We start from the raw sequence: 48,645 nt of genomic DNA, 5'->3' as shown, positions 1-48,645 counted from the left end.
CCAGGTCAAATTCCCACAGGCCCAAGCCAGCCGCTTCGAGGGCTAACTCCACGTTGAGGCGTTGCGATAGATTGGGCGCCAATTCAGTGGGTTGTTGATTGCCAGGCATCAAGGTGGAGTCTGGGGGATTTTAGGGGTTTGCTGATAAACCGTACTTTAGGAGTGAGTGTTTGAACCAACTTAAACCAGGGCCTGAACGGACCGCTGATTACTTATCCCTCGGTCTACTGGCCGCTTTACCTCTGGGGGCTGAAGCGAGCAGCGCTGAGCCGGTTTAATGCCAAATGATTTATTGAGCCAGCATTTAGGGGGATTGTACGGTTTTGGTAGATTGACTACCCTGTTGGTGCTTAGTAAACAAACTAGCCACTTATCGATTGATCATACTACACCATTTAATCTCCGCTACCGCTATGCCCTTAACGCTCAACCAAAATTGTGAAGTCATTCTGCTGGATGATGATGAGGACGACTTCTTCTTTTTAAAAAAGGCCTTTCAAGCCTACTCCGACCAGATAACGCTTCATCACCTGACGGACCATACAACCCTACTGGCTTCGCTACAAAGTGCCACAACCCTGCCTAGCTTGATCCTCTTAGACATGCATCTGGGGGCGAGGACGGCATGAGCATCTTAACGCAGTTAAAACAGACTACGCATCTGCGCGATGTGCCCGTGGTGGTCTGGTCGGGATCACTGGCCGACCAACAGGTGAACCAGTGTTATCAGGCCGGAGCCAGTTCGGTGGTCATCAAGTCGGATAATCAACCGGATCTGGAACGCGTCATTCAACAGCTGTGTGATTACTGGTTTAGTGCGGTTCAACTCCCGTTCTATGCTAAACAGTCAGATTGTTAAGCTTGGGATGAATGTCGTCAGTTAAAAGTGGACAAAAAGGCCGGATCGCTGGGTAAAAAAAGCTTTATATTGTTAATTATCAGTTAGTTGTATAGTTAATAACGCCTTTAATCAGACGGCGTCTACCGCTCGCTTAATCTCATATTTGGGAGGGTATTTTCAGACAATGTGACCCAGGGTTTAAGCGGATGTACTTCCTGTACTATATAAATACCCTGTTTTGAGGCCTGTTCTCTAGGTCTAACCAGCTTGTGAAAGGCAAGTAAGCCGAGTCCTATTTTCGCTTATTATTTGGTTATAGCGATGAAAAAATGACACGTTTGGAGACAGAACTAGAGGAGCGAGTTGCTAAGGCCAAAATGCTGAAGCAGGAACCTTTCGAGTGGGACAAAATCAAACGCTTTTTTCAGTTAAGTGATAAAACGAGCGTTTATCAGGTCATCTCCGACCGAACCTGTCAGGACCTGGACCTCGACGAGCTATTTATGTTTATTGACAGGACCAGCTCGAAAGTAGGGCAGCAGATGCTGTATGCTACCCTTCGTACCCTACACCAGACTACTAACCGAACCCAGCGGTTGGAGAAAATCATTCATCTCATTGATGAACACGCAAACCTCAGAAAGACTCTTTTAAGCCAATTAGCGTCCCTTACCAACACCAATGTTTACGCGATCACGTCATTATTTCTTAAAAAGCATAACCCAAAGCCGGGCTGGTTTTGGCTGGTCAAAGGCTTAGCCTTCGCCAGCGTGTCCAGCGTATTACTTGCTTTTGTCTTCCCGCAAACGCTTTTACTGCTGTTGCCTTTACTGGCGGTTAACTTCTCGATTCATTATTGGAACAAAAATAATTTGTATCAGTATGCCGGGTCAATTCCCCAACTAGCCCGCATGAATCAGGTGGCCAAGCAGTTTCGCCAGCACGAAGCTCTTGAAAGCCTGTTTCCTGATATTACTCCATCAATTGAGGCCATCGAACGCTTGGGGCCACAGATGTCCTTGTTTAAGTTGGAAGCAAAATTGCAAAGCGAAGTCGGCTTAGTGGCCGAATACGCGCTAGAGTTGATTAAAGCCCTCTTCTTAATCGAGCCACTAATCTTTTATAATGTCTTGGAAGAAATTAGTCGAAAGCGATCTCAGATCGAGTCTGTTTACCAATACATTGGTGAACTAGATATGGCTATGTCGATTTATCTCTTGCGAGAAGACCTGCCTTTTTACTGCTTGCCGACCCTACTTGTTGACCAAAAACAACTGCTGACCCTGGATGCTTACCATCCGTTGATTGACCGAGCTGTGCCTAATTCGATTGATGTATCGGGTAAGTCCGTCTTATTAAGTGGATCCAATATGTCGGGCAAAACTACCTTTATCCGCACGATGGGTATCAATGCCATTCTGGCCCAAACGCTCAATACGTGTTTTGCGCGGCAATGGCAAATGCCAAAGCTTAAGATTCACTCAGCCATCCGAGTTAGTGATGATCTGCTGAGCGCCAAGAGTTACTATTTCGAGGAAGTGCTGACGATCAAAAATTTGCTTGAGGAAAGCCAGTCCGATGAATGTCATTTATTTTTATTAGATGAGCTGTTTAAGGGGACCAATACGGTTGAACGGGTCGCTTCAGGAAAAGCGGTATTATCCTACCTCCATCAGCAGTCGAATCTAGTGTTTGTGGCGACTCATGATCTAGAGCTAGCCGAGCTGCTAAAAGATTCTTTCTCTTTGTTTCATTTTACCGAGATTGTCCAGCAGGATAAGGTATGGTTTGATTACAAGCTGAAGGGGGGGCCTTTAAGGGATACAAATGCGATTCGAATCTTAGAATTGAATAATTATCCCGAGGAGGTCATTCAGGAAGCAGCTCAATTAGCTAGTCGCATGACAAGAATGAAAGATAGCTAGCTTCGTCGACTGTAACAAAATTCGCCCGAATTAATGATCGCATACATGAATACTTCGTCGTCTAAGACGGTAGCCTATTTATGAACGTTTCCTCGTCTCCTGTAGGAGGGTTTAAGGGAGACGATTATGTTTTACTATCTGTCAAACGCCATCAGCCGCATACGGTCCGCCGTTAATTAGCCCGTGTGAAATCAATACTTCATACGCTTTTTGATAACTGGCCTCGTGCCGTAATTATCCCATTCATTGAAGCGTACACTCCAAAATCCGGTGACCGGCGATGGGAACCGGGATAACGTTTAAAACTTTCACCCGCTTGCGGGCTATGAAATATTCGATCTGGTACCGACTTGACTCATCAATGAGGTAGAAATGAGGAAAACGCTGTTTGGTAAATTCGGCCGCTTTGACTACCCGAGGCTCGTTATACTTCGCTCGCATCGAGACAAACAGATTGTAATCAGTCGATGCATTCTTTAAATTCCCCGGGGTAAGCACCGTCTGGCGATGCATCAGAAAATACGCGTTCGCCAGCTGGTAGTGCCAGATGGGTAGAAAGTAGTCGGCGGATTCAAAAAAGACCGGATACTGCGCGTCGTTGCGGGGTAGGTAGTCCAAAATACCGCTGGGAAAATGCACAATTTTTCGGTTCTGGTAAAACATGAATCCGATCAGCAGGAGAACATAAAGCGGTACGAACCGGACGAGTCTGGCCGGAAATCTGACCTGTGGGGCTAATTGGTAAACCGCAAAGACTACCTGATACAGCAACAGCAGATGAGTCGGCCATTGATAGCGACTTAAAAATACCGATAAATACGTATACGATACGATTACGGTGCCCCCAGCGGTGGCCATCGCCACCCAGCCCGTAAACAGGTAAAAGCTAAAGGCATCCTCCTCCACAACAGCCCTGTAGCCTCTCTTTAGCCGAGGCAGGGCGATATAAGCAAACAGCCCCAGCACTAAACAAACGCGCAAAATAGGAACGAACTCCAGAGCGGGTTGCTGTTCAAGCCGCGACGATATAGTGGGGATTCCCGATAGCGACTGAATCTGAAAATTACGATACCAAAGGAGTAGCCAAACACCGTAAATCAGGGCATGGGAGGCGGCTACCCACCAGTACGCCGGTCGTTTTGACCAGACGTACAGGCCGGCAAAAAACTCAGAGAAGCCGTTACATAGAACGAACCGAAATTGTGCGTCATGACCAGCAACGCACCCGCCAGGAAATGTAACCCCAGCAGACGGGGGCGATTGGGGTTTTTGATCAGAGGATGCGTGGCCATGAAGTAGAGACAACTCATCAGCAGATACAAGGCGTAGGATCGGATCTGGGTAGAGAGGGTATAATTCAGGTAGGTTAAGCTACTAATGAGGGTAAAGAGAATAAAGTTGATCAGGGGCGTGCCAACCAGCCGCGTGGTGTAGCGATAAAACAGGCCGATCGCTGTGGCAAACAGGGCAATCGAGATGGCTTTTAAGAAGTACTCGTTCAGGCTAATGGTGTGGGCGATCGTCCAGACCAGATTGAAATACAGGGGCGGATTCGAATCCAGGTTACTGACAATGGCCTGATTCATATGGGCTCGCGAGGGATCAGACAACAGCAGGTAGCTGAGGACTTCGTCCATCCAGATCCAGGGTTGTTTAAAAAACAGGGAGGTTAGTAAGCTACCAAAGATGATCAGGCCGATGAGCACGCTGAAGCGCAATACTTGTTGTTGAAGGTGCTTAGGATACCCAGACGGGTTCGATATGGATTGATCCATTGAGGTTGAAACGGTATTCAGGTTGTGCGTTAAAAATAAACGTAGTTAAGCCAGCAGGTAACGTTTGTCTACCCAACTGCTGGCTACCGATCAACGGTAGCTCAGGGATTACGCCACTTTTAGGGGTCTCCAGTGGCAACTCGGGTGGCTAATCCAGCTCAAATGTAGTTAACAACACATGAGGGTCCATGAAAAGTATGCGGATCAGTGACTGTCCCGTTTGTCACTAGCCCAATACTGCAGTAGCTTGGCCGAAACTGAAGAGGTACTTTGGCAAAAGGCACCTTAAGTCGCTTACTGTGGCGGGATACCCGTTGGTGGGCTTTTTGACATCCTGTCGAGTTGAAAAACTTACGCAATAGCTACGCAAATGTAACTAATCAGTGGCCGCGAATTGTGTTGGACAACGCTTGAAATGGGCTAGCCCACTCCCCGCTATTCCTACTCGTGATCGGGGCGGTGGTTAGTTCCTGGACGCGGATCCATATCGTCTTTACACGGCGCTATGCGCATCTATAGTAGGGGGATGACCCGCCCAACGCCCGGTTGGTCTGGAGTTTCCCCATGAGTCGGAGAGTAGGCATGTGTTGGTTAATTCAATTGGCTATTACGTTACCAAAGAAGTGACTCTTGATGCGCCAGAAGAGGATTTACGGAGACTGCATAAACCAGCCTGTGCCCGTGAACGCTGAGCCTACAAAGACTGACGCTTAGATAAGATCCAAAAGCAGGCAGGGCGTGAACGCCCGCTGGCTTAGGCCAAAATCTAGCGCAGCTTCATGCGGGTGCGCGGTGGGGCAAACGCAGGAAAAAACTCGGTTGAAGCGGGCAAAAGCAACAAACAACGGCGCAAGTGGTGTCTATGCTTTCAGATAACGTATTGACGGCTGACGCTGAACGTTCAGACGCCCAATACCCGCGTAACCCACTTTTCATTCTCCGTCTCGATGCCCCTGATTTCTCGAAACGCCTGGCGCGCTTGCCTACTAGGATTAATGCCGATCAGTTTTGTCGGCTGGGTCGTGCTGACCTATGCCCTGAACTTGCCCTACTGGGATGACTTTTTGGTCCAAGACCATCTGCTGAGGATGAAACGAATGCCCGGTCGGCAACAGCTCGTTCATCTGTTTGATCAGCACTGGGAACACCGCATCCTCTGGACTCGAGTTCTGTTTGCCCTGATGGCCAAGCTCAATGGCGCACTCAACTACTATGCCCTGACCCTGATGGGGGGCAGTGGCTTACTGGTCTGCCTGGGTATTGTGTTCGCTCAGTTTCGACGCCTGGCCTTGCCGATGCTGTATTTTGTACCCATTCCGTTTATACTCGTTACGCTCCAATCCTACGAAAACCTGCTCTGGGCGATGGCCTCCCTTCAGAACTTCTGGATCGTTGTTTTTGCCTTAGGTACGTTTTATGCACTAGCCCGCCATACGCCATCGGGCCGATGGCTGGCCCTTGGCCTGGCCCTGCTGGCCACCTTCACCAGCGGGAATGGATCGATCGTGCTGATGGCGGGTTTGCTGGTGGTGGTTTATCAGCGTCAGGGGTGGTTTCTGGGGGTGTGGTCCATGGCCACCATCCTTGCCTTGGTGGGCTACTTTTCGGCCTACCAGCCTACCTCCTTTTTCCCCTCACCCGATCGCTACCCGATCAGTGACTGGGGGAAAGCTTTTCTGGTATTTTTAGGGGCCTTCGGCAACGCTTCCCTAAAGGCCAGTAATAGCCCCGATGCGACGCTGTGGGGGCCAATGCTGCTGGGAGGGCTTTTCGTTGGGCTGGTGAGTCTGTTTCTGGCCTCAGGCCTTCGGCGCATGCCCACCCGCGACGAGCCGAGTAGCTTCTTTCTGGGCTGTTTTAGTTTCCTCTTCGCTACGGCGGTCATTACGGTCTATTCGCGGGTTGGGTTCGGCGGCCCGGCTTATTTGCTCCAGAGTCGATACCGAATTTATTCGGCCCTGCTGCTGAGCCTGGTTTACCTCTATAGTCTCTACCATTGGCGCTACCGTACTTTTTTGCCGGCTTACCTGGCCACGGTGTTACTACTGAACATGGGGCAAAGTTTAGCTTCCGATTATTGGGGGCTGGAAGGCATTATCAATCAGCGCCGACGTATTAGTACTGAATATTTTAATTACCTGGCCAACACACCGACCGACCACCAGCGGGTTAGCCAAGCGCTATTTGTACCCACCGCGTCGCCACTTTTCGGGGAGCACCTGACTGCCTTGTCTTCGCCAACCTGGTGGTCGGCTCCTGGAACAGTACGCCTTGATAGCTTATCGGATCAGCCGTTCATGTACCATATCGCGAAAGTCGACGCGATAAACCCCGACCTGAGCCGGCCTGACCAGGGATCCTATCTTTATTTCAAGAGCCCAACCCACACCTATCTTTTTGCCGCTCAGCCCCTGCGATTGACGAGCCAACTGAGCTTGGGGCCTTATTTTAGGGCGACTGGCTTTTATGCGCACGTGTTAAAAGAAAAGCTGGTACCGGGGCGGTACCGCCTTGGCTTGATGACGCATCAGCCGAACCGGATTCAGCTGGCGATGACGAATCAGTACGTTTCGTTTGGGTCGTTATAGGCAAATAACGCCGGGTAAAATGCGTGTACTTTTTCCACCAACAGACGGACGTGTACAGGTATACCATTTAGAGCTGCTCAGTGGCCTTTTCGGCCTACTTATGGGGCAGCACCAGACGTATCGTTTAGTCCTATCCCAATCGGAGGCTTTTATAAGACACTGAAATTTAATACCTGTCCAATCTGATCATTCGCAAACGAAATGCGAAAGCTCACTTGTTGAGTTCGTCATTTGGGCGAGCGTCCGATGAGTTGGTAGAAATGGTCCCGATAGGTATTCGAGATCGGAATCAGCACTTGCCCAATTTTTAGGCGGTCCCGCTCCACGGTGTCAATCTTATCCAGGGCTACCAAATAGGACTTGTGGACCCGGCAAAAGCCATGAGCCGGGAGTTGTTGTGCCAAGTCGCTGAACGTTTCTAAAGTCATAATCTTTTCCCCCACCAGATGAATACGCCGGTAATCACGCATGCCTTCAATATAGAGGATCTGATCCAGGCCTACCTTTTGAAGCCGATACTCGGTTTTGATAAACACAAATGAGGGATCAGGTTGGGCTGACACCGTGTTCAGCACCGACTGAGCGCGCGTCACCGATTGCAAAAAACGCTCGAAGCTGTAGGGTTTTAAGAGATAATCGACCACCTGTAAATCAAACGCTTTCAGGGCATACTGATCGAAAGCCGTCGTTAAAATGGCGGCGGGTCGTCGGGGTAAAGCCTCTAGCAGTTGGAGCCCCGATAACCCATCCATTTCTATATCCAAGAATATTAAGTCAATGGGTTCCCGGTGCAGGATGGGAATGGCCTCTAATCCGTTGTCGACCGCGTACGCTAGCGTGAGAAATGGAATCCGCCCGACATAGTCTTTTAAGCGCAGCATCGCTAAGGGTTCATCTTCAATCAACAGACAACGCATGGGCTGGTAGGGATATAGTTAAGGAAACGGAATACAATCGATCCGTAGACTCAACGACTAACGTGTGAGTATGGGGGTACAGCAACGTTAATCGTTGTCGTAGCAGCTTCTGACCCAGGCCCCCGTATTCATGCGATACCCTGCGATCCGGATCAATCACATTCACACAATGAAAGTAAATCTGAGCCTCATTAATCCGGAACTGAATCCGGATCCCCTCTGTCACTTTCTTGTTGGTGGCATATTTAAAGGCATTCTCCAGGTAAGGCATAAACAACATCGGCGCAATGTGCACGCTTCCCGCTTGACCCTCGATCTGCAGGCTTATATACTGCTCATTGGGCGTTCGAATCCGTTGCAACTCCACATACTTCTCGATACTGGCTAACTCCTGGGCTAAGGGGATCTGATCAGCCTGTGTTTCGTACAAACTAAAGCGCAATAAGTCGGAGAGTTTATTTAAATACAATGATGCTTTAGGGGCATCGTGCTCCATGAGAATATCAATGTTGTTCAACGTGTTAAATAAGAAGTGCGGATCGAGTTGGGATTTCAACCAACTTAGTTCGGTCTGTAGGGCTTGCTTGGCCCTGCGTTCTTTGAGATGAATGTCCGTATACCAGGTGATCGCTCCCCGCATCGCCGTGCCGATCAGTCCATTGATGATCGCCAGTAAGCTGAAACCAATGGTCAACATGAGCTGATCCTGAAGTTGAAAGAAGAGGAAGTGCATTTGATGCAAGGTCAGGTAAAGCAGGATCGTGGTAGCTAGCGACACAAGCTGCGTTGAACAGATGGCCAGGCTTATACTGAGCAGCAGGCCCAAGCCAATAAAGCGCTTGACGCGACGAGTGGTCAGATACCGGGGCACTAACCACCCATAGAAGGCATAAAAGCTGCTGAGTCCGATGAGTAGAGTGGCCACTAAAATAGTCACCCCGTCATCCCAATCGGCAAACACCGACTGGTCGGTCGATTGGGATAAGATAAACAGAAAGCTAACCAAAAAGCCATAGAGCAGCCAATAGCCCAGATGCAGCAGACGGATCATGGCGTTGATCATCGCTTTATTCTTAGAAAATAACCGGCAATCGTTTCGACTTCGGGCAAGTTAATGCTCACCCCACTCATATTGGCTGTGATGGCGACGATCAGATCCTGAGCGGGATACACTAACAAGAAGGTTCTTCCCCCATCAATTAGCCCCCCGTGGTGAATGATCGTTCGCGCTTGGTAGTCGGTACTCACCCGCCATCCCAGTCCATACTGCGTATTGGTGCCATCCAGCAACCGCTGTGGGGTCAGCAGGATGGCTACCGTTTCTTTCTGAAGCGTAGTGGGGTGAATCAGCTCCGCGCCTACCTTAACCAGATCCATTGGCGTGGACAAAAGTCCACCTCCGGCCCATTTATAGCTGTTATCGACGAAGGGGGCATTCACCCGTTTCCCCAGTCGGTGTTCATAGAAGCGAACGCGGTTGAGGACGATGCTGTCGCTATAATCGGCGCCCGTATCACGCATCTTCAAGGGGGTGAAAACGGCTTGTTGCAGGTACGATAAGTAGTCGGTATGGCTTGCCCCCTCAATGACCGCACTCAATAAGGCGTAGCCATAGGTGGAATACTGGTAGGCACTCCCCGGCTGGAACAGCAGACTATCCTGGCTAAAAATGGTTAGTCCTTCCTGCACGGTGGCATAGCGTTTAGCACAAGCCAGGGGATCGGTATCCAGATAATGGCGAATCCCGGCCGTATGGGTGGCTAACTGGCGTGGGGTAATCGTGAATTTTTTTAGGGGGAAGCCCGGCACGTACTGCTGAATCGGTGCATCCAGGTCCAATCGGTGCTGTTCCACTAATCGGCCAATGGCCAGCGAGGTGACGGATTTAGAGACCGAACCCAGCCGAAATTTAGTGTGAATGGTCACGGGTAACCGGGCTTCCAGATCGGCGTAGCCAAAGCCTTGCGTCCACAGGATTTTACGGGCGGTACCCACACAAACGGATATCCCTGGAATGTCTTGTCTGGCTCGTAGGGAGTCAAGATAGCGTTGGGCCTGTCGAATAGCGTTTACGTAGGCTTTATCGCGGATCGACTCAGTCGTGTGAGGCCGGATGGGTTGGCCAAGGGCTGGAAACAGATAGAGTAGTCCTACCAGCGTAAGGAAATAGTGCATAAGTACCAAGTTTGATAAAATGTTGTATCAAAATTGGTCTAGCCATTTGAGGAGGAAAAAGATAATCTGCCAACTGGGTCATGAAATCTGCCAAAGAGGTAGTTTGATCGATATAATCCATTGAATTTTTAGCCCGTAGGCCCCTTCTCGATACGACTCCAAACTCCGTGTATGCGTATGCAGTTCGTCGTTCTCTGATCAACGTATTTTGTCACACGATAAACCACCGTTTAATTGGTACTGCCATTCTCCAACGTTTCAGTCGATCCTACTAAGACGAAAAGCGCCAATGGTGCTCGAAAGGAGCGTTTAACGATTCATTCCAACACACTCATTCCACTCGCCCTGAAAGAAACGTACTCAATTCTTGGGGACTAATATCTCTGCGAATGATAGTGCCCTGCTCATCTAGCAGGAAATTAGAGGGAAAATAAGTAATGGATAATAAGCCAACCGTGAGTGTACCGGAGGGGTCCACATATTGAGGCCAACCTAAGCCGTTGGCTTGAATGGTTTTCTTCCACAGGTCTACCTCCGTCAATTTATCGATGGAAATGCCCACGATCCTAAACCCCTTTGCCTGATACGTAGCAAACAAGTTTTTGAGTTGTGGAAACTGTTGCAGACACGGGCCACACCGACTGAACCAGAAGTCGATGAGGGTATATTTTGCTTGCTCATTAAAGGAAATGGAGACCGAATTACTATTGGCATCAAGCAAGGTGAGTGAAGGAAAGACTTGCCCAATAGCGGTCACTTTTGAGGAGTTTAGCCGTTGAGCGATCAACTTGCCGGTGAGGGTGTTTTTCAGCGAAACAGAAAGAGCTTGGTAGAGCGAATCAAAGATGGGTTGATAGCCCTCATTCATGTCCCGAACCAGTTGCCATAAGCTTACATACGAGCTAGGATACTGCTTAATGTAGCTTAAATAGCCTATCTGTTGTTGATGGATTAGTCGAGCTCGATTGACACTAAAAGCCGTTTGCAAACTATCGAGTATATGAACATCCGTCGTGGTCGACTTTTGGGCTATGTACTGCTCGAAAGCCTGCTCTCGCTGGTTACTAACGGACAACATATAGTTGTTTCTGAACTGGTTGTACTCCGCCATGATCTGGGTGGATAGCCGGGGTATCTCTCGGAGCGAATCCGCGTTACAAGTGATGGTTTGACGACCGGGCTCAAGGAGGAAATAGTCGGATATATACCCGGGCTTGATTTGAATTCGATAATTAGCGGGATAGGCCATTTTGCCCTCTAATAGAAAGTGCCCCTGTCTAATTTAGTCTGGTAGTTGTTGGTTGAGTTTGGATCGAAGCCCTGGCCAGTGGGTACTAAAGTCACGGTTCCCGTGTCGCGATTAACCGTTCCTTGTAAGCGGTAGGTCAAGTATTTAGCTTGCCCAAATGCGATGCTCTGGGCAAAAAAATAAGCGATTACGAATACCATGCAGGAGCCTACTTTCATTTTTTATGGATTTTGCTGGATAGACCCCAACTTTGCTGGTAAGGTTGGCAGAGTGAATTTTTGTTGAATGAGCAAAGGTTGTGTTCGTTAAAGAACGCGCTTGCTGGCTAAATACTCATGCTTTATCTATTTCATAAAACGCCCGTTTTAACGAGATTCATGTTGTGCTTGCATTGGTATAATCAAAGCAAGCTAATTCCTGTCTCAAATTACCATCCGCTCCGGGGGGGCGGTCAAGAATCAACGTTTCATTTTTAAGGCCACGCCTAAGTTTGTGAGACGGTTGAAAGCATTATCTCCCTTATATTAATTATTGCCGTTGGCTTATAAGTGAAAGTCAAAAGAAATTGGTGAAATTTCGAATAGGTTAATTGGCAATGGTTAGTGCAACACTTTAAACAGGTTTCTGTGTCTGTGTAGTAAACCCAATCACGTCTCGTTATCAAACCTTACCCGAAAGCCACAACGCTAACGCTCATACAAAGACAATTACGCCTACTCGCCTTCAGCATGCTTCTAAGTCTATGCTTAGTAGTAAGAGCTTGTCAGCACCTTCAGCAACAGGACCCTCCGCCTCAACCACAACCCGTTGAGGTTTCCCTGCCTGCCAAGCTGCGTGACACCACCAAGCCGGATTCACTGGTGGTAGTCAATGAACCCATCAATTTTGAGTTGATACAGCCACAAGGTCAGGGCCCTACCGGACGCCTGATTCGTTGGGGGACCAAAGAGGTGCCGGGGTACTGGGGCACCTTCACCTACGATCCGGCCGGCCGGTTGCTGGGCAGCTTTCGGGAAGAGTATGGTAATCAGTACGTCGAAGTAGCGCGCTATCAGGGTGATTTTCTGGCGGAGTCCTTCACCAAGGATGCCCAGTCAGGATTTGTTTTTTACCTGAAACGCTACCAGTATGATCCGCAGGGTCGCTTGAGTCGAACCCTCCTCTATGGCAGCAGCCTGGACAAGCCCAATCAGTTTCACTTATCCGACTGGTTGACGAATCAGTATAATGCCCAGGGAGCCCTCCAGCAGGTGCGCTTCGAATCGAACAGTATGCCGGATTTTTACTGGGTGTATACCTATTAGCAGGGAGACTGTGTGCGTCAGCAGCAGTACCGCCGGTCCAAGGCCGGTAAGGCGGATGATCTGCGCGAGCAAATTGACATAACCTACCATACCCAGGTTAATCCCCTGATGGAATTGCCGCTCTACGATGAATACAAATACCGATTCAGTCGACATTATCAGGCAGGCAGTGTCACGACGCTCTATCAAAGTGGAGTAGCTGAGCGCGCCCCCGGTTGCGTATTCAGGGGCGATTTCGAGCACGATACGAAGGGTCGTTTGAGCCGTATGCGCGCCTCGGGGGGTAACCTATGGGAATACTTCACCTATGCGCCCTGATAGCCGCGTTGGCTTAACTAGCTTATCTGTTTACCTTAATGATACACTACTTGATTAATCCACTGCCTAATCACAGGCGGTTGGTTAGGCAGTGCGTAGAATTGCGGTTGCAATCGCTTTTCGGGCAAACTAGCCCCCTGATGATGGAGCCTGAAATTCCCCTGGAGCAGATTAATGCGATGATGTCATCCGAAGCGCTGACCGACCATCACGTTGAGTTTTATTTATTTACAATCACGGGTTATCTGTATGACGTAGCTCAGGCAGCAGCCCGGAAGTGGGGTGATGAAACTAGCGCCGTAGAGCACGGTATTTTCTACCAGATTATGCCACAAACCGAGGATGACGGCTATTTTAACTGGTATGGTGAAACAAGGCCTTACCATCAGTTTTTCAAAACCGTGGACAGTGCGGTGCTGCACTTTGTTTTTTATTGGAATCTGTGGAATAAGGACTTTAGAAATGCCTAAATAAAACCCTTTGGGAACAGATACCAGCACTTTACCGAATAAAATAAGAAACCGACTTACCCGTAGTATGGGTCGTTCATTTGGTCAACCCTTTAACTTGCCACCTGGTATAAATTTAGTCCACTGATTGTCTTACTAGACAGTAGCGAACCTGGCTTGCATTATTCTGTATGTTTTTTTGTTACCTGCTTATAACAAGTCGGCAACGACTTTTAACCATGAGCGAATTAACCTACACCGAGATACCTGATACGTCCGACAGTGCTTATTGGGAATCAAATTCAAAAACGGATAATGTCCGTAGTACCACCTTTGTCCCAAGAGATAAAGAACTGCACCTCAAGCTCAAGAAAAAAGCCTGGGCAGTTATTCAGGCATCACTCACCAAGCGGAATCGGAAAGGTGCCAATTAGTAGCAACGCGTAGGATCATAAGCCTGGGGGAGTTCCGCCTAGAAAGGCAAGGCCTATACTCGTAAATCAGCGCCCTAAAGCCACGATCTACCAAATTACAAAGCGTTGTAAGTAAGAAGTCAATTAGCCGCGCAAATCGCATGTATAAGTGTCAGCAAATAAAAAGCCCCGCCAATCACGACGGGACTTTTTATTTGCTGACACTGTTAACCGGAAACTCAGGTGATTCTTCAGATCTATTGATTCTTTTGTTTGCCTGTACTGCCACCGCTTTGAGGAACGCCAGCGGCCTGCTGGTTAACCTGCCTGGGTTTAGTTTTACTTCCTTTCTTTGTCTCACCCTGTCCGTCCGTTTGGCTGGCAGCGGACTTTTTGCCACTGCCAGCCGTTGTCAGCGTGTTACTCCCAGCTCCCATGGCAGGCTTGTTGGTTATGGACTCCTTTTTTTCTCCATGGTCACTCGTCGCATCAGTACCGCCTGCCGTAGGCGTGGGATACCTTCCTTGAGGCTGGCCTGTTTTAGTTCCTGATTGGGCTTGTGAGCCATTCACTGCGGCAAGAATCACCAGGGCCATTAGCATTAGTTTGACTTTCATAACATTGGTTCGGGTTATAACAATGGTTAAGCACATTGTAGACTTAGTAACCGATTGGGTCGAGCAAATGCTTATGTAAAGTCGACCAAGTAAGGGAACGGGCAGAAATCGCTAGAGTACACTTACTGCCATTTCTCGCTTATACTCTAACTGAATGCGTCTAAGCCTATCTAGGCAAATGAGCCTTATGAACCAATAAACAAAACAGCCACCGCTCAGGCGAGTCATGGCTGTAGAATGCTTACATATTCACATTTAAAAACAGCTATAGAACCCTTACCAAATCTATTAGTCTCTAGCTGTGAGCCTACGGGCCAACAAAGCAGTCTCCATAAGCGACCGAGACAAAACGCTCTTTTTTACATGATAATGTACTTCAGCTGATTGGGTTATTGGCTGATCCCAATAGTTGAGACGTGATTAGTAAAAGCGAGTCGGACTAAAAGGTAGTCTCCAGCGTCCAGGGCTGTTGGGCATGGGAGGTAAAAAATACAGGTTAGACGTTATATTTGTCAAGTGATACCTACGGGTACTTATTAGCCCTGCAAACCTAAAAGCTTTCTGCTTCCCCTTATCTGGTTATAAATCCTCAGTCCGTCACCTTGAAAAGTTTATACGAAGCGTCGCTGAAGCGAAAATTCAAAGATATTCCCAAACTGATATCCCCCGGTGAAGAGAAGCGCAACAAGCGGGATAAAAAAGTACTTAAGATTTACCATAAACTGGAGGAGACTGGTGCGTTGAAAATCGCGATCGAACAGGCAATAATCGAAAAGATGGGGGTTAGCCGGTCAACCATCCAACGGATCATGGCTCGTCATCAAAAGGAGAAACAGCAACCCTAATGCAATCTGAACTTGCATTTAGTCGTCCAATATGATGAATTTTGACGCCAAAACGTGCCGAAACAGGCCATTATAGAGCATAAAATGGGCTTATTTACTGCATTTATAGAGGGGCTCAGGCCCCTTTTGCTTTGCCCGGACCCTCTATAAGGCCACAAATTTGGCTTGCTAAACGCCTACACATAAGGGGTCAACTACTTAACTCTCCCCAAAAATCTACGAAATAAAACGAAATAAAAACGGGGCAATCTGCCTCAAAATCTATGAAGTAAAATGAAGTATAATTCGATTAGCGGCTCTGAGCCGATGACGTAAGACGTCTTGACACCGTAGTATTATACCCCTTTGATCAGTCCCTCAAAATCTACGAACTATAACGAACTATACTTGGTAAACCTGCCTCAAAATCTGTGCACAATAGTGCACAATAATTTGAAAAAACGGCCTGATAATCAGTCGGCCTGATACGTCTAAAACCGCCTTTATTCTGTCTCAAAAACTACCGCAGTAAAACGCAGTATAATTGGATTTGCTGGCGGGAAACCGATGACATAAATGGCTTTGATGCCAAGGTGGTATATCACCCTAATCAATGCCTCAAAACTACCGAAGTAAAACGAAGTATAGTTTTAGAATGGGTATTGGAATTCAGGGTATTAAGTAGCGAGATAGGGAAGGTTGAAAAGCGGTAAATCGGTAGCTCGATAAACCGCTGGAAGTAGCAGGAGGCTGGAGTCTCCTTCAAAATCTATGACATAAAATGACATAAAATCCCTCAAAATCTAGGAAGTATAAGGAAGTATAATTCGTTCAGGGAAGTCCTGATCGGCCGATGGTGGCAAGCTGGCAAACGATGGTGGTAAATGGTTTTGCCAGCGTCAATGAGCTTTATATGTTCCCCAGAATTGATTGACTATGGACGAAGCAACGGTCTCCTGCTTTTACCCTGGCGACCTAAACTTATCTTAGTCCGCTCGTCAGAATTGATCGACCGCGAACGGGGTAACGGTATCTTATTACGTCGACTTGGCCATAGTCCTACCGTTCAGCGGTTAGGCTGTTCAATCAAGCAGAATTGAGGAGGGCCAAACGTTGGAAAATGTTGGGGTGCTGCAACGATGCGACTGCATTGCGTTTTGCAGTACAATTGCACGGCGACCGGGGATCAATGATGACGTGATGCATACGGCTTGCAATCGATAAAACTTCTTATTCATCCGGGTAGGCCTGCCCTAGTAAACCTTTTTGGGCGTGAGGCTTAAAAAGACCCTTCCTTTAGCATCTGTTCGCACGCGATGGCGGCTGTGAGCATTCGACTCATAGCCTTGGAATGACCCGACTCCGCCTGGCTCTGATACATCATCCCACGCAGTGCCTTCCGGGATACGAAATATCCATTGTACAAATACAATTTCCGACAACGCTCTCCGCACGTAGAGCAGACAAAAATACCATTGTCCACCGGGCTCGAAACCCTACTGGCCATCCTTCAGAAGCAATACGGATTTATCGAAGATGTGGACTATGTAGGGTGTAAAGTTTTTAACACCCTTGCGAATCAGCTTATTAACGACTTTGCCAAAAAATGGACCGCACCAAAGAGGTAAATCTCGACAAAAGGCAAAGCAAACGCTTAAACCGCTGTATCAATACGCTAACAAAACCGGTGACTTCGCGCCCCCCTTCCTTTTTTTTGCAGTCGGTTGGCTTTAAGGGCAGGCATTTTTGATTTTTTTTTCTTCCATCTTTTTTTAAACCTTGACTTTTTAAAATATCTGTCGCTTTCTCCGGCGACGCTGAGCGAACCACTTAAGTATTTTTTTTACTTAATGTACGGTATTAGACTACGATTTTTGATTCTGGAAACGCCTGTCAACCGAGTCCATTGAGCTTACGGAATCGGATCATCGGACGCGTTGGCCGTCCAGCGTAACAACGTTTGCTGCGCGGTTTGCCAAACCACACTACCGACGCCTGTTTGCGCTCCAGTCGCTTAATTTCGCGCATAGCTCCGTCAGTATTTCTATCGCCTTGGGCCAGCAGCTGAGCCCGGTACCGTAGGCCTCCTTCAGCATGGCGGGAAACAAAACCGGATGAACTCATCAGAAGAACGCGGCAGGTGATGTCGGTTTGTGGACAAACAAAATACCACGTACCGCCACCCCTTCCTAAATTGCTCGGCACATAAACCATGTCGATAACTTCCTGATGTGTCCCATTACTGCGTCTATATTCGATGGTCAGCGTTCCACCCTCTTCCGGGCACTCTTCATCAAACTCGGTATGAATGCCAACACTGGCGGTATAGCTACCGCCAATGCGCCAGGCGAGCTCACCGTGTTGCGAGTGGTATAAATAGCCCTTATGTTTCAGATCAGGCAGCCGTATAGCTATCCGGTCTTCGATGGGTTGTCTCATGCTGCCGCTTTTTTGAAAATAACCTAAAAGTCTAAAGAAATCCGGCAGATTCCCGCTATATTCTGTGGACTTAAATTCATGTTAAAGTCGATTAGGCGGGGTTAGCCACTACTTGTACGTTCGTCGCCGATACGCACTTAATACCCTTGTATCTGTCGGGCTCTACTTTGAATAGGCCGCTCTCTGTAAATCCTGTTACCGTGCCCTTATACAATCGTAGGTAAATATCTCCCTGGTAAACACTGACGGACACCCGGCTACCTTCCTTGATTTCCTTCATTCCCATTTCAATTAGCTCGGCGCCTGAGAGCTAGTGCCTGGCAACCGATAGCATCCCTAAGGTCTCCACGGTGCGTTTTGAATCCTCTGCCATCGTTCGGGCCTTCTGCTGAATGCGGATTATAAGCCTCTGACACTGCCCAGTCCTCGACTCGTTGCGTTCGTCCAACGTCAGGAATTCAGCGGCTACTTCATCAAACTGAGTACGATCTTCATCGAACATCTTTTTAAGCGTAGAAGCTGTAACTATGGTATAGTCAGGACTTTGTTTGCTTAGATCGATATGTGTAACGGGGCACCGGCGAATCGGTAGTTCCGGCTTCTTGATGGGTGAGCCCGAAGCGGCCAACTCTCGCACCATATTAGCCATCAGGCTCGCCTGACGACCGGGATAGGCCAGATCAACCTTTTCCTCGGGTATCAGCCAGGCCGCCAACGCCAGGTAGGTGGGGGTTTCTTTGCGGGCTAATCGCTCAAGGGTTTGCCCACTAACGTAGCGTACGTCGTTACGCTGGCGTCCGATGTCAATGCCGGTGATGGGGCAGAAGCGCTCGTTGAGTTTAGAGGCACGTAATTCCACCTCATCAGCGATCTGTATTTTGGCCTGCTTTCGAAGGTTGAGGTTGAGTTGAAAACAACGTTCAGCCGTCGGCAATTTTGCCTGATTCGGCGTTAGGAACTCGTCAACCAACTCATTGAAACGGTCGCGATCACTAATATACAACGCGAACAGCGTTGATCTGGTCGCTACCTTATGATCCTGGGGTTGGTGCGTAATATCTATGCCAGATACGGGACAAAAACGGGTAGGCCGAACAGCTTGCTTAGGCTCATTCTCGGGGCTATAGTCATTTGGCTTATAGGCTGTTTGACTGCTATAGTCATTTGACTTATAGGGTTCCGGGGGACTATAGTCACTGGGCTAATAGTAGGCTACTAGCTCCTCAGATGGTCGTAACGTTCGCTGATTGGCCAGTGCCGCATCGACCTTAGCTTCCAGTAATGTCGTTTGGCTGAGCCGGTTGATCAGATCCGAAACGGTTTGCAGGTGAATGGCGGTGCCTGAAGCAATTTCTCGGTTAGAATCGGTGCACGTGCCGTCGGTTTCAGCTGCGCGCTGGCAGAGGTAGGCCAGCAGGATCTTCTCGGCGGGTGTGCGTTTGAGTGATAGAACGGAGAGAGCTATACGTAGTTCGATCATGGGTGTAAGGCGGTTGGAAACGAGAGTGAAAAGAGTAGTTGTGGGCAAGAATATCGAGGTAGCAAATGCTGGGAAATGTTGGGGTGCTGGTGCACTGTTCGGCTGCGGCCTTTCCACTTAGTGTATTCTGCTTTTTTAAGGGTTGCCTTTGAAATCGCATCCTTAGAGTTGTTTGTATTCCAATTAAACTAACTGGTGATTGATGGCAGAGTTGGAGTAGCCTCCCCGGGTAATAGCTCATCCCAACTGGGTGGGTAACCCTTCCACTGGGTCAACAGGTAATCGGCCAGGTCCAACCCGGCGGCCTTCTCCTCATCGGTTGCCCGCTGCTCGAGGTAATCCGAAATCGTTACGACAAATCCATGTTGGCGTAACTGCCCGGCCCGATGATTCCAGAGCGCAAAGGCGCGGCCGCCTTTCGATACGTCGGGAAATAATACCAGCTTTCGGCCTTGTAAGGGCTTTAACCGGTCGAGGCTCAGATAGGTAAGCCCCCCGATTGCCATCCAAACGAATTGAGGAAAATATACCGTGCTGACAATAGCCGTTTTGGGACTCTCCACGATCGCAACCGCCTTGTCTGGGGGCTCGGTAAGGAGTAGGAAACTTATCGGCTTTGTCGATATAGCTTATTAGCCAGTCCGGCTGGTTTTGTTGCTGGCGATCGTAACGGGTGGCCAGGGCATGATGCACCCAGCTGGTGCAGCGCTTGGAGGATCCATCGACGATCTGACGTTTGGCCGTATGGCCCGTCAGATCGAATAAAACAACCTGCCCCCCCCGCACCCGATCCTGTTCATCTTTTAGCCAGAAGACGCACGCTCCGGGCCAGTGGCTCGAAGTTCCTACCTGAAAGCGGGTCAACAGTTCCCTGGTCACAAAGCAGCCAAAGTGATCATCTAGGAAACGAGCGAATGTATTACGATCATAATGGCCCAGGGAAGCCGTAAATACTTCTATCGGCAAGCGATGAACCGAAGCGGTCGGCATCGGCTCATCGCTGATCATCGGCCGATTAGCGGCTCCTCGTACCCTCACGTCTCCAGCGCTTGGTAACTGATTTTGTTTCCATGTCAGATACGCTTCATCGGCGTAGCTCAAACCCGTTGGGCTCTTATGGTAAGGATTGAGGTGATAGCCACAATTACTCTGCCGGTCGCACTTTCCGTAGCTTTCAGGTAAAGTCTCGCCGGTTCGCGTATCGACGTAGCGGCTAAGGGTTCGCCGGTGCTTGGGTCCACACTGAGGACAATCCGATTTGATGGCCTTTTTGGGAAGTTGGTAGCGCAGAGATTGGGTTGACGTATTCATGATTTTCAATTGTACTAACTGTACTAACCGTCCTAAACTAGCCTTTCTAGTACACTGTACTAATTGTACTAGAAAGCCCCTATATATATAGGGCTTTTAGTACAGTACTTTTAGTACAGTTAACTTGATAGTTTTTCAAGATTGATTTTGTAGTGTTCATACTTCTGGCCAGGAAGTTTCCCCTTCGTCAAATACCCGTTTGTTTCAACACGCCGAATGAATTCTTCTGATCTAGTTTTGGCCAAGGTTACCCCGAAGAATACCGATGCCTCAATGATGTTGGTCCGTAGCTGGGTATACCGAAGGTGCTCATCGCTCGAAAAGGCTCGTTTGACAAACGCGAGTATATCTTCTGGTTTCATGGTATCGACCGTTGGTTTTCGGATTCTAGTCGAAGTAGATCCGTTAACCACAGCATTGCCTACCAGGTAGGGCAATCCATTTTCATCGACTGAAAAAATAAATGGCTCGAACTCTTTATCCCGACAAAACTCGGACGTTACGACGGACTGCTGTTTATCTTCGGGGTTGAGACTTACTGAAACGACCGATTCGGCTTTGTTGACCAGTTCGGTACCCAGATGCCCTCTAACGCTGTTGTTGCCCTTGTTTTCATGGATGACCGTTACCAAATGGGCGCCGTTCTCTTCCGTCCACTGAAGCAGATCAGTGGCCCGTTCGGTCGCTTCCCGGGCGTCGTTAATATCGAACACGGTATCTCGAATCCCATCAATGATAATGGCGCCCAGGTTCGGAGTCTGTTCAATAGCCACCTTAATGGCATTGATTCGATCCTGGGTCAGGAATTTTCTTAGTCGAATTACGCGCAGGTTGAATAGCGTTTCATCCCCCGAAAGGGCTGATATGCGCTTCATGACCCGCATGACGTGCCCACTGATCTGCTCCGTGTCGAAGTAGAGGACAGTCGTTTTATCAGCAGGCAGTTGCCTCCGTATAGCGTCTGCTACCGTGTTCCGTTTTAGTAAAGCCGCGGCAATGAGGCTGAGAAAAAACGTCTTTCGACTCTTGGCTTTTCCCGTTATGACAAAGAAGTTACCCAGCGTACCAATGGTTATCGACTGGCCTTCGGTGACCACCTGCAGACACGGATAGGGGTCTTCCACGTGATCGGTCAGCCGCAGCTCTGCCTCTTTCAGCAACGTATTGTAATGCGCATAAAAGGCAGCATCCCCTAATTTTCCTGCTGGTACGGGATCTGGCCGCTTACTGACCTCCTCAGCCAGGCCATTGATGTGGTCCTGTAGTCCTACCGCATCAATGGGTGATCCTGACGCCACCAGCGTACTAGTAGGCGCCTGACGTCCATTTATTGGCATATTTGCAGGGAACGGATGTTGGCTCATACGGACTCACCTCCCTTTCTGTTGATCGGTTCCGGAGTGAACGATCTAAACCAGGTCCAGAACGTCTCATGTTCGTTGCGGATAGGGTTAGTACTACCAGTTGTGTAATGCGGTGGAACAGGGGAGAAGAATGGTCGCTCTTTAGCCATCCATAAAATGGCTATTACATAGCCCTTCACCCTACCCATACCAACTCCGTGAACACCTGACCGGTAAAACGCGAGGGTGCCAAATTGTTCTTCGACAAGCAATAGGCCAGTACGGTCATGCAGACAATTCAGTTCGTACAGATTTAGCTGTGTATCTTCCAGCACATAGCTGACGTTTTTTGTTTCGTATATATATAACCGGTCAATATATTCGGCTACAAAGACGCAAAAGATCGGTGGTACAGGGCTGATCTTCCGAAAATTATCGGTATTCGACAGGACATCTCTGCTAAAGCGAGTGGCCATAATCAGCTTGATGGCATTTTGTACCCGTCGTAGGCGCATTAGAAATTGATTATGGTTTTTTCAGGACGACAGGCTAGTATAGGGCGTACTGGCGTCGGGCTGCATAAACACCAGGCCAATGATTGTGAAATTGTGAAAGAGTATTTCATGTTGGCTTTTTGGATAAATGATTGTCGAGGACCAAAATGCCATCGAAGAATGTAGCATCAAAAGCGTAGTGTAGCGCATCGACTGAGCCTGCAACCGGCTGGTTTGGCGAAAGATGAGCCCACATAGCCGGAACCAGAAGTCTCAACCAAATCTACTTCTATCCACATCATTCGTGGAACTTCCATAGGTCGGCCATCTATCAATGAGGCTTCAGGCTTTCGAAGACCGTTTTTGCGCCAGCATATCTTTCATGCCCACCATGTTGATTTCAGTAATCCGCTCAATATCTGACCGTCCATACCGAACAATCTTTCGGCCGTAGCTCAGTACTTTAATATCGGCTTTCAAAGGTCGGCCACTGGAAAGGGCCTGAATCATTTTCCGGGCCGTATCCGTGTCGACACTCCAGTGGTCAGCCACCCATTCCAGGGGAACCAGCTTTTCGGCGGTTAACGCTTGGATTTCCCGCTGAGCGGCCGCCAGATCGAGCGCCGCCTGTTTGTAGTCAGCGATGAGCTTCGGTAGTTGTGAGAGAGCTTGAAAGGGATCCATAGTTATACCGAGAAAATGAGTTGTGTCAGACCAAAAACCTCATTAGTAATCGGATGCAAATTGATGTTGATGCCGTTTTTATTGGTGGCTTCAATCGTATTAAGTAGGTGCCGGGAAGCCATTCGAATGGATTTAAGGGTATCGGTATAGTTGGCCGGTTTGGCTGCTTTTAGGTTGCGTTGTTCCATCAGGCAGGTACGATTTGAGGTTCGTATTCTTCCATCCATAGACATTCTTCCAGCGTTGCAGGGTAGTCAGGCTTACTGGAGCGTTTCGCCCGAAATGAGTCATCTGTCACCTTAAAATGCGCGCAAAAGTCTCGCCGGGCCAAAACACGTAGCCGTTTATCAACCCGTTCGTAAGCCCGCTTTAACCGTTCGCTCAAACTTTCGTCCGCCAGTCCGTTTGTATATGTGCTTGCGTCCATGTTTTCCCTTATTATTGTGTTGCCTATTGTGTTGTAAATATAGTATAGTAAAGCTATACAAAACAAAGCTATCCGCATAAAAAGTATAGTTTTCCCTGAAAAATGGACGAAATTGTTTTAGAAATGACTCTTGGCCAGAAGCTTAAATTCTTGAGAGAAAATCGGAAGAAGTTAGATAAATCGTGGACAATGGATTTTGTTGCTTCCCAAGTGGGTGTTACCAAGGGGGCAATCTCTCAATATGAGAACGACATCAATGCGCCTTCGACAGAGGTTTTGTATAGTTTGTCTAAACTTTTTGATATAAATGTTGAGGAATTATTGGACCTGTCTATAGTGTCAATTGGTGAAGTTTCTAAGAAAAGGCCGGGGGAAATGATTTCAGGCGAAAAGGCAAAGCTGTTTCTCTCCGAAATTCCTGAAAAGGATGCAGAATTATATATCCCTTATTATGACGTAGAGATTACTGCTGGTAAGATTGAGCAGTATTTTGATGAGGTGGACGAAATTCCAGAAGGTTACGTGTATGCCCCGCAGTACCAAGGTTGTGTTATGTGTAATGTGAAAGGTAATTCAATGTATGACCTCATCTATCCTGGTGCGCGCCTGTATGTTTTTCATTTAAAAGATATCAAGTACATTGATTTTGGGCATATATATCTAATTGTCACAAATAGCTTACGCATACTAAAGTACATACGTCGACATCCGACCGATGACACAAAAGTTACTTTAGCCTCGCATAACCCCGGTCACGACAGTTGGGACATTGAAAAGGCCGACATTCTCAATTTATTCATTGTGAAGGGTTTTGAGAATCAAACGGCTATGTAATTGAGTCACTACACCTGAGTCATATCACTAAGGTATATTTCACCAATTTTGAATGTGTAAAAGATGTTCAAACTAATTGTAAGTGGACAAATCAGCCTAAACCTTCAACATATAATACAACCGATCACCCGACCGGCTGAGATTGATTAATAAAAAGAGTGACTTCTAAACCGCTTTCAGAGCATCGTTTGCATCCGACTGCTGGAAGTAAAAGCCTACTCATACACCCCGGCCATATCTTCATCCAGATCACTCATCCGCAGATCTTCCAAGTACTCTTCCGTAGTGGAGAATTTGGAGTGACCCAGGGCCGCGCTGATCTTTCGTTTATCCGCTACTTTGCTATCGGCTAACCGGGCAAACGTATGGCGAGCTACGTGCGTGGTCAAATTGACGCCAAACCCGGCCAGCCGGGCAATCTCTTTCAGGTTAAAATTGATTTGAGCCGACTTGCTTTCTACCTCATCTCCCACCCATTTGGTGTTCTGCTCGATGGTAAAAGCTTTCTGCTCGGTCTTTTTCATCCACGGCAACAGGTAGGATTGGGTAGGATCATAATATCGTTCCACCACAATGCGGGCTTTACCTCGAAGCGGTACCGATATCAGATCACCCGTTTTCAGGCTGGTGTATTCCACGCGCCATTCCGCCCCAGTCTTAATGTCCGACGGGCGTAGCAGGAGCACATCCGATATTCGGGAACCATATAAATAAAACTGCAACAGAAATGTATCCCGCGTGAGGGCCAGCGTACCATTAAGTTCCATCGTTTCCAGCGTGGCCAGCTGCTCGGCAGTGAGTCGAGGCTTACGGGTCTGGGCTTTGGGGAATTCCAGTAGCTTCAGCGGATCGTTGGCCGTCAACCCCCGTTTCCGGGCATCTTCAAAAATGGTCGCCAGAAACTGCATGCGCTTGCGGAGCGTGTTATCCGACTTGGTGCCATTCTCTTTTAGCCAGCGGGCAAATTTTAAAATCCAATCTTCAGTAACCTCGTCCAAGCTTATATCGATCTCCTTTTGAAACTGCTCGATGCGATGCACGTGCGAGAGGTATTTTTCGGCACTGTGGTAAGAGCCCCGGCCGCGCATGCGTTCGATGTAAGCTTTAGCGGCCGCGATCAGCCCCGTCTGATCCCGCTGTTCTTCAAACACAGCCTCGGCCGAGATGGGTAGCTTCTTCCGTTGCAGATCCAGCAGACGCACCTCCGCCTTATGGTATTCATACAGGATGGTTTGATTGAAGGCCACCGCGTTGGATGAGACGATTTGACCTTGCCCGATTTCCAGAATTTGGGATCAATCTTACAAAGGGTTTTACGTCTAAACTGCCGACCTGCCAGGGTTTCATAGATCAACTGGAGCATGACAGCGTGGGTGCCATCAGAGTAAGCTTTCTGGTGGAGGACGACTTTAAGGGACGGCATAGGACGTTAAACCGGGTGCACAACGGTTGCACAACAAAGATAAAGAACGGCGGCTAACCGAGGTTAATAGAATAAGCTCGTAAACGCCATATAGACCTGTTTCAACGAGTTAAGCCGGAATGAATGGCTAAATATAGGGGAGTTGTAGTGTCTCCGTCTCCACAATTAAGACTGTAAATCAAATAGTTACGGGATTTGCACACAAAACGGGTGATGTTCATAGCATCGCCCGTTTTTGGTTTTAAGCGATTCTAACTTGTTTAGCTACCGGATAAGCAAAATAAATTTTACCTTCTAAGTTTTATCGTTTATGGCCACTTCATTTACTGAAACTCACTTAGGTAAAACCATTAACGAGGTCAAGGTAGTAGATCTAATTACTTATTTTTCAACTGAGCACGATGAATCCCTAACTCTTGAATTTAAATCTTTTCATCAAAAGGAAGGTGATATAAGACACAAAGAGAATGGGGTACTCCGGACTATCTGTGGGTTTCTTAACTCAAACGGTGGATTACTCATATGGGGAGCCCCAATAGGTACCAAAAAGGCCAACGGACAAAAGGTATTTACAGGTGACCTGTCCCCTGTAGAAAAACATTATACAAGGGATGATTTTATTCGAATGGTCTCTAATCGAATTATACCGTTTGTCGCCCCTGTTCAATTCAGAGATATAGAAATCGAAGCGGGTAAATTCGTATACTTAATCGATGTTCCCGAAAGTGAAGCAAAACCTCATCAGTTCGACAATATCTATTATATGAGGCTTGATGGACAAACTAAAATAGCTCCCCACTATATCATTGACGCATTATTCAAGCAAGTTAAAATTCCGAGCTTGAAAGTGTTTTTACGTCTGGATGAATTCACCCACTTAAGTGGAGAAGTGACATATAACTCAGTCAATTTGTTGATGACCTGTTTTCTCATAAACTCGTCAAGGTTTGTTCACGAATATGAACCATACTATATATTACAGCCAGGTGCGGGCGGGATCATAAATAAGGCTACTAATGAAGTAGAAAAATTTCGTCATATATATGAAATCCCCTCATTAAAAATTCTTACGTATAATTTACCAGTGATCAGGCAGGAGATTTTTCATTTGACAATGGATCAGCATTATGAATGGTGCGATAAAAGCTTATCCATTCCCATTACTATTGTCGGTGGTGGCAGGCTTTCTCCACTGGTTAGTAGTGGCAGGCTTTCTCCACTGGTTAGTAGTAGTTATGAACTAGAACTAGTGGACGCCAGCAAGAACAAAGATCTAGTTCTATCTAGGCAAGTTCCAGTCGATCGAGTTATAAAATTAAAGCCCATTCATATAAACCAGTTCAAACATGACGAGTGGACAGGTTCCGAGGAAGAACGCTTAAATTCAATAATAAATAAATCCAAGGCGCGCAATTGATGTACACTTGTCAGGATTACCAGGGGCAATGGGCCGGTTCCGGAAAGTACTCTTCACTGATAAATTTTCCGGTTGGTCCATCCTGTCCAATCAGCGCATACTTGACCAGGCGTTGCCCAGCCTCTTCGACAGTGCTGGTGCCCTGGTGGTTGGTAAAGTCGGTTTGGGTGTATCCAGGGCAAACGGCGTTGACTTTGACACGTGTATTACGAAGCTCATAAGCCAGATTGACTGTATACATATTCAGGGCCGACTTAGACGATTGATATACCACGTAGCGGGTGGGGTAATCAGGATTATTCAGGTCAGCGGCCAGGGTCAGGGAAGCCATGCTGGTGCTTACATTTACGATACGGGGCGCAACAGACTCCTTCAGCAAATCAATAAACGCCTGCGTCACTCGGACCACGCCGAAAACATTGGTTTCATAAACTGTCCTATACGCATCAATCGTGGTTTCGAGGGCCGATTGCTCAAACGCGCCTGAAATGCCGGCATTGTTGACCAGCACGTCCAACATCATTGTTTTTTCGCCTACTAGGGCACGGGCAGCCTTAACCGATTCAGGATTGGTCACATCAAGTTGTAGGGCCTGGACGTTGTTTAGCCCTTCGGCGTTGAGCCTTTCGACTGCCGAAATACCACGTTCCAGACTACGACTTCCTACATACACGAAGAATCCGTTTTGGGCGAGCTGTCTTGCTACTTCATAGCCAATGCCTTTGTTACCTCCTGTTACTAATGCTGACTTCATAGGGCTACGTAGTTTAAAATGAATGAAAGCAAAAGTAGCTAGCGACAAAGCGGTCGATCTGGACAAATCAGCTCAATTACTGGACAAATAATGCCGGTCAGCGACAAAGTCACTGATATTTTTGCCGGTCCTCTTTTTAAACAAGCGGGAAAAATAATCCGGGTCGTTAAAGCCCAGCTCATAAGCCAGTTCCTTGACCGACAGAGGGGAATAATGCAATTTCCGCTGGGCTTCCTGAATCAGTCGGTTGGTGATCCATTCTTTGGGCGAAAGGCCTGAAAACTCCTTTACCAGGCCATAAAGACTACTCGGAGTCATCGCCAGTTCTTCCGCAATGGTATGTACGTCATGCTGCTCGGTCAGGTGCGTTTCCACCGCCAGTGTAAAGGCGACATATTTTGACAACTTAAGGTTGGAGGAGGCAGGCTGAGGGCGGTCCTCAAAGTAAGCACTGTTAAACTCGGTCAGCAACGTGTTTAGATGCGCTAAAATAATGGCTACTTTCCTGGGCTTACCAGACGAATGGAGTAGCTGAAATAACATCGACAACACCACCTTTACTCGTTCCTTAGCCTCTGGCTCGAACGTGATTGTATTTGCCCGAAAAGGATTGACCAGGAAAGGGAAAGCTTGTGGAAGCAGCGCCAGCGTGTTCTCATCAAATCCGATTTTATATTGTTGCGTAGCTTTATTGGGGAATGGATGAGCGAAGATTTGATTAGGCGTACCAAAAACCACTTGACTATCGGAAATAGCCATGTCTTGCCCGTCTACCTGACAGGTTTCCGCTCCCTGATCCACAAACACAAAATAATAGTAGGCTAACCTGTGGGGTTGAAGCAGCTTCTGCCAGACCCCATCTGGCAGCGTGATGGCACAATTTTGGTTCACCGTGATGGGCACTTTATCATGGTGCTTGATCTGGTCTAGTAATCCTTTTGTTTCCTGCACGACGGGTTATGTGGTTAGAACAAATACCTCAACAAAAAAAAGGAGCGATTCGTGTCTGGTTAAAAAAGCACGATACGAACGAAAAGTCACGTTGCTGATCCCTTACCGTCAATCCAGAACAATCACCGACTTTCCGATCAGTTTACCCCCACGGGCTTCCCGGTAGGCTTCCCGGACATTCGTAAAGGGATACGTTTTAGCCAGCACGATCTGCAAGTCAGCTTCCGCTAACTTCGTTAACGTATTGAGGCCTTCAGCCGTCGGTTTGACGATCAGAATCTTATGTTTTTGGTTGGAAAAGATATTGTTGAGAAATGAGCCAATAAGCGCCAACGGGGAAGGAAGCGTACTGACAAAGACGGATTTGGGTTTCATAAGGCTTTTGGCCTCATGAAAAGGAAGTTTGGTGGTGAGGTCAATCACCGCGTCGAATCGTTGAGCCAGCAGCTTGATATCCTGCTTCTTGTAGTCGACTACGGTATCCGCACCCCATTGTATGGCCTGGGCAACGCCTTTCGTACTAACTACGGCGGTTATTTTGGCACCGCGTTTTTTAGCCATTTGTACGGCAAACAGGCCAATTCCACCGGTGGCCCCGTTGATCAATACGTCCTGATTAGGGCTAACGGCTGCCAGTTGATCCATAATCTGTAGGGCTGATAGCCCGGTTAGGGGTAAGGCGGCTGCCTGCTCAAAGGAAATATTGGTGGGTTTTAGGGCAATATCGGTCGGGTTGACGACCACGTAATCGGCCAGGGCTCCTCCTTTAAACACATCCAGTACCCCAATAACTGCATCCCCCGCCCTAAAGCGGGTAACGGCGCTGCCAGTTTGTTCAACAATTCCCGAAAAATCGATGCCCACCGATTTTGGGAATGAAGAGCCCGACATCAACTTCATGTCGCCCCCGTACACCTTCCAATCCAGGGGATTAATCGAAGCCGCTTTTACCCGGATCAGCAGTTGATCATTCTGGATAGGGGGCACGGCTTGCTCGGTCACCTCCAGCACGCTTTCATCCCCGAACTGGTTATACATTACTTTTCTCATGATGGTTGAGGTTTTAAGTTAATTAAAATGCCCAGTCATTAAAAAGGTACTGGGTCTACTGCCGGGCTAGACAAGCTGGGGCAATCCATCCCATACTGGGTAGTCGGTATATCCCTGCATACCAGGTGTATATAAGGTTGTGTAATCCACCTTATTAAGGGGGGCGTTTTTTTCGATCCGGTTCATGAAGTCAGGGTTAGCCAGGAAGCTTCGGGCAAAGGCCACCAGATCGGCCGTTCCGGCCTGTAATTTGGCTTCAGCAGTTTCCGGTGTTAGTCCGTTGCAGTAAATAAGCGTATTGGAAAAAGCGCTGCGGATCGCCTGATGCGTTTTCTGAGGTATCGACGGGTTGTCGGAAATGTGAAGATAGGTGATGCCCAGGCGATTCAATTCTTCACTCAGGTACACATAGGTTTGGTGTACGTCGGCTTCCTCGTAGGCGGGCATATCGCTTAGCGTAGAGTAGGGCGATATACGCAATCCAACCTTCTCGGGGCCGATGGCATCGGCGATTTTTTCGGCGATCTCCAGGGTTAAGCGGCTGCGGTTTTCAATGCTTCCGCCATAGTTGTCCGTACGGGTATTGACATGGGGGTTTAACGATTGCTCCAACAGATACCCGTTGGCACCGTGCAGTTCCACCCCGTCAAAACCGGCCCTAACTGCGTTCTTGGCGGCTTTTACGAAGTTATTAATCACATTCGTTATCCCTTGATCATCAAGGGGTACCGGTGCGGAATAGGCCTGCAAGCCAGCCGTGTCGGTATAGATTTCTCCGGCCGCTCTACGATCCGAGAGACCTACCGGCTGATAGCCTTCCGGTAAATTAGCAACATGAGCGATCCGGCCTGTATGCATCAACTGGACGAATATCCTGGCACCGCTCTCATGGACGCCCCGGGTGACCGCCTGCCAGCCGTCGACCTGAGCCTCAGAAAAAATGCCCGGAATGCGGGGATAGCCCAACCCTTCCGGACTGGGTGAAGTTCCTTCGGTAACAATCAGGCCCGCTCCAGAACGCTGCTTGTAATAAGTAGCCATCAAAGCATTGGGTAAATTGTTCTGGGCCCGGCTGCGTGTCATGGGAGCCATTACAACATGGTTTTTCAATTGGAGTGCACCTTTGGTAAAAGGCAGGACTAATTTTTTCATGGCCGTGTGTTTTAGTTTCGACACAGCAAAGGTGAGCCTGCTAAAGATGGGGAAATAGCGCAAAAAGCCGGAAAAATAGTCGAATCCGACAAGGCCGGTCCATCCCGATAAATAGCCGGTCTGGTGCTCTTAGTCTCCGTTGAAAGAAGCCTGCCGACTATGTAATTTGGTTTGTCTGATTGGACTGATTTTATGTCCCATCGGAATAGTTTCCAACCCGGAGCCGCTTGAAATTTGTGGTGTTTTTAAATCAAAACCTTATGGAAAATCACAAAAAACCGTTCACAGTTGGCCCTGAAGAGGGTAAAACCGTTTCCGTTGTTGGTGACACCTACCGAATCCTGATTAGCGGAGAGACCACTGGAGGAGCTTTCGCTACGATTGATATGCTGATTCCGTCCGGCGGTGGCCCTGGACCACACGCCCATGCGGATTTCGAAGAATCCTTTTACGTGATCGACGGCGAAATCGAGGTCAAATCCGAGTTTGGCCATTACACGGCAACTAAAGGATCTTTTATTAGCATTCCGAAAGGGGGCGTGGTGCACGCCTTTAAAAATAATACCGGGCAAACGGCTCATTTGCTTTGCACCGTGGTACCGGCCGGGTTGGAAACGTTCTTCGAGGAGATCGGCCAGCCGGTTGCTCCTGGCCAGTTTCTGCCGGTGCCCCATTTTGATGAAGCAACCATTCACCAACTACAGGCTATCGCTCAAAAGTACGGTCAGCAAGTATTCCCTCCCGATTATCTGGGGTAAACAGGGCGTTATGAGTACGAATATCGCTTTGGATTTAGGCCATACTGCTTTTCAAAGACCCGGCTAAAGTGGCTCAGATTGGAAAAGCCCAGCTCGTAGCCCACTTCGCCCACCGAATGCTTGCCCTGCTTTAATAGGAAGGCGGCTTCTTCCATGCGGGCCTGCTGGTAATAATTGTAGATGGTGCTGCCAAATGTTTGCTTAAAAAGCTGTTTTAGTTTGGTTTCGCTCATCGCAGCGATCTGGGCGAGCTCACGGATGACCGGTGGCACGCTCAGGTCGCTGATGATTTCATTTCGTATATACAAAAGCCTTTCAGCATCGGCGCTGTTAATCGCCTGATGAGCAGCACTTTCGCGTAAAGACAGTTTATGAAAAACCAGATAGAGCAGTTCCTGCACCTTGATCTGCATGTAGAAGTGGCTCAGATTCGTGGTCATGTCCATGGCGGCCATGTTTTTAAGCAGCAGCTTGGTCTCGGCTTCCATCCGTTCGAAAAAAAGAAAGGAGTTACCGCTGCCGGTAATAGTTTGGAGAACCGAATTGGGCTCGTTGTGCCCTAATAATTCGGTTAAACGGAGCGGCTTTATGGCGACCACCACGTACTGAATCTGTTGATGGGCGGGAAATCGTAAGGTTGAGCTAAGATCGTTGGAGGTAACCTGGATCGCCGACTCATCGCGCTGCGAAAACAGGACCTGGGTGTTCTCATTGTAAGCGATCTGAAGCGCCTGTTCGTTATTGTAATAAAAGACAGTGATCAAGTCATTTCCCTGGTCGGATGAATTTCGATTAACGATGAGATCTTCCTTGAGCAAGTACCGGTGGATGGTGATCTTAAAGTCGGGCCCGAAGGCTAACTTGCGGATATACCCCTGTCCTAGATGGTCTGGTATCATCAGCAGGCCGTTTTGTACCGTTGCCTGTATGTGACGGGCAAAGTACGTCATATAGTCAAAATCGGGTGTCGCGGTAAAACTGAATAGCATAACGAAAGGACCGTAGGTGGCTACTGTTTAGCCATAATTCAGGATCGTAATATATACCCACAGCGTTGAATTTGAAAATAGGCAGGCTTCGATCAGCCGCGTATCTGGTTATAAATCGGTTGGCATTCTTTCCGGTCAAACAAGTATCCTCTCTGAACATGGCATGAGGGAAACTTGATTGCCACTGGTTTGATGAAGGCCTGCACGAAACAAAGTGCCCGGCTATTCAGTAGTTAGGGCAACGAGCCGTTCTTGAGCAACCAGGTCATCCGAATCGGCTGTGGGTATCCACTCGTTACCAACAACATGGGCAAAGGCACCAAACTATATAGCATTTTTTTCAATAAATGCCCCCGATGTCAAAAGGGGAGCTTCTTTTTGACCAATAATCCTTATAATCTTAAGAAATTTGATCAAATGAATCCCCAGTGTCGCTGCTGCGATGAACGTTTTGAGCGAGAGCCGGGCTATTATACGGGTGCTCTCTACGTGAGTTATGCGTATTATACAGCCCTGATCGTGAGTTGCTTTGTGATCATGGAGGTGTTACTGGATTGGGATCTGAGCTATTTTCTGGGTGTTTTAATCAGTTTAATTCTTTTGCTAACTCCGCCCGTTTTCCGGCTGGCCCGCTTAACCTGGATTAATTTTTTTATTTCGTACGATGCTCACAAACTTACCCATTGTCCTTGATGAGTAAGGGAAGCGGTAGACTGAGTTAGGCTCGTGTGCCGATGGCCATGGCTGATACAGACAGGCTGTCTGCGTAGGCAGAGCCAGTTCGTGCCCGATCTGGCCAAATTGATTACCTCTTGCAGTGTAGCAGGTTTGAGAAGCGGTTCTTGTCAGGGGCCTTGCCGATAATTCTACGAAACAGGTAAGGGCCCTAGCCGTTTTTCCAGTATGCCCTCATTCTTTTCTGGCAAAGTAACTCCTGGCTATGGGTCAAGGCTATTGCACTAGCTGAGGACTTATGCCGTCGCTACGTATGTCCCCGTCATGCCTACCGGCCCGCTACTACTAACCGAATAAACTGAGTGCGTTAAAGCCACATCGTTCGGCTTGCTCTAATGGTAGTCGCCCACATAAGAAGCCGTGAGCATTGGGTCCTGTTGGTATAGTTGACCTCTTTGTGAAAACGAGTGTAAAACGACCCCGACGATAGCCTACTCGCCCTGGACGCTGAACAGATGCGCGTCTTAACAGTTAACTTGCTACGCTAATGATTGTGAACAATGACTGGCTCTACTTTGCCATTGAATCAGGGAAAGGCGCTTAATGAGCGTTTAGATGTAGATTTTGCGTTACAAGCAGCTCGGCTTGGCGTCTGGGAACTTGACCTGACCACCAACCTGATTAACTGGGACGATAGGTGCCGGAACCTGTTCGGACTGGCGGCCAATTCTCCATTTCCCCTCTATGAACAGGCGCTACGTTATATTCACCAGGAAGACCGCAGTCGGGTAGACCAGGCCGTAAAATGGGCGCTGAATCCAGCGTCTGGAGGGCAGTTTAACGTTGAATTTCGCACAATTGGCGCGGCTGATGACGTGCTACACTGGGTTCGGCTTATGGGCCGCAGTTATGCCAATGAAACAAACCAGGTGTACCGGCTTGCCGGTGTTGCTCAGGATGTTACCGCCTTAAAAACGACCGAACAGCAGCGCCCACTAACCGCTGATTTACTGCAATCCATTTTTGACAGTTCGGCAGATGGCATCAGTGTCCTCAGAAGCATTCGGGATGATCGGGGCTACATAGTGGATTTTGAATACCAGTTGGTGAACCGAGTCACCGAAGAGGCCAATAACCGGACTGATCTGGTGGGACAGCGTTATTCAGTAGCCCATTCGGGGTTTAAGCAGGTGGGTTTGTTTGACAGTTTAAAAGACGTTGTCGAGACGGGCCAAACCCGGCGAATGGAGTTCCTGTATGCCGGAGAAGGCCTGAACAACTGGTACTCAACCACCGCTGTTAAACTTGATGATGGCGTCGTGTTAAGCTTTCGGGACATCACGCACGACGTTGTGTCCCGGCAGCAAATGGAATCCAGTGAACAGCGATTTCGAAGTCTAATTGAAGAAGCTCCGGTAGCTACTTGCCTGCTGGTAGGTCAGGAAAGGATTATAGACGTGGCGAATGACGTTATGCTTAGCTACTGGGGCAAAGACCGGTCGGTGATTGGAAAGCCTCACGAGGAAGCCATACCGGAGCTAAAAGGTCAACCTTTCGAGCGGTTATTGGACGAGGTGTTTGCGACAGGCAGGACGTATGAGTCGAAGGGTGCTCCGGCCGAATTGGCGATAAACGGTCAATTGGGCACGTACTACTTTGATTTTACGTATAAACCCCTGCGCAATCCGGCTGGTGAAGTCGACGCTGTTTTAGCCATGGCTATCGATGTGACCGAGCAGGTTATCGCTCGAAAAAAGCTGGAAGAGAGCAAAGAACAGGTAGAGTTTGCCATTGATGCGGCTGAATTAGGCACGTGGGATTTAAATCCGGCGACAAATAAGTTCACGGCGAATCTCCGATTAAAAGAGTGGTTTGGCGTGTCGCCCGAAGAGGAAATATCGCTTACGCTTGCCACCGATATCATTGTTGACGAAGACAGGCAACGGGTTATCGACGCTATCGAACGAGCGTTACAGTACGAGTCGGGTGGTCGATTTGATATTGAGTACACACTCGTTAATCCGGTAACCAAACAGGCCCGAATAGTACGAGCTAAAGGAAAAGCCTGGTTTACGGATGAACAGGCAGCGTATCGATTCAATGGTACGCTTCAGGATATAACAGAGGGAAAAAAAAATATAGAAGCCATGCTCGAAAGCGAGCAAAGCTTACGTAGCCTGATTGAAAGTGCTCCCTTCCCCATTGGTGTTTACGTCGGTCGCGACATGCGCATCCAGTTCGCCAACCAGACTATTATGGACGTATGGGGCAAAGGCAATGACGTAGTGGGTAAGCGCTATCCAGAGATACTTCCGGAGCTGGCAAATCAGGAAATTTATGAACAGATAGCGCGCGTCTACAACACGGGTATTCCCTTTCACGCAAAGAACCAGCGCGTAGATATTGTTGTGGATGGAAAACTTCAACCTTATTACTTCAACTACAGTTTTACGCCACTTTTCAATGCCGAAGGGCAGGTGTATGGCGTGATGAACACGGCGGGCGAAGTAACGGATTTGATGGTGGCCAAGCAGCAGGTGGAAAAGACCGAAATGGTGCTTCGGGGGGCTATTGAACTGGCCGAACTGGCGACCTGGAGTATGGACATTCAAACCGGCACGTTTACCTATTCGGAGCGGTTTATGCACTGGCTCGGTTTCTCGAAGGCCACCAGGAGTTTAGATGAAGACTATAATCCGCTGCCAGATGACTACCGACAATCTGTTGCTGAGGCTATTGCCGACGCAGTCAAACCGGGATCGACTGGATTTTACGAAAATGAGCATCCAATTATCAATCGACTGACGGGACAGATACGTATCATTCATGCACAGGCACAGGTATTCTACGATGCTGACGGAAGACCCTTGTCACTGAGCGGAATGGCTCAGGATGTTACGGAGCAACGGCAGGTTCAACTTTCCCTGGAACAGCAGGTGCAGGAGCGTACCGAAGAACTGGAAGCCACCAATGAGGAGTTAGCCGCCACGAATGAGGAACTGGCCACAACGAATGAAGAATTAGCCGCCACGAATGAAGAGTTTGAGGAAGCCAATCAACTCCTGATCCGGTCTAATGAGAACCTGGAGCGGTTTGCCTACATTGCCAGTCATGATTTGCAGGAACCACTACGTAAGGTGCAGCAATTCGGTGATCTGTTGAAAAATCAGTACGCGGCTCAATTGGGTGAAGGGGTTGGTTATCTGGAGCGTATGCAGGTAGCCGCTGGCCGAATGTCGACTCTTATCAAGGATCTGCTGAGTTTCTCCCGCATTTCTACCCAACGGGATACCAGCGAATCGGTGCAGCTAAAAGCGATAGTTCAGGGCGTCGTTAACGATTTAGACCTAGTGATTCAGGAGACGGGTGCACTGGTTATTATTGAACCGTTGCCGATAGTCCAGGGCGATCCTTTACAGTTGGGTCAGCTCTTTCAAAATCTGCTCAGCAACGCGTTGAAATTTCGTCAACCCAACGTAAGTCCAACCATTCGGATAGAGGCAAAGGTTTTGGCTGCCAAAGATCTACCAATATCGGTGAAACCGGCACGCGCGGCCAGAACGTATCATCGCATTCGCGTATCGGACAATGGGATTGGCTTTGATGAGAAATATCTGGACCGCATTTTTCAGGTTTTCCAGCGACTACATGGCAAAAATGTATACGCTGGGACAGGTATTGGCCTGGCCATCTGCGAGAAAGTAGTAACGAATCATGGAGGTGCCATTACCGCTACCAGTAAACCCGGTGCCGGTGCTACGTTCGACGTCTATTTGCCCGCAGAAAGCAACGCAAATTAGGATACAAAAAGACCGGCCGAAATGGACCGGTCTTTTTGTATACAGCACTACGAATTACGATTTTACGGGCGTTTTTAGCAGACTCTTTCGCACTTTATCGGCAGCCGCCAAATCCATGAGTGTAATGTTGGCCCGCTGGCGCATGGTCGGCGAAGCGGTCAGGAACTCCGTAGCCATTTGAATCAGCAAAGCGGCCGTTGCGGCCCCATTTGTTTTGCGACGAACTGAGCGATTCGCGTCCGGGGAGGGGGATAATTTATTGGCAAGATATGTTGACTCCATTTGTCGACTTTTCTGTTGTTTACGTTCTACTATAAGAACAAAAAAATAACCTTTTTTAGTCAAATCTGATGTCTTTTTTGCCAAATTTTTAACCCTTAAATTGAGGTTAAACGATAAATTACCAGTTTGATAATTAATAGCTTACAGTTAATTAGTGCGTCAATGTGTTACGTTTGTAGACGTGCGAAATTATTGTCGACCGAAGCCCCCAAAATACAGCCCATTAAAGGACTTTTAGTGTATAGCTTCTTTGTGTTCTTTATGCCTCGGCAGCCAGTAAATCACACGGAGATAGCTCATATATCTAATGTCAATTGCCCGGTGACAGGCCCGTTGCTTTCCTGGAGACTGGAGAGCGAAACCCCCAATAACCGGATGCCCTGAGCGAGCGGCAGGATTGACTGGAGCAGGTCAAGTACAAGGCGCGTTAACGTAGGTTTGTCACTAACGGAACTCAGTGAACTACGGCTGCGGGTGATCTGGCTGAAGTCGGCATATTTAACTTTCAGGGTGACGGTTCTGCCCAAAATGCCGGTACGTTCACAGTAGCTCCACACACTGTCAATGAGCGGACCCAGGGACGACGCCAAAAGAGGGTAGTCTGTTAAATCCTCTTCAAAGGTGGTTTCTGAACCAACTGATTTGCGAACTCGATTTGGCGTCACGGGCCGTAGATCAACAGCGCGAGCAATGGAATAGTAATGTTTGCCAACTTTGCCGAACTGTTGCGTTAAAAACGCTTCGGTCTGCTGGCGAAGGTCCAGGCCCGTAAAGATGCCAAGCTCATTCATCCGGGCTGCCGTTACCCGGCCAACTCCGTGAAATTGCTCTACTTTTAAGGATTCGACAAAGGCTAGTCCGTGCTGCGGTTTAATGACATACAAGCCGTCTGGTTTATTATAGTCAGACGCCAGTTTCGCCAGGAATTTGTTATAGGAAACTCCCGCCGATGCCGTCAGGTAGGTTTCCTGTTTAATCTGGTCTTTGATAGCCTTGGCCAGTAACGTAGCCGAAGGGTTGTTGGTGAGGTTCTCCGTTACGTCCAGGTAAGCTTCGTCCAGTGAGAGGGGTTCAATCAGCGGGGTATACTGAGCGAAAATAGCCCGTATCTGCTGGGAAACGGTTTTGTAAACATCAAAACGCGGTTTGACAAAGATGAGATCAGGACATTTGCGGATGGCGATGGAGGACGCCATGGCGGAGCGTACCCCATACTGGCGGGCTTCGTAGCTGGCGGCTGCTACGACTCCGCGCTGGCGGGAACCCCCCACGGCTACGGGCTTACCCCGAAGGTCAGGATTGTCCCGTTGCTCGACCGATGCATAGAAAGCATCCATGTCAATGTGAATGATTTTACGGGTTACGTACTCCACCGCCTTACTTGCTACGTTGCTGATACGCTGCCAGCTTATTTTGTTGATGCCTGTTTCATCAGACAATATAGGTACTTTATCGTACAACTATATCATAGCCCTAAACTAACTATTCCTTATTTTTGCCGCATGCAATTGAGTAAGGAACATCAGGAATTAGTTAATTTTTTTGCCAACCAATCGTTACCGACTGGTCCACAGCACATTAATGAGTATAGTGTTTTCCTCAATCTACCGGGTGCCGTGTCCGCCCAGCTTAAGCAATTACAGAGTGATGTTGATGCGTCGCGACGATCGGCCGCTTTGATGCTGAATCAAGTCCGAAACTGGCTGATGAATCAGGAAAGGACCCGTTAATGATCAATTGATCCGATGCTGGCTTCAACGCCGAACGCCTTCTTATTTTTCGTACTGACGTATCATTTCCTGAAGACGGTTTGCCTTTTTTCTCAGGCGTTTGTCCCATTTGGCATCGATCCGGCCAATCAATCTATAATACGTTTCGTGGACAGCATTCAGACAACAGTACGTACTATACGTCTCCATGAAGGCTGCCAGTAAGTCAAGATCATCGGGCTTAAAGTGGGCAGGCAGCGGGTACCGCTGTAGAAATTCTTTGGCTGGTTTCATTAACTAAGTCACATAAGCACAGTCATGTTTTGTCGGAATCTACAATGGCAGGTTTTACTTGTGCTACGTTAAGTAGTGACGGAAATTATATATTTTGTCACAAAGTGGGTGAAAAACAACTCGCCTGAGCCAGGGAATACTTGGCTGTTGGAAGTGTGAGATCAACTCCAGTCTCCACCAAACATAGCTAATCTACTTGTATTTGTTTTTGGAAAATATGGTTCAACTATCTTTTTATTCCTTAAACATTTAGTTACTTTCTGTGATATATGGGTATATATTTTTACTTTTTTGATAATAGATGCCTTACTTATTTTATACTATGGAACAGTCAATTTTGAATGGAAAGAAACTTGCTCTACTACTTTTATTGATAGTAACTGCGAGCAACCTAGAGGCTCAGGTTCGTATAGGGCCATCCGCTGGATCAATAGATGGGTCTGTCTCACTCGATGTATCATCAGGGCCGTATGCTTCGGGTAGTCCCTTCCGAGGGTTATTAGTCCCATCGGTAACGACCACTCAGCGTGGTCAGATTCAGAATCCAGTTAAGGGTTTACTCATTTTTAATACCAGCACGAATCAGATTGAAGTAAACACTGGAACGCCTGCTGCTCCCATCTGGACGGCGGGCGGGGCCAGTAGTAGTGGCGGCAATTCTGGGTGGAGCCTGACGGGTAATGCAGGCACAACGAGCGCTAATTTCCTGGGTACAACCGACAATGCTCCTCTTCGTTTCAAAGTAAATAATCAAAATGCGGGTTGGATCGATCCTACACTTTATAATATTGGCCTGGGCTATTTAGCGTTAAATCCCGCGGCAACGGGTCAGGGAAATACAGCCATTGGCACCTTCGCCCTGGCTGGCAGCACAACTAGTAATTTCAACACAGCGGTAGGCTTTCAGGCGTTGAACAGTAACGCTACGGGTTCGTTCAATACCGCGATGGGCACCGTAGCTTTGCTGGCCAATACCACGGGTCAGTTCAATGTAGCTTCGGGTTATAAGGCCTTGTTCAAGAACATTGATGGCTCCGGGAATACTGCTATAGGCTCTGTCGCCCTGCAGGAGAACACGAGCGGACATGATAATACGGCATTGGGAACGAACACCTTAAATGCCAATACAACAGGTAATTTCAATACGGCTGCCGGGGCCGGTGCTTTACAAAAAAACACGCTGGGTTTTGGTAATACGGCCGTGGGGCATAATGCCGTGGCGGCAAATACAACAGGCTATTCTAATGTAGGGTTGGGAGAAGACGCTTTAATTGTTAATGTTGATGGGCACGATAATACAGCACTGGGCGCTAATTCTCTAAGTGCCAACACTACTGGCTACTATAACACGGCTGCTGGTGCTGGGGCTTTACAGAAGAATGTTTCGGGCTATAGTAATATTGCTATTGGGCATAACTCTACGCTGGTAAATACGACAGGCTATTCTAATGTAGGCGTAGGTGAAAATGCCTTAGGTGCCAACATTGATGGACATGATAATACGGCGCTGGGAAATGCTTCTTTGTTAAACAACACCAGTGGGAGTAATAATACCGCATCTGGACTTGTTGCCTTACGATACAATACGACTGGATCACGTAATACAGCTTTAGGATTTGATGCAGGACCTAGTGCCGCTAGTCCAAACTTAACCAATTCGACAGCTATCGGCGCCAATGCTGTTGTGAGTACAAGCAATACAATTGTGCTTGGTGACAATACCATCACTTCATTACGTTGCAATGTGCAATCGATCTCGGCTCTTTCTGACAAGCGCATCAAGGAAGATATTAAAGCTGATGTCCCTGGACTGGGTTTTATCACCCGGCTTACCCCCGTTACGTATCATGTAAATAAAACTAAGGAAGCTCAGCTTGTAGGCTATCCATTGATAAACATCAGCGAAGATAAAGTGCTCCACAGTGGTTTTCTGGCGCAGGATGTCGAAGCGGCCGCTCAGGCAGTAGGCTATGATTTTGAAGGTGTCCGCCGGGAAGAAGGGGGGAAATATTATACCGTAGGCTACACATTGTTTGTCATTCCGTTGGTACAGGCGGTAAAAGATCTTAACGCCGAAGTGAACCAATTAAAAGCAGAACTGGCTGCGGTAAAAGAAAAAGAGCAGGCGAACCAGGCCCGACTTGATAAGCTGGAAGCGCTGATTCAGGACACGACACGTAGTACCTCTGTTACGTTCCATCCTGAGTTGTCTGCAGATAAAACGAGCGATCCGAACCGCCAAAAAATAAAATAGCGGGCTATTTAGGGAAGAAAGTAGGTGAAATGACGTTTAAGGAGGTAAAACCTCCCTAAATAGTCAATACATGGCAAATCAGCCCGGTGGTTGGTTCGGTAAATTGAGTAACCTGATCATACCAGCCAGCCAGACCGAAACCAATACGGTTCCTGCCGTCACCAACAAACGCATGCTGGACGAACTCGTTGCCAGTTTCGAGGATTCCATCAGCAGGGAGTCAGTCGGGACGAGCCTGTTGTTCAACGCTCATTTTCTGATTATCCTGCATCCCGACACCTACGAAGATCGGCAGAACGCGTTTCCGGTTGTGGTCAACGAAGCCGTTCAGGCGTTTAAAGCGGTGATCGACGCGCATAAGGAAGCGTACGGGCGCGTATCGCCAGTTGCATCGAGCTGGTTTTTTAAATTTGGGGCAGGGCGGGAGTTCGCGGGCGAACCAGTCACGCCCACCGATGTGAAAGTAGTGGGGGCACTGACCGGAATTTTGCCCGGTAACGTAGCGGCTAACTCGCCATCGGAGAAAGTGAACGTAACGCGTCGGGTTAAGCTAACCAACCGATATGAGAAAGTTGACGTTGACCTCAGCACCTTTCAACACATCGATTTCCGCGAACCAGGCGCTTTTGTTGTAAAATTTAATTTCGAGAACACGCCCGCCCGAGTACCGGCTGCGGGGGTTACCAAAGTGGCACCTGCTACGTTACCGCGTAGCCTTGATGCGGGCCTGGCACAGATTAGCTTCTACCTGGCTGAACAGAACAAAGAAGCCGCGTACCTGATGCGTGACCGGGAAATTGTAGTAGCCAGGAAAGAGCCCGACAATCAGCATTTTCCGAACTACCTGCTGCTCGAATCGGCCTACGTATCGAATCCCCACGCCCGAATTCGGTATGATGACGCAACGCAATCCTTTCAGATCGCTTCATTCAGCCGGAATGAAACCCGCGTGAACGAAAAACTGATTCCACGTAGTGAACCCGCTAGTCCCCAGTGGTTTGACTTGCCGGGGAAGTCCCAGATTTTACTGAACAGCATGGTTACGCTTACTTTTCAAAGCAATTCGTAGCACCGTGATCGACTTTCTGCTTGTCTTTTTATTGTTTCTGTTTGTTGCCTTTTTAGTGATCAGGCATTTTCAGGATTTACCCCGCTGAGTATCGGTTTACAGGGTTCGGTCTATGGTTTTTGGCGGTCCGTCGCGTTAGCTCACCATAAACTGAATACCGTAAACCAAATACCGTAAACTAAATAAGAATGAGTTCATTACTAATCGCTGGTCAGACCGATGTAGGCAAACGTCGCGAAGACAACCAAGACACGTTTATTTGTACAACGATCTGGGCCGATACCAGCGCGTTGCTGGTGGTCATTGACGGGGTTGGTGGGTATGCCGGGGGCGACAAAGCTGCGGCCATTGCGAAGGAGTCGATCGAACGCTACATGGCAACGCCCAACGGCAATCCGCTGTCGATGTTACGGGAAGCGGTTGTGTTTGCCAATAATCAGATCAATGAACAACGCCAGCAGGACCCTCGTCTGGGGCAGATGTGTTGCGTATTAACGGCGGCCCTCGTCGATAGTATCAAGCATAGATTATACTACGTTCATGTTGGCGATACACGCCTGTACCGTTTCCGGGCAGGCGAACTTGCCAAGCTGACGCAGGATCATTCGATGGTGGGTGTTCGGGAAGATGCCAATGAACTGTCCGAAGCCGAAGCCATGCGTCACCCACGCCGGAACGAGATTCTGCGCGAAGTTGGCTCGACAGAACACCGGGTCGATGATCCTGATTTTCTGGAGTCGGGAGAGACCGACTTTCTGCCCGGTGATCAACTGCTGTTATGCAGTGACGGCCTGACAGATATGATTACAAAAGCCCAGATCAAGGCTGTGTTAAAACGACCCATTGCGCTGGAAGAACAGACCGCTGAGTTGATCCGGGTGGCCAATGATCAGGGAGGGAAAGACAATATTACCGTTGTATTAGCCCAGAACACGAACCAGTTGACCGAAACTGCGTCTTTGGAAAGCACGGCTTTATTGCCTGATAACCGTACGCAGCAACCGGCCGTTGCTACGTCTCCACCAGCTGGTTCCGCCAGCGCCCCCACGGTGCCAACTCCCAAAAAACTATCCTCAACGGGTCCGTGGATTTTTCTGATCGTCCTTTTGGTGGGTGTAGTTGCTGGAGTTGTGTGGTATCAATCATGGCCATCCGGTGAACCCCGATTGGCAAGCGATAGTCTCCACACCGAGACTGGTCAGGCCGATACCGTTGACTTGTCGATACCGGATAAGCTAAATTCTCATTTGGATTCGCTGGTACAGGTTGCTCACCGAAGCCCCGACCATCGGCTGGTTTTATCCGACGATACACTCCGTATCGACCAACCCCTTTTGCTGACAGATTCGTTACTTGCCATCCTTGGCGGCAATCGCCTGACGGTTATTGTGCCCCGTGATACCGGTAACGCTACGGTAGCGCTACGGGTGGACCGCCGGGGAGCTGTTAGTCTGACGAATCTGGTTATTCGTGGATTTAAAACCGGCATCGAAACCACCGGTGAGGCCCGTCTCCAACTGAACAAGGTGTATTTTAACCAGGTAGGTCTTCCCGTTCGGGCGGCTATTCGGCAGGATACGTGCCTGAATACAGTCATTGCCATTGCGGTTCAAAAACAACCTGTTCCGACTAAACCACTACGTCCCTGATGTCTACCGTTCGATTCAACACCCAGTTTCCCGGTTACGAAGTGCTGAGTGAGTTAGGCCGTAGCAACGCCCGCATCCTCAAGGCACGCCATCTGGACACGGGCGATCTGGTGGCGATCAAGCACTTCGCCCTGAATACCGATGCCGAAACGCTCCGTCGGTTTCAGCGGGAGTCGCAGATTATGACCAGCATTACACACCCCAATATTGTTAAGGTTCGGGAGGTGCAACTGGAAGCGGACCTACCCTATATCGTCATGGAATTGATCGAGGGCGGCAGTGTGTGCGACCTCATCAAAGAGCAAGGTCATCTTGACGTACCGACGACCATTCGGCTGGGATTGCAAATGGCCAGCGCGCTCCGGGTGATTCACGCGCAGGGCATTGTTCACCGCGATATCAAACCCGATAATATTCTGTACCGGCCGCTGCCTAGTGGCGAACTACATTTTTTGTTGACTGATTTTGGGGTTGCTCGCCTGCATGAACAGTCGAACACGCTAACGGGACAATCATTGATGACCTACGAATATGCATCGCCTGAGCAGTTTAATGATCCGAAAGGCGTAGGGCCAGCCACGGATTATTATTCGCTGGGTGTCGTGCTGTACGAATGTCTGACCGGGAAGGTGCCCTTTGCCATGGGTGACCAGTCGGGTATCGTTACGTTTATGAATAAGGTGCTCTCAGAAGCTCCGCCCGCGTTGACAGTTTCGACCAGCGGCCAATCACTTAGCCCATTCACCGACTTGCTGGAACGGCTCTTAACGAAGAAAGCCGCTGATCGGTTGAGTGATCCCGACGAACTGACCTGGCTGCTCAAACAAACCGAACTTGCTTACTTACAGGCAAATCGAACGAATCGGATTGAGCAGAAAGCGGTTACGGCCACGGCGCCACTGGTAACCACCCGGACGCAGCCATCAGCCGTTATACCGTCAGTGAACCCAGTGTCAACTCAGGAGACGGCTTCCCGAAAAAGCATTGGTGGTCTGCAAATTTTTGCCTTTGCTGTTTTCGTATTGCTTATGCTGGGGGGCGTGTATTACATTACCACAAAGCGCCCCTCCACGAAACCACCTTTTGAAACCAGCGCGGGTTCTTCCAGTGGGAATCAACAAATGGCTGGGGATTCGGCAACCGACGATGCGCAGCCGGACACGCTAGCGGAACGAATTCAGCGGGAAGCCGAGGAAGCACAACGCCGGGAAGTACGGCGGCAGGAAGCCCTGCTGGCGGCTAAAAGTGTCACGGTAAAAGTGCCTTATTACAAGACCGGCCTGTTCGGTGGAATTAAAAACGTACAGCTTCAGTTGGAAAATCCGACCCGTCTGACGTTTACCTACGTATTGGTTCAGGTAAACTACATCAAAGACAATGGAAAGATTTATAAGTCAGAGAAGGTGTACTTTAACAATGTGGCACCGAATTCATCGCCGATGCAGACCGCACCCGACAGCGACCGGGGAACCAAGGTTACATGCAAAATCGTAAAGTATGAATCGCCTGATATTCCGTCGGAATCCGATTCGTTGAGCCCATCTATCCCAACACAGCCGATAAATTAATTTGCCGATGCCAACCGTCAGCGTCAACACGCATTTTCCGGGTTACGAAATAATAGGCGAACTGGGTCGATCGAATGCCCGCGTACTGAAGGCGCGTCATCTGGACACGGGCGATCTGGTGGCGATCAAACACTTTACCGTCAATACGGATGCTGAAACGCTCCGTCGATTTCGGGTTGAGTCGCAGATAATGACCGATATCCGCCACCCGAACGTAGTACGTGTGCGCGAGGTGCAGCTCGATATGCCCATGCCGTTCATTGTGATGGAGTGGGTGGAGGGCGGCAACCTGCGCACACTCATCGACGAGCAGGGGACCTTATCGGTCGCTACAACGATCCGGCTGGGGTTACAGATGGCCGAAGCGTTCAACGCCATTCATCCAAAGGGCATCGTCCACCGCGATATCAAACCCGAGAACATTCTGTACCGACTGCTCGCCAGCGGTGAACTGCATTTTTTGCTGACTGACTTTGGCGTTGCCCGCCTGCGGGAGCAAACGCAAACAATGACGGGTCAGTCGCTGATGACCTACGAATATGCATCACCCGAACAGTTCGACAATCCCAAAGGGGTAGGGGTGGCTACCGATTATTATTCGCTGGGCGTCGTGCTCTACGAATGCCTGGCGGGTAGAGTGCCGTTCTCCATGGCCGACAGTGCGGGTATTGCGCTGTTTATGAGTCAGGTACTACGTACGGCGCCCCCGGCTCTGTCGTTACCATCGGGCCAGTTCCTGCCGCCAAGCCTGAATCTGCTCCTGAACTGGACGTTAGTTAAAGAACCCGCTGAGCGACTGAGTGACGTAACGGAACTGGTCCTGTTACTTAATCAGGCTAACGTAGAGCTATTGCAGGCCAATCGTTCCGGCAATCGCCCAACTCCGATCGGTCCATCCATGCGGACGCAAACAGCCCCCAGTCCGGTGGCTCAACCGACAGAATCGTATGAACCAGTTTATGAAGATGAACCCAGTACGTCGAGAGGGTGGGTGATACTTCTGGGGCTCGTTGTGCTGGGACTTATCATTAGTCTCACCCTGATTTTTACGAAAAAGCCCAAAGAAACCAGGTCAAACGTTCTGCCCGATTCGACCGTGACCACCGTAGACTCTTCCAGCGTGGATGAACAAATGGCACCTGATTCGGCAACGACTTCATTGCCTGAGTCAACAGAAGAGACCGTTACCGATTCGGTGGTGTCGACACCGCCGGTGACCGCTCCCAACCCCACTACTGCCGTTACGACCGACTCGACAGCGGTGATCGATTCGACGAATAGCCGCCAGTAAATTTAACCTGGTGTCAGTATGTCTCCTTTTCGCTCCGTAAACTCATGTTTACAAGGGCGAAAAGGATGCGTTTTCTATTCAGCAGGCCATAGGACCATCCCTGTAAAATAGACCTCCCCTTAACGTACAGCCGCTTATATTTCCTCGTACTAATAAGCGATTCCCATCTTTTCATCTCATTACTCCATGTTCAGAAAGAAATCGACGGCTGATAGTAAGCCGGCCAAACTAAAAAAAACGCCCCTTCGGGAATGGCTCGACTCACTCCTGTTTGCGGTGATAGCGGCTACGCTAATTCGGTTTTTGACCTTTGAAGCCTTTGCCATTCCGACGCCTTCGATGGAAAACAGTCTGATGGTGGGCGATTTTTTGTTTGTCAGCAAGCTCCATTATGGGATTCGTACACCGAAAACGCCCTTGCAGGTGCCGCTCACGCACCAGAAGATCTGGGGCACGGAGATTCCGTCATATAGCACGGCCATTCAACTGCCCATATATCGGTTGCCTGGTTTGTCGCACGTAAAAAATGGGGACGTCGTGGTCTTCAATTATCCGCCACCCAAACCGGGCGAACCTGAATATCCAACCGATCTGAAAACCAATTTTATAAAGCGGTGCATCGGTATTCCGGGCGATGTGATTGAGATTCGACAGGAGCAGGTAGTTGTCAACGGGAAAGCCGCGCCCATTCCTGCCCGATCGGAAACTACGTATTTTGTGAAAACCACCGAGGTACTCGACGAGCGATTTTTCCGTAAATACAACATCGTCAATGATTTTAAATCACCGGAAGGGCCGTTTATAAACTGGCAGCCACTTGAGCTATATAACGATTCGACCAAACTATCGACGCTGGTTGGGTACCGCGTTAATGCGACGCCTGCCACCATCGCTAAATTTAAGGACTTTGATTGGGTCAAAGGTATTGAACCCATGCCAGAGAAACCAGGTGAATTGGCCCCCGGCATTTATGGAGGAGCCGCCTACGCCTGGAATCAGGATAACTTCGGGCCATTGACCGTTCCTAAAAAAGGCGTAACCATACCCATCAATAAGCAAACGATTGCGGTGTATGGGCCGGTCATTAAGCGCTACGAAGCCAACAGCAACGTAGACGTGACCCCAACCACCATACGTGTTGATGGCCAGCCGA

General features: G+C 48.7%; 48 protein-coding genes and 1 pseudogene (1 of these 49 running past the window's edge). 21 read left to right on the top strand and 28 right to left on the bottom strand.

Annotated elements, in window-relative coordinates:
- Positions 1–413 precede the first annotated feature (413 nt).
- From ACYVEA_RS21235 to ACYVEA_RS21225, 3 genes are all read left to right on the top strand, one after another.
- Positions 414–629, top strand: coding sequence for a hypothetical protein (locus tag ACYVEA_RS21235; RefSeq protein ID WP_461115440.1), 216 nt, complete (start codon positions 414–416; stop codon positions 627–629).
- Positions 626–859, top strand: a complete 234-nt coding sequence (locus ACYVEA_RS21230) for a response regulator (RefSeq protein WP_461115439.1) — start codon at positions 626–628, stop codon at positions 857–859. Before ACYVEA_RS21235 ends, ACYVEA_RS21230 begins: the two co-directional genes overlap by 4 nt.
- Positions 860–1,179: 320 nt before the next feature.
- Positions 1,180–2,766 carry a MutS-related protein gene (locus ACYVEA_RS21225; protein WP_461115438.1) on the top strand — a complete coding sequence of 529 codons (1,587 nt, stop codon included), beginning with the start codon at positions 1,180–1,182 and terminating at the stop codon, positions 2,764–2,766.
- Between the two features lie 243 nt (positions 2,767–3,009).
- On the opposite strand, the gene ACYVEA_RS21220 is transcribed toward ACYVEA_RS21225, so the two are convergent.
- Together ACYVEA_RS21220 and ACYVEA_RS21215 are read right to left on the bottom strand one after the other, a co-directional pair.
- Complete coding sequence (locus ACYVEA_RS21220) at positions 3,010–3,747, bottom strand: hypothetical protein (RefSeq protein WP_461115437.1); 738 nt, start codon at positions 3,745–3,747, stop codon at positions 3,010–3,012.
- A 134-nt stretch (positions 3,748–3,881) separates the two neighbouring features.
- Positions 3,882–4,541 (bottom strand): hypothetical protein, encoded by a 660-nt coding sequence (locus tag ACYVEA_RS21215; protein WP_461115436.1) that lies wholly within the window; start codon positions 4,539–4,541, stop codon positions 3,882–3,884.
- Between the two features lie 947 nt (positions 4,542–5,488).
- On the opposite strand from ACYVEA_RS21215, the gene ACYVEA_RS21210 reads away from it, so the two are divergent.
- A complete protein-coding gene (locus tag ACYVEA_RS21210) occupies positions 5,489–7,129 on the top strand; it encodes a hypothetical protein (protein ID WP_461115435.1) in 1,641 nt (546 codons plus the stop codon).
- A gap of 227 nt (positions 7,130–7,356) precedes the next feature.
- Here the strand turns inward: ACYVEA_RS21210 and ACYVEA_RS21205 are convergent, their stop codons facing one another.
- From ACYVEA_RS21205 to ACYVEA_RS21185, 5 genes are all read right to left on the bottom strand, one after another.
- Entirely contained in the window at positions 7,357–8,046 is a 690-nt protein-coding gene (locus ACYVEA_RS21205; protein ID WP_461115434.1) for a LytR/AlgR family response regulator transcription factor, read from the bottom strand.
- Positions 8,027–9,097, bottom strand: coding sequence for a sensor histidine kinase (locus ACYVEA_RS21200; protein WP_461115433.1), 1,071 nt, complete (start codon positions 9,095–9,097; stop codon positions 8,027–8,029). Before ACYVEA_RS21200 ends, ACYVEA_RS21205 begins: the two co-directional genes overlap by 20 nt.
- A gap of 8 nt (positions 9,098–9,105) precedes the next feature.
- Positions 9,106–10,221: a serine hydrolase domain-containing protein gene (locus ACYVEA_RS21195; protein ID WP_461115432.1), complete on the bottom strand. Its 1,116-nt coding sequence runs from the start codon at positions 10,219–10,221 to the stop codon at positions 9,106–9,108.
- A gap of 331 nt (positions 10,222–10,552) precedes the next feature.
- Entirely contained in the window at positions 10,553–11,470 is a 918-nt protein-coding gene (locus ACYVEA_RS21190) for a TlpA family protein disulfide reductase (RefSeq protein ID WP_461115431.1), read from the bottom strand.
- A gap of 8 nt (positions 11,471–11,478) precedes the next feature.
- Positions 11,479–11,688 carry a hypothetical protein gene (locus ACYVEA_RS21185; protein ID WP_461115430.1) on the bottom strand — a complete coding sequence of 70 codons (210 nt, stop codon included), beginning with the start codon at positions 11,686–11,688 and terminating at the stop codon, positions 11,479–11,481.
- Positions 11,689–12,198: 510 nt separating this feature from the next.
- On the opposite strand from ACYVEA_RS21185, the gene ACYVEA_RS21180 reads away from it, so the two are divergent.
- The 4 genes from ACYVEA_RS21180 (at position 12,199) to ACYVEA_RS21165 (ending at position 13,975) form a co-directional block, all read left to right on the top strand.
- Positions 12,199–12,774, top strand: coding sequence for a hypothetical protein (locus ACYVEA_RS21180; protein ID WP_461115429.1), 576 nt, complete (start codon positions 12,199–12,201; stop codon positions 12,772–12,774).
- A gap of 12 nt (positions 12,775–12,786) precedes the next feature.
- Complete coding sequence (locus tag ACYVEA_RS21175) at positions 12,787–13,092, top strand: hypothetical protein (protein ID WP_461115428.1); 306 nt, start codon at positions 12,787–12,789, stop codon at positions 13,090–13,092.
- Positions 13,093–13,232: 140 nt separating this feature from the next.
- Positions 13,233–13,562, top strand: a complete 330-nt coding sequence (locus ACYVEA_RS21170; protein ID WP_461115427.1) for a hypothetical protein — start codon at positions 13,233–13,235, stop codon at positions 13,560–13,562.
- 218 nt (positions 13,563–13,780) lie between these two features.
- Positions 13,781–13,975 carry a hypothetical protein gene (locus tag ACYVEA_RS21165; RefSeq protein ID WP_461115426.1) on the top strand — a complete coding sequence of 65 codons (195 nt, stop codon included), beginning with the start codon at positions 13,781–13,783 and terminating at the stop codon, positions 13,973–13,975.
- Between the two features lie 236 nt (positions 13,976–14,211).
- Here ACYVEA_RS21165 and ACYVEA_RS21160 read toward each other — a convergent pair whose 3' ends face one another.
- Positions 14,212–14,571, bottom strand: coding sequence for a hypothetical protein (locus tag ACYVEA_RS21160; RefSeq protein ID WP_461115425.1), 360 nt, complete (start codon positions 14,569–14,571; stop codon positions 14,212–14,214).
- A 602-nt stretch (positions 14,572–15,173) separates the two neighbouring features.
- On the opposite strand from ACYVEA_RS21160, the gene ACYVEA_RS21155 reads away from it, so the two are divergent.
- Complete coding sequence (locus ACYVEA_RS21155) at positions 15,174–15,416, top strand: hypothetical protein (protein WP_461115424.1); 243 nt, start codon at positions 15,174–15,176, stop codon at positions 15,414–15,416.
- Positions 15,417–17,288: 1,872 nt separating this feature from the next.
- Here the strand turns inward: ACYVEA_RS21155 and ACYVEA_RS21150 are convergent.
- The 11 genes and pseudogenes from ACYVEA_RS21150 to ACYVEA_RS21100 all read right to left on the bottom strand — a co-directional run bounded on the left by ACYVEA_RS21150 (position 17,289) and on the right by ACYVEA_RS21100 (position 23,573).
- Entirely contained in the window at positions 17,289–17,834 is a 546-nt protein-coding gene (locus ACYVEA_RS21150; protein ID WP_461115423.1) for a hypothetical protein, read from the bottom strand.
- Between the two features lie 310 nt (positions 17,835–18,144).
- Positions 18,145–18,837, bottom strand: a complete 693-nt coding sequence (locus ACYVEA_RS21145) for a hypothetical protein (RefSeq protein ID WP_461115422.1) — start codon at positions 18,835–18,837, stop codon at positions 18,145–18,147.
- A 198-nt stretch (positions 18,838–19,035) separates the two neighbouring features.
- Positions 19,036–19,314 (bottom strand): hypothetical protein, encoded by a 279-nt coding sequence (locus tag ACYVEA_RS21140; RefSeq protein ID WP_461115421.1) that lies wholly within the window; start codon positions 19,312–19,314, stop codon positions 19,036–19,038.
- Between the two features lie 188 nt (positions 19,315–19,502).
- Complete coding sequence (locus tag ACYVEA_RS21135; protein ID WP_461115420.1) at positions 19,503–19,877, bottom strand: DUF6371 domain-containing protein; 375 nt, start codon at positions 19,875–19,877, stop codon at positions 19,503–19,505.
- 166 nt (positions 19,878–20,043) lie between these two features.
- Positions 20,044–20,625: pseudogene (locus ACYVEA_RS21130) on the bottom strand (PG0870-related protein); the annotation flags it as partial.
- 119 nt (positions 20,626–20,744) lie between these two features.
- Entirely contained in the window at positions 20,745–21,962 is a 1,218-nt protein-coding gene (locus ACYVEA_RS21125) for an AAA family ATPase (RefSeq protein WP_461115419.1), read from the bottom strand.
- Between the two features lie 23 nt (positions 21,963–21,985).
- A complete protein-coding gene (locus tag ACYVEA_RS21120) occupies positions 21,986–22,483 on the bottom strand; it encodes a hypothetical protein (RefSeq protein WP_461115418.1) in 498 nt (165 codons plus the stop codon).
- A gap of 106 nt (positions 22,484–22,589) precedes the next feature.
- Positions 22,590–22,718, bottom strand: coding sequence for a hypothetical protein (locus ACYVEA_RS21115; protein WP_461115417.1), 129 nt, complete (start codon positions 22,716–22,718; stop codon positions 22,590–22,592).
- Between the two features lie 86 nt (positions 22,719–22,804).
- Positions 22,805–23,146 (bottom strand): hypothetical protein, encoded by a 342-nt coding sequence (locus ACYVEA_RS21110; RefSeq protein ID WP_461115416.1) that lies wholly within the window; start codon positions 23,144–23,146, stop codon positions 22,805–22,807.
- Positions 23,147–23,148: 2 nt separating this feature from the next.
- A complete protein-coding gene (locus tag ACYVEA_RS21105) occupies positions 23,149–23,334 on the bottom strand; it encodes a hypothetical protein (protein WP_461115415.1) in 186 nt (61 codons plus the stop codon).
- Positions 23,334–23,573, bottom strand: a complete 240-nt coding sequence (locus ACYVEA_RS21100; protein ID WP_461115414.1) for a hypothetical protein — start codon at positions 23,571–23,573, stop codon at positions 23,334–23,336. Before ACYVEA_RS21100 ends, ACYVEA_RS21105 begins: the two co-directional genes overlap by 1 nt.
- A 102-nt stretch (positions 23,574–23,675) precedes the next feature.
- On the opposite strand from ACYVEA_RS21100, the gene ACYVEA_RS21095 reads away from it, so the two are divergent.
- Positions 23,676–24,407, top strand: coding sequence for an XRE family transcriptional regulator (locus tag ACYVEA_RS21095; protein ID WP_461115413.1), 732 nt, complete (start codon positions 23,676–23,678; stop codon positions 24,405–24,407).
- Between the two features lie 215 nt (positions 24,408–24,622).
- Here ACYVEA_RS21095 and ACYVEA_RS21090 read toward each other — a convergent pair whose 3' ends face one another.
- A complete protein-coding gene (locus ACYVEA_RS21090; RefSeq protein WP_461115412.1) occupies positions 24,623–25,654 on the bottom strand; it encodes a tyrosine-type recombinase/integrase in 1,032 nt (343 codons plus the stop codon).
- 486 nt (positions 25,655–26,140) lie between these two features.
- Here ACYVEA_RS21090 and ACYVEA_RS21085 point away from each other — a divergent pair, with 486 nt between their 5' ends.
- Complete coding sequence (locus tag ACYVEA_RS21085; protein WP_461115411.1) at positions 26,141–27,247, top strand: AlbA family DNA-binding domain-containing protein; 1,107 nt, start codon at positions 26,141–26,143, stop codon at positions 27,245–27,247.
- A 16-nt stretch (positions 27,248–27,263) separates the two neighbouring features.
- On the opposite strand, the gene ACYVEA_RS21080 is transcribed toward ACYVEA_RS21085, so the two are convergent.
- The 4 genes from ACYVEA_RS21080 to ACYVEA_RS21065 all read right to left on the bottom strand — a co-directional run bounded on the left by ACYVEA_RS21080 (position 27,264) and on the right by ACYVEA_RS21065 (position 31,154).
- A complete protein-coding gene (locus ACYVEA_RS21080; protein WP_461115410.1) occupies positions 27,264–28,001 on the bottom strand; it encodes an SDR family oxidoreductase in 738 nt (245 codons plus the stop codon).
- A gap of 72 nt (positions 28,002–28,073) precedes the next feature.
- Positions 28,074–28,952, bottom strand: coding sequence for a helix-turn-helix domain-containing protein (locus tag ACYVEA_RS21075; protein WP_461115409.1), 879 nt, complete (start codon positions 28,950–28,952; stop codon positions 28,074–28,076).
- A 108-nt stretch (positions 28,953–29,060) separates the two neighbouring features.
- Positions 29,061–30,002: an NAD(P)-dependent alcohol dehydrogenase gene (locus ACYVEA_RS21070; RefSeq protein WP_461115408.1), complete on the bottom strand. Its 942-nt coding sequence runs from the start codon at positions 30,000–30,002 to the stop codon at positions 29,061–29,063.
- Positions 30,003–30,068: 66 nt separating this feature from the next.
- Entirely contained in the window at positions 30,069–31,154 is a 1,086-nt protein-coding gene (locus ACYVEA_RS21065; protein ID WP_461115407.1) for an alkene reductase, read from the bottom strand.
- Positions 31,155–31,414: 260 nt separating this feature from the next.
- Between ACYVEA_RS21065 and ACYVEA_RS21060 the strand changes: the two genes are divergently transcribed.
- A complete protein-coding gene (locus tag ACYVEA_RS21060; protein ID WP_461115406.1) occupies positions 31,415–31,912 on the top strand; it encodes a cupin domain-containing protein in 498 nt (165 codons plus the stop codon).
- A gap of 8 nt (positions 31,913–31,920) precedes the next feature.
- On the opposite strand, the gene ACYVEA_RS21055 is transcribed toward ACYVEA_RS21060, so the two are convergent.
- Positions 31,921–32,901, bottom strand: a complete 981-nt coding sequence (locus ACYVEA_RS21055; RefSeq protein ID WP_461115405.1) for a helix-turn-helix transcriptional regulator — start codon at positions 32,899–32,901, stop codon at positions 31,921–31,923.
- Positions 32,902–33,207: 306 nt separating this feature from the next.
- Between ACYVEA_RS21055 and ACYVEA_RS21050 the strand changes: the two genes are divergently transcribed.
- Both ACYVEA_RS21050 and ACYVEA_RS21045 read left to right on the top strand, forming a co-directional pair.
- A complete protein-coding gene (locus ACYVEA_RS21050; RefSeq protein ID WP_461115450.1) occupies positions 33,208–33,594 on the top strand; it encodes a DUF983 domain-containing protein in 387 nt (128 codons plus the stop codon).
- A 542-nt stretch (positions 33,595–34,136) separates the two neighbouring features.
- Positions 34,137–37,376 carry a PAS domain-containing protein gene (locus tag ACYVEA_RS21045; protein WP_461115404.1) on the top strand — a complete coding sequence of 1,080 codons (3,240 nt, stop codon included), beginning with the start codon at positions 34,137–34,139 and terminating at the stop codon, positions 37,374–37,376.
- Between the two features lie 54 nt (positions 37,377–37,430).
- Here ACYVEA_RS21045 and ACYVEA_RS21040 read toward each other — a convergent pair whose 3' ends face one another.
- Together ACYVEA_RS21040 and dinB are read right to left on the bottom strand one after the other, a co-directional pair.
- Complete coding sequence (locus tag ACYVEA_RS21040; protein WP_461115403.1) at positions 37,431–37,658, bottom strand: hypothetical protein; 228 nt, start codon at positions 37,656–37,658, stop codon at positions 37,431–37,433.
- A gap of 296 nt (positions 37,659–37,954) precedes the next feature.
- Positions 37,955–39,031, bottom strand: a complete 1,077-nt coding sequence (gene dinB, locus ACYVEA_RS21035) for a DNA polymerase IV (protein ID WP_461115449.1) — start codon at positions 39,029–39,031, stop codon at positions 37,955–37,957.
- 129 nt (positions 39,032–39,160) lie between these two features.
- Here dinB and ACYVEA_RS21030 point away from each other — a divergent pair, with 129 nt between their 5' ends.
- Positions 39,161–39,388 (top strand): DUF6965 family protein, encoded by a 228-nt coding sequence (locus ACYVEA_RS21030; protein WP_461115402.1) that lies wholly within the window; start codon positions 39,161–39,163, stop codon positions 39,386–39,388.
- Positions 39,389–39,430: 42 nt separating this feature from the next.
- Here the strand turns inward: ACYVEA_RS21030 and ACYVEA_RS21025 are convergent, their stop codons facing one another.
- Positions 39,431–39,661 (bottom strand): hypothetical protein, encoded by a 231-nt coding sequence (locus ACYVEA_RS21025; RefSeq protein ID WP_461115401.1) that lies wholly within the window; start codon positions 39,659–39,661, stop codon positions 39,431–39,433.
- Between the two features lie 322 nt (positions 39,662–39,983).
- Here ACYVEA_RS21025 and ACYVEA_RS21020 point away from each other — a divergent pair, with 322 nt between their 5' ends.
- The 6 genes from ACYVEA_RS21020 to lepB all read left to right on the top strand — a co-directional run.
- Positions 39,984–41,915 carry a tail fiber domain-containing protein gene (locus ACYVEA_RS21020; RefSeq protein ID WP_461115400.1) on the top strand — a complete coding sequence of 644 codons (1,932 nt, stop codon included), beginning with the start codon at positions 39,984–39,986 and terminating at the stop codon, positions 41,913–41,915.
- Between the two features lie 70 nt (positions 41,916–41,985).
- On the top strand, positions 41,986–42,984 hold the full coding sequence (locus tag ACYVEA_RS21015; RefSeq protein WP_461115399.1) for an FHA domain-containing protein: 999 nt from the start codon (positions 41,986–41,988) through the stop codon (positions 42,982–42,984).
- A gap of 188 nt (positions 42,985–43,172) precedes the next feature.
- Complete coding sequence (locus ACYVEA_RS21010) at positions 43,173–44,633, top strand: PP2C family protein-serine/threonine phosphatase (protein ID WP_461115398.1); 1,461 nt, start codon at positions 43,173–43,175, stop codon at positions 44,631–44,633.
- Positions 44,633–46,201: a serine/threonine protein kinase gene (locus ACYVEA_RS21005; protein ID WP_461115397.1), complete on the top strand. Its 1,569-nt coding sequence runs from the start codon at positions 44,633–44,635 to the stop codon at positions 46,199–46,201. Before ACYVEA_RS21010 ends, ACYVEA_RS21005 begins: the two co-directional genes overlap by 1 nt.
- A 7-nt stretch (positions 46,202–46,208) precedes the next feature.
- A complete protein-coding gene (locus tag ACYVEA_RS21000) occupies positions 46,209–47,492 on the top strand; it encodes a serine/threonine-protein kinase (RefSeq protein WP_461115396.1) in 1,284 nt (427 codons plus the stop codon).
- A 186-nt stretch (positions 47,493–47,678) separates the two neighbouring features.
- Positions 47,679–48,645, top strand: the 5' portion of a protein-coding gene (gene lepB / locus ACYVEA_RS20995) for a signal peptidase I (protein ID WP_461115395.1). 203 nt of this gene lie beyond the right edge of the window; only the first 967 of its 1,170 coding nucleotides appear in the window; it begins with the start codon at positions 47,679–47,681; its stop codon lies off the right edge, out of view.

This window comes from Spirosoma jeollabukense (assembly GCF_054777855.1).
This window is presented reverse-complemented; position numbering and strand designations above follow the sequence as displayed.

Excerpts from the sequence above, each read along its gene's own strand:
- ACYVEA_RS21025 (WP_461115401.1), bottom strand. The coding sequence starts at position 39,661 with ATGAAACCAGCCAAAGAATTTCTACAGCGGTACCCGCTGCCTGCCCAC.
- ACYVEA_RS21050 (WP_461115450.1), top strand. The coding sequence starts at position 33,208 with ATGGGCAAAGGCACCAAACTATATAGCATTTTTTTCAATAAATGCCCC.
- ACYVEA_RS21030 (WP_461115402.1), top strand. The coding sequence starts at position 39,161 with ATGCAATTGAGTAAGGAACATCAGGAATTAGTTAATTTTTTTGCCAAC.
- ACYVEA_RS21000 (WP_461115396.1), top strand. The coding sequence starts at position 46,209 with ATGCCAACCGTCAGCGTCAACACGCATTTTCCGGGTTACGAAATAATA.
- ACYVEA_RS21195 (WP_461115432.1), bottom strand. The coding sequence starts at position 10,221 with ATGCACTATTTCCTTACGCTGGTAGGACTACTCTATCTGTTTCCAGCC.
- ACYVEA_RS21015 (WP_461115399.1), top strand. The coding sequence starts at position 41,986 with ATGGCAAATCAGCCCGGTGGTTGGTTCGGTAAATTGAGTAACCTGATC.
- ACYVEA_RS21070 (WP_461115408.1), bottom strand. The coding sequence starts at position 30,002 with ATGAGAAAAGTAATGTATAACCAGTTCGGGGATGAAAGCGTGCTGGAG.
- ACYVEA_RS21185 (WP_461115430.1), bottom strand. The coding sequence starts at position 11,688 with ATGAAAGTAGGCTCCTGCATGGTATTCGTAATCGCTTATTTTTTTGCC.
- ACYVEA_RS21055 (WP_461115405.1), bottom strand. The coding sequence starts at position 32,901 with ATGCTATTCAGTTTTACCGCGACACCCGATTTTGACTATATGACGTAC.
- ACYVEA_RS21100 (WP_461115414.1), bottom strand. The coding sequence starts at position 23,573 with ATGGACGCAAGCACATATACAAACGGACTGGCGGACGAAAGTTTGAGC.
- ACYVEA_RS21190 (WP_461115431.1), bottom strand. The coding sequence starts at position 11,470 with ATGGCCTATCCCGCTAATTATCGAATTCAAATCAAGCCCGGGTATATA.
- ACYVEA_RS21210 (WP_461115435.1), top strand. The coding sequence starts at position 5,489 with ATGCCCCTGATTTCTCGAAACGCCTGGCGCGCTTGCCTACTAGGATTA.
- ACYVEA_RS21235 (WP_461115440.1), top strand. The coding sequence starts at position 414 with ATGCCCTTAACGCTCAACCAAAATTGTGAAGTCATTCTGCTGGATGAT.
- ACYVEA_RS21020 (WP_461115400.1), top strand. The coding sequence starts at position 39,984 with ATGGAACAGTCAATTTTGAATGGAAAGAAACTTGCTCTACTACTTTTA.
- ACYVEA_RS21065 (WP_461115407.1), bottom strand. The coding sequence starts at position 31,154 with ATGAAAAAATTAGTCCTGCCTTTTACCAAAGGTGCACTCCAATTGAAA.
- ACYVEA_RS21160 (WP_461115425.1), bottom strand. The coding sequence starts at position 14,571 with ATGAAAGTCAAACTAATGCTAATGGCCCTGGTGATTCTTGCCGCAGTG.
- ACYVEA_RS21115 (WP_461115417.1), bottom strand. The coding sequence starts at position 22,718 with ATGTGGGCTCATCTTTCGCCAAACCAGCCGGTTGCAGGCTCAGTCGAT.
- ACYVEA_RS21040 (WP_461115403.1), bottom strand. The coding sequence starts at position 37,658 with ATGGAGTCAACATATCTTGCCAATAAATTATCCCCCTCCCCGGACGCG.
- ACYVEA_RS21205 (WP_461115434.1), bottom strand. The coding sequence starts at position 8,046 with ATGCGTTGTCTGTTGATTGAAGATGAACCCTTAGCGATGCTGCGCTTA.
- ACYVEA_RS21170 (WP_461115427.1), top strand. The coding sequence starts at position 13,233 with ATGATGGAGCCTGAAATTCCCCTGGAGCAGATTAATGCGATGATGTCA.
- ACYVEA_RS21215 (WP_461115436.1), bottom strand. The coding sequence starts at position 4,541 with ATGGATCAATCCATATCGAACCCGTCTGGGTATCCTAAGCACCTTCAA.
- ACYVEA_RS21125 (WP_461115419.1), bottom strand. The coding sequence starts at position 21,962 with ATGCCAATAAATGGACGTCAGGCGCCTACTAGTACGCTGGTGGCGTCA.
- ACYVEA_RS21150 (WP_461115423.1), bottom strand. The coding sequence starts at position 17,834 with ATGAGACAACCCATCGAAGACCGGATAGCTATACGGCTGCCTGATCTG.
- ACYVEA_RS21045 (WP_461115404.1), top strand. The coding sequence starts at position 34,137 with ATGACTGGCTCTACTTTGCCATTGAATCAGGGAAAGGCGCTTAATGAG.
- ACYVEA_RS21200 (WP_461115433.1), bottom strand. The coding sequence starts at position 9,097 with ATGATCCGTCTGCTGCATCTGGGCTATTGGCTGCTCTATGGCTTTTTG.
- ACYVEA_RS21120 (WP_461115418.1), bottom strand. The coding sequence starts at position 22,483 with ATGCGCCTACGACGGGTACAAAATGCCATCAAGCTGATTATGGCCACT.
- ACYVEA_RS21080 (WP_461115410.1), bottom strand. The coding sequence starts at position 28,001 with ATGAAGTCAGCATTAGTAACAGGAGGTAACAAAGGCATTGGCTATGAA.
- ACYVEA_RS21230 (WP_461115439.1), top strand. The coding sequence starts at position 626 with ATGAGCATCTTAACGCAGTTAAAACAGACTACGCATCTGCGCGATGTG.
- ACYVEA_RS21140 (WP_461115421.1), bottom strand. The coding sequence starts at position 19,314 with ATGATCGAACTACGTATAGCTCTCTCCGTTCTATCACTCAAACGCACA.
- ACYVEA_RS21095 (WP_461115413.1), top strand. The coding sequence starts at position 23,676 with ATGGACGAAATTGTTTTAGAAATGACTCTTGGCCAGAAGCTTAAATTC.
- ACYVEA_RS21010 (WP_461115398.1), top strand. The coding sequence starts at position 43,173 with ATGAGTTCATTACTAATCGCTGGTCAGACCGATGTAGGCAAACGTCGC.
- ACYVEA_RS21110 (WP_461115416.1), bottom strand. The coding sequence starts at position 23,146 with ATGGATCCCTTTCAAGCTCTCTCACAACTACCGAAGCTCATCGCTGAC.
- ACYVEA_RS21180 (WP_461115429.1), top strand. The coding sequence starts at position 12,199 with ATGCTTCTAAGTCTATGCTTAGTAGTAAGAGCTTGTCAGCACCTTCAG.
- ACYVEA_RS21085 (WP_461115411.1), top strand. The coding sequence starts at position 26,141 with ATGGCCACTTCATTTACTGAAACTCACTTAGGTAAAACCATTAACGAG.
- ACYVEA_RS21165 (WP_461115426.1), top strand. The coding sequence starts at position 13,781 with ATGAGCGAATTAACCTACACCGAGATACCTGATACGTCCGACAGTGCT.
- ACYVEA_RS21005 (WP_461115397.1), top strand. The coding sequence starts at position 44,633 with ATGTCTACCGTTCGATTCAACACCCAGTTTCCCGGTTACGAAGTGCTG.
- ACYVEA_RS21105 (WP_461115415.1), bottom strand. The coding sequence starts at position 23,334 with ATGGAACAACGCAACCTAAAAGCAGCCAAACCGGCCAACTATACCGAT.
- ACYVEA_RS21060 (WP_461115406.1), top strand. The coding sequence starts at position 31,415 with ATGGAAAATCACAAAAAACCGTTCACAGTTGGCCCTGAAGAGGGTAAA.